We start from the raw sequence: 57,671 nt of genomic DNA on the forward strand, positions 1-57,671 counted from the left end.
CCATACTGGCATTATATTTGTTTGTACATATAATTGTACTTTATGGTTTTTCAATATAATTAGGTGGTACTTTTACAAAGGGTTCGCAAAGTGAGATCTACGCGTTTATCGCCTTTATAATCCGGCGAAGCGGTATCTTTTCAGAGAATATCTCATTCTTTGGACCAATCATGGCAATAAAAACCGAGAAAGTTGGTTTTTTTGATAGATTCATCCCTTTCGGTTCAATTCTGCGGGTCTACGGAACCGTTGGGGTTCTGATGGTCGTCGTCATATCGGGGCTGATGACGTATCTTCTGCTGAAAACAACAGAACTCACTCTCCTCACACAGCCAGAGCCGACAGATTTCCAGAAACCGCAGAACATTCTCCTCATCCCCGGCATCAACGAGTTCATCCCATCGAGCTTTGCGGTCTGGACCGCTCTTGTTCTGACCATTGCAATCCATGAATTCGGTCATGGGATTCTCTGCAGGGTTGAGGGGATAGCTGTCAAAAGCACCGGACTTCTCCTGGCAGTCATCCCGATCGGCGCATTTGTCGAGCCGGACGAAGATGATCTCAATAAGACTCATGGTATGGCAAAGATGCGGATGTTTGGTGCAGGAATAGCAAACAATCTCACCATCGGGGTCATCTGTTTCATCGCCCTTGTTCTGCTCCTCGGAATGGTTACTCCCTCCCCAACCCCTATCGTGAACGGGGTATATCAGGATTATCCTGCGTGGGAAGCGGATCTTCCGTATCCCTCCATCATCACCATGGTAAACGGTGCTCCCGTCCAGACGCGTGATGAGGTTTCAGCTCTTCTTCAGGAGACTTCACCCGGGGATGCCATTACCCTGACGGTTGATAAGGATGGTCTGGTGACCAGCCATACCCTTACCCTTTCTGCATGGCCGGAAGAGCTGGAGACGGGATATGAATCAGGCTTTATGGGGATAACATATTATGACAGTGAGCAGGTCGTTCACGTCTTTGGGAACCTGGCCTCGCCTCAGGGGATGCTCTATCTTCTGATAGCACCGCTGAATATCGTTCCTGGTGCGGAGTTCCTCCGGGTGATCCCGTATGAATCTGTGGAGAGCACCTATCTCCAGGTGCCTTTTGATGGATTCTGGGGTGTGATCCACCTCCTCTTCTGGATTGGGTGGATCAATATCATGGTCGGGATCTTCAATGCCCTCCCGATGGTGCCGCTTGACGGGGGATATATTCTCAAAGAAGGGCTGCACAGGCTCCTTGACCGGCGCGGCCTTGCAGGATATGTGGACAGGATTGTCAGCACAGTATCCTGGGCAGTCCTCCTGATGCTGATGGCACCCATCCTTCTGCCCTATCTCTTCCACCTCTGATTTTTGTCAGTTTCGGACCATCGGAATTGCATTACAGCCTTCCATCTCCCCGAAACAGAAGAGGAATCGCTCGCGAATCGTCTGAGGCATCTGCCTCTCCGCGATCCGGGTGAAGCCAAGAGAGCTGTAGAATGATATGAGCGGGAGTGTTGAATGGATGTAGATCGGCGCTCCTCCGCAGGCTGCAAGGAGGGCTTCGACGGTGAGGCGGGCGTACCCCTTACCGCGATGAACTTCCGGAGTGAAGACACAATCCATCTCAAAGCCATCGGGATGCCGGGTGCATCGGGCTGTTGAGGCGAGCACCCCGTCTTCAAAAACCCCGAAGATCCGTTCATGTCCCGGATCTGCCTTCTGGCCACGATACTGGATCCAGAGATGTTCTGCATCCCGGAATTCTTCTCTTCTGAGTTCACGAACAGTCGGTGTCATTTCTTCCTCTGTTCTGAATATGGTAAATGAATAAAAAAAGGTTGTAGTCAGCGATCTGCTGATCTCTTCTCTGACGCTACTCTTTTGGATCGAGCTTCTCTTTTGCGATCATCTTCACATCAGATGTCTCGATATTCTCAATATCCTTTAGGATCTCCTGGGCAGAGGTGATGGCTTCATCCTTGCCGGGCATATCCCCGAGGATCTCGTCTGAAAGATCAAGAAGGCTCTCGGTCTCTTCCATATGCTCTTCGGTTGCCCCAAGGAACCTGGCACTCTGCTTGATGAGACTTGAGATCTCAAACGGCAGGACGATCTTTGTCGATTCCCCTTCTGCCATCTTCTTCAATGCATCCAGCGAGAGGACGGTGATTGAACGCTTGTCCAGTGCGCGTGATCCGACGGAGAGGATACGCAGCCCCTGTGCCTCACCCTGGGCGACCAGGATCTTACTCTGCCGGTCTCCTTCTGCCCTGAGGATCTTACTCTGCCGCTCACCCTCTGCCTCAAGGATCATACTCTGCCGGAGACCTTCTGCACTGAGAATGGCAGCACGCTTCTCACCATCTGCCCGAAGGATTGCAGCACGCCGCTCACGCTCGGCAGACGTCTGTTCGGTCATCGCCTTCTTGACGGCGCCGATCGGATCAACTTCTTTGATCTCGACCCGCTCAACCTTGACACCCCATTGGTCGGTCTCCCGGTCAAGCATGTCCCGGAGCTTGTTATTGATGAGATCCCTGTTATAGAGCACCTCGTCAAGCTCCATATCGCCTATGATACCACGGAGGCTTGTCTGGGCAAGGGCAACGGTTGCAGCCTTGTATGCGGCAACCTCAAAGTATGCCTTCTCGGGATCCATCACACGGACGTAGATGATTGCATCAACATTTGTCGGCGAGTTATCCTTTGTGATCACTTCCTGTGATGGAACATCGATCACCTGGGTCCGGAGATCCAGCTTGATCACTTCGGTGATGAATGGAACGATCCATCTGAATCCGGGATTCATCCTCCCGGTATATGTTCCAAGCCGTATGGTCAGCCCCTGCTGATATGGCTGTATGATGACAACACCACGGGCAAAGACGAAAACAATCACTAAAATGAGAATAAATGTGGTCAGGTTTAATGTAAACAGATTACCCAGAATTGACATTATTCATGTACCTCCTCAACAATAACATGCACTCCCTCTGAACTGATGACCCGGACGGGTGTTCCCGGAGGGAGTACTCTTCCGGTTGAGCGTGCGCTCCACTCGACACCGGCGATTGAGACCCTCCCAAAGACTTCATCACCGCCAACCTCTCGTGTCACTCTTCCTTCCCTGCCAACCAGCGAGTCCCTGCTCATGGTGGTCGGCAGCTGCTCGGGGGAGAGCCGCCGATAGAGGAGGACGGAGAGGCTTGCTGCAATCAATGCTGAGGCTACCCCGAGGATAACACCCCAGACCGTATTGAATACATCAATACCCATCAGGAACATGATACCCAGAACGATCATCGTCGTACCAGGTACAGCTGCAAAGAATCCCGGGTTAATTGCCTCATAGAGGATGAGCAGTGCCCCGATGATGATTAGTGCAAAATACAGGTTGGTCTCAAGCACCATATGGATAGATGGGGGGGAGGAGGTATAATTCCTTCCTTCAATCCATTTATCTGAGGATGCGGGCGATCTTCACACCTTTCGGCACACCCAGATCCCGCGCAACCGGCTCACACTTCACCATCATCAGAGCGGCAATCGGGGGGAGTCCTTTATAGTCCGAAAGGGATTCATAGTTGGCAAGACCTTTGGAGATGATAAGGGTCGCTTTCTGGAGTGCCTGCCGCAGATCAGCGGGGATACAGGTGAGGTTGACCCCAAGTTCGGCGCCACCTCCTGTGGTGGTGAGGTGGTCGGCGACCTCCTCTATCCCGGCATCGCGTGCCTCATCCAGTGTCGCGTCATTGAGCATGGGTGCCTCTTTGACAGCCACAGTGACATGCGCACCAAGATTCTTCAGTTCCTCGATGAGGAGCTTGTCAAAGAGGATCTCTCCTGTATTATCGGTGAAGTAGACAACTCTGCGCGCACGTTCGGCGATCTCATCAGAGTCGTCATGGTAGAGCCCCTCCTCAAACTCACGCCTGAAAAATTCTGTGTAATCTTCGGCGATGGTATGTCCAAGAACACCGTAATCGATGGAATTTCCGATCGTGGCTGCAAGGATGGCTGACCTGAGATCTGTAATACAGGGCCGTACCTTCAGCAGAACCTCACGGGCGGTCTGTGTATCAGCATATTTCAGTGTCCTGTACGGATCCGTCGATCCGACGGTTCTGTAACAGCATCGGTGAACTGCCCCGGCAATAACGGGTGCCGGCACCTCATCGTTCCATCGCTCTTCAAGCAGGATCCGGGCGGCATCGACTGCCTCATCGATCCGGTTTGGATCATTTGTGCAGAGTGATGCTTCAAAACGTACGCGGGAGAGGAGACAATCCCTGCAATCATCGGTAATTCTCATATGATCAACCTGGTGTTAGAAAGAGTTGAATGGGGCCACTGCGATTTGAACGCAGGTCAGAAGACCCCCAGTCTCCTAGGATGGCCAGGCTACCCTATGGCCCCGTCCTACATACATTCGGGATGATGATTTATGTAGTTTACTCTTTTGTTACGGGATGAGCGGGGCTGGTCTTCTTTCTCACTTCCACAAAAAAGGAAAAAGGTATTTAAGTCTACAGTTAACCAATGATTAATTTATCAGTGTCCATAGATCTTCCGGGCTGATTGCCGTGCCGGGGCGATCAGAAGGTGCAGGAAACGGTCATAGGTCGGAATCTGGAAAATGCTGGAGATTTTTATAGATGTCATCATCAGGTACGCTTAAAGAGAAGGTTCGCCATTTTATCAATGATATCCTGGCTGTTCCGGGGGTGATCGAATGTGCCCTTGTCTCAAATGATGGTATTCTCATCGGAAAGTCCTTTGAAGATCCCATCTCGGCACAGTCGTTTGGAGCGATGTGTGCGACGATGATCGCCTCTTCAGAAGCAGCGGCTTCTGTCGTCGGTATGACAACTCCGCTCTGGGCTCTTGTCAGGAGTGATGAGAGGATGATCATCATTGTCGGGGGCGGCCCCCGTCTCCTGATCGCTGCGATTGTCGATGGTGGTGCAGATATTAAGGAGGTATCAGCCAGGCTCCTTGACATTGGCGAATCTATTGGAGGCACGCTCTGATGACCGCCACCATCCTGGTTATTGATGATAATCCTGCAATTGTTGAAGTCTTTGTTACCATGCTCAGGAGAGGGGGATATGAGACCTATTCTGCCGGAAGCGGCCAGGAAGGCCTTAATCTCCTCGATGAAATATCTCCGGATCTGATCCTCCTTGATATCATGATGGAGCCGATGGATGGGTGGGAGACGCTTGAGAATATCAAACTCAATCCCGGAACGCGGGGTATCCCTGTTCTGATGCTGACTGCAAAGCAGCTCACTCCTGATGAGGCGCAGGAGTACGGGATGTATATTGAGGATTACATCATCAAGCCAATCACTCATAAGGAGCTCTATGATGGCATTGAACATGTCCTGGCACGGAGGCGGGAGATTGCTGAAGCTATTCATCTTGCTGAGGAGCGGGGCACAAATACAGCGCTCGTCACTGAATATGCGCGCCTTGTGAAGAGTGTTGATGTCAACAGACGTCTCATCCGGATTCTTGAGAACACCTATTCGTTAAAAGATCCAAGGATAGGCAGTGTCGATAAGATTGAGATTGCCATACGAAATATGAAAAATGGCCTCTCCATGCAGGAGACCCGTCTTGAAGAGCTTCGGGATCTGATCGGGGTTGGAAAGGCCGATTAGTCACCATCCTTTTTTTTTCTACATCTCGGTCTTCCAGAGGACAAATATACCTGCGATTAATACTCCGATGATCCCGATGATTGCGATGGATTCGGTGATATGCATCTCCTCGACATTGATGATCAGAACTTTTCGTACCATGGCGGTCAGTCCTGCAATAAGTATCGGCCTGACGAGGATGCGCCCGGTCCTGAAATAGGAGGTGACGGTCTCGAGAACCTCTACCACGATGATCGTCAGAAGAAGGACATACAGAATTTCAACAATTCCCTGGATGAGGTTTTCATGTGAGAATATTGTCAGTATCAGATATACGGCATCAAAGAACGTCAGGAGTGCGATTATGATCAGAAGGACTGCAATGAGGGCATAGATGATGAGGGTACTTCTTGATATGAAATCAAGAACCGTCTTCATTGTCGGGCTGAGATGATCATAGTCTGACATACGTTTTAGCTCACGTGATGAATACTTCTTTTTGCGCGCCAGAGAAAAGGGTGTCGATCCATACCTGATTTGCATTCCTCTCATTCAGACCTGGTATCTACCGGGGATGGCGACGAGGATTAATCAGTTACCTTTATATGTGCTCATGACGTTTTTATAATGCTAGGTTTCATTGACCAGTGGGTCCGTAGCTCAGTCAGGCAGAGCGCCTGGCTTTTAACCAGGTGGTCGGGGGTTCAAATCCCCTCGGGCCCGTTTCCACGGCTGAAGCTGTGGTTTTTGTGCGGTGAGATCTCTGAACATCATCCAATTCAACACTATTTGTAGGGGCTATCATTGATGGGCACCAGGTTAAATGTTCTGATGCATGATATGGTGCCAAAGCATCAGATCATGGAAGATGAAGAAGCGAGCGAACTCCTCTCTGTTTATAATATTACGATTGAGCAGTTACCAAAAATATATCATGATGATCCGATAGTTAAAGCTGTCGAAGCCTTACCCGGCAATGTCTTACGGATCACCCGTAAGAGCCAGACTGCTGGTGAAGCTGAATCGTATCGCCTTGTTGTGAGGAGACCCAAGAAATAATCGGAGATGATCCATCTGATTGATAGAAGCGTATTATCGCAGGCATATTTTTCCAAAGATCATGTTGCACGTCACCAGTTTGAGTCGTATAACAATTTTTTAGATTTCAATCTTCAGAAAGTCGTCAATGAACAGCGTATCATCGAGACTGATATCGAACACAGAGGGAAGAATAACGAACCTGTCTGGGTCGAACTCGGAACGATCCGGGTTGAAAAGCCTATCGTCCGCGAAGCAGACGGCTCTCAGAGCGAGCTCTTTCCAACAGAGGCCCGGTTGCGCAACCTCAACTATGCCGCACCGATGATCCTCGAGATGACCCTCTGTCAGGGTGACATACGGTATGATCCAATCGAGACGACGATTGGACAACTCCCGGTTATGATTGGGTCAAAAGCCTGTAATCTCTATGACCTCTCTGACACCGAGCGGGTTGAACGTGGTGAAGATCGACTTGATTCAGGAGGATACTTCATTGTTAACGGGACCGAGCGTGTCCTGATGACGCTTGAGGATCTCGCATCGAACAAGATCATGACCGAGTATACTGAGCGGTATAACGAACAGATACATGTATCCAAGGTCTTTTCACAGTACCGTGGATACCGGGCGCTTGTTGTTGTTGAGAAGAATAAAAAGAACCTTCTTGATGTCTCCTTCCCCTCTGTGGCAGGAAACCTCAGGTTTGCTGACCTGATGCGATCCCTTGGTCTTGAGACGGATGCAGATGTCGTCACGGCTGTCTCACGGGATGAGGATATCCTGACATACATGCTCCAGAATCTTGAAGCAGCCGAATGCAGCTCCGTCGAGGAAGGGGTCATGTATGTTGGGAAGAAACTCGCTCCAAACCAGACGAAGGAGTATCAACGGAAGCGGGCGGAGTTTGTCCTGGACAACTATCTCCTTCCGCACCTGAATTACCTTATATCGCCAACTCTCAAAGAGGGTGATCCCGGCCATGCCGAGATGGTCCTGAACGTCAGGCTTGCCAAAGCTCATTTCCTCGGGCGTATGGCAGAGGCCTGCTTCCATCTTGCACTCCATAAGAGGAAGCCGGATGATAAGGATCACTATGCAAACAAGAGGCTCAAGCTCGCTGGTGATCTGATGGAGGACCTCTTCCGGATATCCCTGAACCGGTTGACACGGGATATCAAGTACCAGCTTGAACGTGCGAGCATGCGGCACCGTGATCTCTCGATCCAGACCGCAGTCAGGGCAGATGTTCTGACAGAGCGGCTGCTTCATCCGCTTGCGACAGGAAACTGGGTAGGTGGCCGAACCGGTGTATCCCAGCTGCTTGACCGGATCGATCACATGTCGGTCATCTCACATCTGCGGAGGGTGATATCTCCCCTCTCACGTTCTCAGCCACACTTCGAGGCTCGTGATCTGCATCCGACGCAGTGGGGCCGTATATGCCCCTCAGAGACTCCTGAAGGACCGAATTGTGGTCTTGTAAAGAACTTTGCCCAGCTCGTTGAAGTGAGCAAGGGCATGGATGATGATGACCATCTCAAACAGGTGCTTCTAAGCATTGGTGTGGAGCCCCTCCGAGGTGAGAACTGATGATACAGAAAGCACGTGTCTTTGTTGACGGAGCCCTCATCGGTCTTGCTGATGATCCTGCAGGACTTGTCAGAAAGGTTCGGGAACTCAGGAGGCGTGGTGACCTCCCCTCTGAGCTGAACATCTCGTTTAAGGAGTATAGTAGCGAGATTGTCCTCAATACTGATCGTGGACGCGCCCGCCGCCCCCTCATTATCCTTGATGGTGGAAAGCCGGTTATTTCCGATGAGGACATCACCAGGATCCAGTCGGGCGAGTATACGTTCGATGACATGATTATGCAGGGGAAGATCGAGTACGTCGATGCAGAGGAGGAGGATGACCTCCTTATTGCCGTTAACCAGGAGGGCATCACCATCGACCATACCCATATGGAGATCGACCCCCAGCTCATTCTCGGCATTGGTGCAGCACACGTCCCCTTCCCTGAGCACAATGCATCACCCCGTGTGACGATGGGTGCCGGAATGATCAAGCAGGCGCTCGGATTTGCCCAGGCAAATATGAAACTTCGGCCTGATACCCGTGGCCACATGCTTCATTATGGGCACAAGCCCCTTGTCAAGACACAGGCTGCCGAGCTGATCGGATCTGAAGAACGTCCCCAGGGATACAATCTTGTGGTTGCCATCCTCAGTTATGAAGGATATAATATTGAAGATGCACTTATCTTCAATAAAGCGTCTATTGAACGCGGACTGGGACGCTCTCATTTCTTCAGGACGTACGATGGAGAGGAGCGCCGGTATCCAGGTGGCCAGATTGACCGGATTGAGATCCCCGACGAGGATGTCTCCGGCTCCCATGGAGAGGACGCATACCGCAACCTCGACTCTGATGGTATCATCGGTCCGGAGACGATCGTCTCTGAGAAGTCTGTTCTCATCGGCAAGACCTCACCACCACGTTTCCTTGAAGAGCCGACTGCAGAACTGATAGCTGTCGAGAAGCGGCGGGATACCTCGGTCACGATGAGGAGCAATGAGCATGGTATTGTTGATACCGTCATCCTGACAGAGGGTGAGAACTCCTCCCGCCTCGTCAAGGTCAGAACCCGTGATCTCAGAATTCCTGAGATCGGTGACAAGTTTGCATCACGCCACGGGCAGAAAGGGATTATCGGTCTGATCACCCCGCAGGAGAACCTCCCCTTCACCGAATCGGGTATCACACCCGATCTTGTCATCAACCCCCATGCGATCCCGTCCCGTATGACCATTGGTCATATGATCGAGATGATTGGCGGGAAGGTTGCCAGCCTTCAGGGGCGCCGGATAGATGCAACCCCATTCCGTGGAGAAAAGGAGTTCACTCTCAGAAAGGAGCTTCAGAACCTCGGATTCTCTCATAATGGACGGGAGGTGATGTATGATGGGATCACAGGGCGACGGTTTGCTGCTGATATCTATGTTGGCGTTATCTTCTACCAGAAGCTCTACCATATGGTCTCAACCAAGATGCATGCCCGTTCCCGTGGGCCTGTTCAGGTTCTGACCCGTCAGCCGACTGAGGGACGTGCCCGGGAAGGAGGTCTTCGGTTCGGTGAGATGGAGCGTGATGTCATGATCGGCCATGGTGCGGCGATGGCATTGAAGGAACGTCTTCTTGATGAGTCGGATGCCGTGAAGGAATGGGTCTGTGCCCAGTGTGGCATGGTTGCGACATATGACGCCAAGCGGAAGGTAACCCACTGTCTTGCATGCGGTGCAGAGACCGATATCTATGAGGTTGAGATGAGTTACGCCTTCAAATTACTCCTGGATGAGATGATCAGCATGGGAATAGCCCCGCGGCTGGTGTTAGAGGATATTGTCTGAGGTGATCGGGATATGCCAAGCCCAAAAAGAATTGGAATGATTGATTTTGGTCTTTTTTCACCAAAAGACATCCGAAAAGCAAGTGTTTGTAAGGTGATCTGGCCGGACACCTATGATGATGACGGCTTCCCATACAGTAAGGGTCTGATGGATCCGAGCCTCGGAGTCATCGATCCCGGTCTCCGTTGCCGGACCTGCGGCCAGAAGTCCGGGGATTGCCCCGGTCACTTCGGTCATATTGATCTGGCAAAGCCGGTCATTCATGTCGGCTTTACACGCCTTATCAGGAAACTCCTTCGTGTCACCTGCAGGGCATGCGGGCGACTTCTTCTCGAACCCCAGGAGATCGATAAATTCTCAGCACTCGGTGATGATCCCTTCTCTGCAGAGGTTGTTTCAGAGAAGGATATCAAGAAGGAGCGGAGCTGTCCACACTGCAATGAGCAGCAGCTCAAGGTGAATTTTGAGAAACCGACGACCTTCATGGAGGTCTATGTGGATGATGGGAAGAAGGTCGAGCATAAGCTGACACCTGCAGATATCAGGGCACGGCTTGAGCGGATTCCATCAGATGATCTCAAGATTCTGGGGATTGATGCCAGTGTCGCCCGTCCTGAATGGACGATCCTCACCGTTCTTCCCGTACCCCCGGTGACGATGCGGCCTTCCATCATTCTGGAGAATGGTCAGCGTTCCGAGGATGACCTCACCCATAAGCTCGTTGATATCATCAGGATCAACCAGCGGTTCAAAGAGAACCAGGATGCCGGGGCACCCCAGCTCATTATCGAGGATCTCTGGGAGCTGCTTCAGTACCATGTAACCACCTACATGGATAACGAGGTGGCAGGATGCCCTCCTGCACGCCATCGCTCCGGCAGGCCCTTAAAAACCATCTCACAGCGTCTGAAAGGAAAAGACGGACGGTTCCGTGGTTCTCTCTCCGGAAAGCGTGTCAACTTCTCAGCACGTACGGTCATATCTCCCGATCCCAACCTCTCCGTATCCGAGGTCGGTGTCCCGCTTGCAATAGCAAATGAGATGTCCGTTCCTGTCCGGGTAACAAGCCATAACATTGAGGAGCTTCGCTCCATCGTTATGGTCGGACCTGAGCGGCCGACCCTCCGTGATCCATGCGGGGCAAACTACGCCATCAGACCCGATAAACGGAGGCTTCGCCTCCATGGTGGATCCGGGTCACTTGACAACCGTGAGACGGTTGCCCAGATGATTGAGGTTGGCTGGACTGTTGATCGCCAGCTTCGGGACGGCGATATCGTCCTCTTCAACCGTCAGCCTTCACTTCACAGAATGAGCATCATGGCTCACCGGATCAAGATCATGGGTGATCGGACCTTCAGGCTCAACCCTGCCGTCTGCCCGCCATACAATGCGGATTTTGACGGTGATGAGATGAACATGCATGTCCCGCAGACCGAGGAGGCACGTGCCGAAGCCTTCCTTCTCGCCTCCGTCCAGGAGAATATTCTCTCCCCTCGTTTCGGTGGACCTATCATCGGCGGGATTCATGACCATATCTCAGGGATCTTCCTCCTCACCCATCTGCCAAAATGGCACACCAAACCAGAAGCGCTCTATCTGTTAAAACACGCCAATATCGAATTCCTTCCAAAGCCAGGGAAGATCGAGGATGGCATACCATACTGGAGCAACAAACAGGTATTCTCCCTCATCCTTCCCAAAGGATTGAATATGGTCTACCGGGCCACCTCCTGTAAGAACTGCGGCAATGAATGTGACCTTGAGCGCTGCGAGCGTGACGCCTACATCAGGATAGAGGATGGGGAGCTCATCACTGGTACCATTGATAAAAAATCGGTTGGTGCTTTTGACGGGGCCATCATGAACCGGATCATCCGTCAGCATGGACTTGGGCGTGCCCGGCAGTATATCGATGACATGACCCAGCTCTCGATCCGGAGTATCATGCTTATCGGCTTCTCCTTCGGGATTGATGATGAAGATCTCTCCAGGACTGAGTATGCCCAGATCCGGGATCTCCTTGACGAGGCCGAGTCCGATGTTGAGAAGAGGATCACGATCTACCAGAACGGCCAGCTTGAGCCGATGCCTGGCAGGACTGCTGAAGAGACTCTGGAGATGCAGATCATGCAGGTTCTTGGGAAGGCAAGGGATCGCACCGGTGATATCGCCGGCCGTCACCTTGGACTTGGAAACTCCGCTGTGGTCATGGCCGTCTCCGGTGCCCGTGGTTCGATGCTGAACCTGACGCAGATGGCCGGATGTATCGGTCAGCAGTCGGTTCGTGGTGAGCGTATCGTTCGTGGGTATGAAGGACGAACCCTTCCCCACTTCAAAAAGTCCGATCAGGGGGCAGGAGCCCATGGATTTATCCGGAACTCCTACAAGAGCGGAATTACTCCGACCGAGTTCTTCTTCCATGCGATTGGTGGTCGTGAAGGTCTTGTCGACACTGCAGTCAGGACTTCGCAGAGCGGATATCTTCAGAGGAGGCTGATTAACGCACTTCAGGATCTGAAGGTCGCCTACGATGGCACGGTACGAACAACAGGTGGCAGGATCCTCCAGTTCAATTATGGAGAGGATGGAACCGATCCGACGAAGAGCGCGTTTGGAGATCCGGTTGATGTCAAAGGTATCGTTGAGAGTGTTCTGAAGGAGGAGGTCTGATATGAACGAGGAATATATTGAGAGAATTGAGTCATTCAGCCTTCCCGAGACGATCCATAATCTGATAACAGCATGGCTCAAGGGAAGGGAGGTCGAAGAGCACGTCTTTGCACGTATTCTTGATCGTATCTGCCGGATCAATGATGCCCACCTTCCCGTCAAGACCCATGATCAGCTGATCAGTCTCCTCCTGAAGAAAGAGGACCAGGAGAATCCGGTGACTGATGATCAGTTTGAAGAGATTATTGCGCGTGTCATCAATGAATACGGCCTCACCAGGATAGAACCATGTGAAGCGGTCGGGATCATTGCTGCCCAGTCGATAGGTGAACCGGGCACACAGATGACGATGCGTACCTTCCACTATGCGGGTGTCGCTGAAATTAACGTCACTCTGGGTCTTCCCCGTCTCATTGAAATTATGGATGCCAGGAAAGAGCCATCGACCCCGACGATGACGATTTATCTCGAGGATGGATACCGTGAGGATCGTGATCGCGCCCGTGAGGTTTCATGGGATGTTGAAGCATCTCCACTCCATGAGTTTGGTGATATCGTCACCGATATGGAAAATATGCGTGTCATCGTCACCCTGAACAAGGCGGTCTGTGATAAGCGGAGAATACAAATCTCCGAGATTCTTGAGCGCGCACCTGCGAAGATCCGCGAGCGCCGCCATTACCGGGACTTTGAGTTTGATGTGAATGAGGCCGAGGGCGTCATACGTTTCACCCCAAAAGACCAGCTAAGCTATCAAAATCTCTTCCAGCTCGTAGAACATGTCAGAAATGTTATCGTGCAGGGTATCGATGATATCCGGCGTGTCGTTGTCAGGAAAGAATCCGGAGAGTATATCCTATATACTGAGGGCTCCAATCTAAAAGACGTATTCGAGGTTGAGGGCGTGGATACCACGCGAACCCGTACGAATAATATCAGTGAGATTGCTCAGATTCTCGGAATCGAAGCCGCACGAAACGCCATTATTTACGAGGCGAACAGCACGCTTCGTGAGCAGGGTATCGGTGTCGATGTCCGGCATATCATGCTCGTTGCAGATATGATGTGCATGGATGGAGAGGTCAAACAGATCGGTCGTCACGGTATTGCAGGAGAGAAGGAGAGCGTCCTTTCACGTGCGGCGTTTGAGGTGACGGTCAATCACCTCCTCGATGCGTCGATAGCGCATGAACATGATGTCCTCTGCGGTGTCACAGAGAATGTCATCGTGGGCCAGCCAATTCAACTCGGAACGGGTGATGTCCGGCTGGTAGTCAGGCCGATGAATAACATCACCAGAACAGGTGAGAACTAATGGATTTCAATACATCTTTACGCAGGGCAATGAAGACCGGAACGGTCACACTTGGCCGGAACAGTACAGAGGCAAGCATTCAGGAATCGACAGCACGCCTTGTCATCATTGCACAGAACTGCCCGGAAGACTTTAAAAAATTTGTCGAGGCACAGGAGAACCTTGCCGTTTATCCGTACAAAGGCTCAGGCCGCCAGCTCGGCCGTGAGTGTGGAAAAGACTTTATCGTCAGTGCGCTTGCCGTCATCGAACCTGGTGAATCTGACATCCTTACCCTTCAGAGAGCGTAATATGTCCGAAATTACCTTAACAGAAGACTGCATGCGGCTGATCTCCCAGTTTGAGAATCTCACCGGTGCCGGCGCACGTGACTGTGTCATTGATGACCGCTACGATCGGGTCATCTTCATCATCAATCCTGGTGAGATGGGTCTTGCCATCGGAAAGAAAGGTTCAAGCATTAAGAAAGCGTCCGAAGTGCTCGACAGGCGGGTTGAGGTCGTTGAATATTCCGATGATCTCGTTCAGTTCATCAGGAACTGCCTTCTCCCGGCACAGGTGCTCTCCGTAACCATTGAAGGAGAAGACGATGAACAGGTGGCCCATGTCGAGGTTAATGAGGAAGATCGTGGTCTCGCCATAGGGAAGGAAGGAAAGAATATTCTGAAGGCAAAATCCCTTGTCCGGAGACAGTTTGATATCTCGGATATCGAGCTTGTCCAGGAATAAATCTTTCATCTCTTTTTACCCGATATGGAGAAAAATACGGTCTCCTCTATCCGCATATACGATATGTGGGATCTTCTGCCGGAGCGTGTCGTCGCCCTCTTTGTGAACGGGCGCTATGCAGCAACACCGATCATCATTCCTGACTCTGTTGAGGAGTTCGTTATCGGGTATCTCTTCTCAGAAGAGATCATCAGAAACCACAAGGATATTGAGTCGATCAGGGTTGAGGAGAACCGGGTCAGTGTCCTGACCGTTGATCCCTTCAGAATCACCGGCAGAAGAAAGACGGTGCTTTCAGGATGTGGTGGGAGTACATCCTATATCGATCTCACAAAACTTCCCCCGGTCCGATCCGGGTTCTCCCTCTCCCTCTCCGAGGTATCTTCTGCTCTCATGGAATGCTCCGGTGGTGGTGCATTCCCGTCCGAAGCATTCCTCTGTGGTAAGAACGGGGTGATTCTGCGGTCAGGAGATCTTGATCCCCTCAATGCGACCGACCGGGTGATTGGTTCGGGCTTAAAGGCAGGGACCGCCTTCTCCGAGACATTCCTTATCATATCAGGCCTCATCTCTTCAGAGATGGTACGGCGCTGCCTCCTTGCCGGTATCCCGATCCTTCTTGGTCGGTCAGCTCCGACTGATCTTGCTCATCGGATTGCCGGGGAGATGAATCTCACGCTCGGTACAATCTCTGCGGATGGCGCATTGGTCCTCTATACATATCCGGAGAGGATCAGCGCCCCTCAATGATCTCCTGTACCGCTGCGATGAGGAGATCCACCTCGTTCTCTGTTGTATACAGCCCGATACCCGCCCTGACGGTTCCGTCGTTGAGCCCAAGCGACTCCATCAGCGGCTGGCAGCAGTGATGGCCTGAACGGACCAGAATCTCAGCATCGGCATCAAGCCGCTCTGCAACCTCATGGGGATGGAGCCCGTCGATGGTAAATGAGACGACACCGATCCGATCCTTAGGTTCTGCAGGAGCATAGACCGTAACCCCTTTACGTCCAGAGAGTCCCTCAACCAGGCGTGTCGTGAGTTCTTCTTCATGCCGTCGTATCGCCTCCATCCCGATCTCTTCGAGATAGTCGACGGCTACACCCAGCCCTATTCCCCCGGCGATATTCGGGGTTCCTGCTTCATACCTGCCATATCCCTCGACAGCCTGATGCCCATCCTGCGAGACTGATTCGACCATACCCCCGCCAAGGATGATCGGCCTGATAATCGGCTCCTTCATCCAGAGGACACCGGTACCTGTTGGTCCAAGCATCTTATGACCTGAGAAACAACAGAAGTCACAGTCGATCTCCTGGAGACAAAACGGCATATGCGGGATGGATTGTGCGGCATCGATGAGGAAAAGCGCCCCGTATTCTCTACAGAGCTGCCCGATCTCCCTGACCGGGGTGATGGTTCCGATAGCATTTGATGCATGGGTGATCGCAACAAGCCGTGCTCCTTGTGCAAGTGCGTCTCTCAGCCCATCCATGTTCAGTGTATAATCGCTATGAATGCCGACAATTTCCAGTTCGACGCCTTTATCTGCCAGTGCACGCCAGGGAAGGAGATTTGAATGGTGTTCCAGGATGGTGGTGATTACCCGATCACCGGGTTTCCAGTCCAGACCTGAAGCGACCATGTTGATTGATTCGGTCGTATTCTTCGTAAAGACGGTTGTTCCTGCCTCCCCATGGATGAACCGTGCAACCTTGGTATGGGCATGCCAGTACCGCTGGGTTGCTATCTGTGTGAACCTGTGAACCCCCCGGCCGACATTGGCACGGTACCGGTGCTCAAATTCGATGAGAGCATTGACGACCGGCTCGGGGGAGAGGCTCATCGCCGGAGAATCAAGATAGATAGCCTCATGGACGATAGGGAAATCCCGCCGTATCCTCCCAATCGGATACCCGGGTTCATCATGGGATACCGCCTCCCCGGGTACTCCCCTCTCCTCAGCAGGTAGTGGACGAAGCGTGTAGTCTTTGTCCACGACTATTCCGTGATCCCGGCAGAGCTCCCTCATCTTCGGTGGAAGTGCCCTCCATCGCCAGAGGCCATATTCCAGATAGCCTTCTGGCATCCCGGTCTTCATCGCCCATCGCCTGAGGAACGAATCCCATCTCTCCGTGAGATCCGGGTGTATCGTCCTGAGGGTCTCATACTCGCTCTCGAGCATTGCCGGGCAGAGATAACAGCCGATCCGTTCAAGCCCCATATCATAGAGTGGGTTGATCGGGGCATTCTGCCACCAGAGGTAGAGATAGACTTCCAGTGCACGCCAGGATCTGATCGGTGATACATTGAGCTGGAGTGGATTTGCCGGGTTCTGGCTCGTTTCTTCAAGATCCGCTCTGTTCCATGACTCGTACCATCGGTTACCCTGAAATGTGACGCATGGCCCGATCTCTGAGAGATACAGTCGGAGCGGGTGGAGTTTGAGAAGCTTACAGCACCACCGGTGGTCTTTCCCTGGTGGTCCGGTTCGCTCGACTGCTGCGAAGAAGTCACCTGCTTTTCTGATGATCGGAACATCCATCGACTCTATATATGTAATCGTCTCCGGAAGCTCGATCCCTGTGTCGATGAAAAATGCTGAGGTTACTCCTGCTTTCCGAGCGAGATAAAGGACTGCTGTGCTGTCTTTACCCCCTGAGAATGAGACATTTGCTATGGGACGATCAGTACTATGGGCTTTGATAACCCGGAGAGCATCACGTTCAAGGAGCTTGAGATGGTATCTGTTCTGCTCGATCACCCTCTTCCAGTCCGGATTCTTTGGTGTTACCGGGTCCACCTGTGTAAGCTCCTTCACTCGCACATGGCCATCCTTCACAGTGCCGGTTCCATATTTATTCCGATAGGAGATGATGACTGATCCGTCGGGGACCGGAGATTTGAGAGGAAACCGCTTCCCACCTATTCTGACTTTTCCGCTCTGATCGAGGTGCTCGTCCAGATGCAGAATGCCGTTTGTTGCATAGGGGAGGAGGAAAGGGAGAGCCTCGGGTGCAATCTCGAGTGAGTGCCTTCGCTTCACCGGATCAAAGAGGAGCCACCCAAACCGCTTCCCATGCATAATGACGAGATCTGCCCTGTCCGTTCCGCCCGATTTATTCAGGATTACGATCTTTGGAATCGGGATATCACCAAACTGTGCCAGAAGGAGATCTCTGATGAGCTTCATATCCGCTCTGAGGGCAGGCCTGAGATCGTAGGGCTCAAGGAGCGGGATACTCCGTCCTTCTGCTCCACATCCGCACCTTCGGCCGAGGAGGGGAACGTTGCAGCTATCGCACCAGAAGAGGTTCTTCTTGACGGCAGGCTCTCTCATTGTCTGATAGGTGTGTTGTTTGAGACAATGAAAGAGATGGTGGGGGGAGAATCAGATGAGTATCCGTCTATCAGCGGATGAAAGGCTTCCGGCTGTCTCGGGTGTTTTGTCTGAGTGGTATTCGGTGAACTGCTTGAGTGAGACGGTCAGGTCCCGGGTGAAGGCAAAATACCCAATCTGGGTATTTCTACAGAGGTTCATTGCCATATCCATCAGGCCCCGGGGGTCAGGCCGTGCCTCCCCAAGCCAGATATGGAAGATATTCCCTCCATCAACAATCGGGAAGAAGATATGTTCAAGTTCCATCCTCCTTGTGAGTGTCACCGGGGCAGAGGGGGTGACATGAATACCGTTTGTATAATAAACCGGGAGGTCGAGTGTCTTCTTCGCCCGTTCAAACAGATTCTTTGTATCGCCTTTGACGATCTTTAACGCATGCGGACGGTACGTTTCATCGAGGAGATCCGCGACGGCAAACCGCTGTCCTGTTGTCTCTGCAGGAGTTCTGGCGAGTGCAATTGTCATTCCGTGTTCAGCTGAGAGCTTTTTGGCGTACTGTTCCATCTCCGTCATCGTTCGAACAGCGAACCGGAATGCATCCTTCGTCTCATGAAGCTGGAATCCCGTATGGTGCTGGATCATCTCGTTGACACCGACGATCCCGATGGTGTAGACGAGCCCTTCAAGATCGACTGCCACCGCGCCACGCTCATGCGTGATGGGATCTTTTGGTCGCTGCATTGCAAATGGCATCCTGCCGTTTGCCCGGACCAGTTCCATCCAGCGCCGCTTGATCCGGAATATCGAGACCGCTGAATCCATCATCCCTCGCAACTCTGCAAAGAGGGCTTCATCATCATGATCGGCGCGGTATGCTGCGCGTGGGCAGTTGACCGATATCACCTGCCAGGATCCCATTGAGAAATGTGCACCATCACGGAAATGGAGCTTATCATCGAAGCTGGTGTCATTTGCGGCTGTTGTCGAGAACTGGTATGCACAGCACTGGTAACAGGATATCCCCTCGCCTGCCCCACGGTATGCAGGGAGCTGATTATCATAGTAGGGTGTCCCGAACTTCGAGGCGAGTTCGAAGGTCATCAGGTACAGCTCCCGATATGTCGGAATATCCGGATGGTCGCGGTTGAAATCCTCGTCTTCGTCGATGAAGTCAGGTTCGATACTGATCTCCGGCTTTGGGAAGTTAAAGGGCTTCCCCCAGTCATCCCCTTCGAGCATCACTTCCATCAGTGTTGCAAAGAGGTGTCGTACTTCTCGTTCAAACTCCCCATAGGTCCGGAGCGGTGCCTGCTCCCCGTTCCAGACCTTTCCTTTGAAGACGATTGGCTTGTCACGCCAGAGTTTTGGAACACCTGGTGAGAGCTGGACTGACGAGAAGACCACCTGGCCGCCACGGGCGACCATCATCTGGGTCATCTCATAGACAAACATCTGCATCAGCTGTTTGATCTCGGTCTTGTTCATCCCCTCGACATAGGGTGCGAGGAAGGTGAGGAAGTTGTAGTATCCCTGACCCCCGGCAAAGTTCGTCTGGGCAGATCCGAGGGCCTTGACAGCATGAAGAACGGCAACCTCCGGGCGTTTCGCAGGACCCGCAACACTTGCCTTTGTCCCGTTTCCATCCGGCATCAGACCATAGTAGAAGAAATAGCGGAGATCCCAATCCTGGCAGTTATGAATCAGGAGACCGTCTGCTGCATAGAAGGTGTGGCTCTCCTCGCTCCCGTCGCCTCCAAGGAAGAGATCATAGACATAGCTGCCAGAGGGTGCTGATGGTTCGATGGCCATAACACGCTCAGGTTTTTCGGTCCGATTAATTCTCTCTGTTTGTTTGAGGAAGCGATCGATATGATCCTGCCTCTCATCCAGAAATGAACAGTATTGGGAGAAAATATCGATATTCTTCCTTCCATGGAACTGTATGCGGTACAGAATCCTCCGCTCTGTTTCATCATTATACAGCTCAGTAATATGCACTCCTATTCCGAGTGTTGTCAGAAGAAGTGCAAGCTCCTGTCGGAGTGATGCAGAAACTGTGGAATAGTTGACGATGCAATCCGACTTTTCCGGCCGGTAATACACCGTTCCATCACCGGTGAAGAGTGCTGAGAGGAACTCACGAAGGAGGATGTCATCTGCATGATACACGATCCAGGGCAGGCGTTTCCCGGCACTTCCCTCAGGTATTCCAAAGATATACCGGAAGAGAAGATAGACGATCTTTCCTCCGAAATAGACCTGTTGTGCACGCATCCTGTGAACGTCAATACCGTAGATCTGTGTTGAATCCCGGGTAGGACGGGTGATCGTTGCATAGGTGTTGAGAGTTGTCTTTACTGATGCCTGTATTGCCGCAGACTGATGATTCTCCGTGATTGCAAGGTTATACTGACCAACCTTCGGGAAGGCATTGTAATTGCCTTCAGAGACGAAGAATCCAAGCAGCCGCATCAGGTCGGCGGTGACTGGAAGGAGGGCAGGGAGATCATGATTACTGCCTGTTACCCCGACCGTTAAGCCGGACATATCGTCAATACCATAGATCTCGCACAATGACCGGAAGTGGCGAATGGGCATGACACCTTTTGTATACCACTGCTTCCTGTGCTCTATCCCAAGAGCTCTGGAGATCGCGACGAAGGACTTTGCCTGACCCGTTCGGACAATGTCAGAGAACAGACTCGCCGCCCCCCGCACGTATATTCCCTCAAGGAGTTCTTCCGGCACAGTCTTCGTGAGTTCATAAATCAGGTGTATCTCCCTGACCGGCTCTCCCCGAACTGAATCTGATGGAGTAACTGCATAGAGGATATCACCTTCTGTAATCTCATCTGCCCGCCGGATAGCCATTCCTTCATCTGTATGTACCGGTATACGGTGCTCTTTTGTGACGGAGAGCGAACGGCCGGTTGATGTCTTTATCCTGAGTAGTTCTCCGTCATCCGGGATCTTTCGCGTCACCTTTGTGACTCGCATCCAGCCCCTTGGGGTGAGAAGAGAGAGATCATCAGGGTGCAGGGTATCCCCGGAGAATACAAACTCATCAGCACGGATACTTCTGATGCGATTATCAGATTTCACCGGGATGACTGTGCCTCCGTCTATACAGAATGGGCGTGTCCCAAAATATTCCAGGTCATGGATATGCATATCCCCGGTGAGGTGAAGGTCAGCAAGCTCAGGGGGGAGCTGGAGAAGATACTGCTCTTTACTTATCTTGTCAGCCTTCTTCTTATGCGAGGTCTCGGCATTCTCCTGGAGATTGGAGTTATCCTTGGATTCAAACCCTCTCCCGACATCGATCAGGTGTGCGTCAAAGACCGGGGTTCCAACCCGTGTACAGACATTGCGGTAGTCAACCAGCCCCTCTTCAAGGAGGGTCATATTCATAATCTCACGGATGAGAGGGCCTGAGAGGAAGGTGAGGCCGAGCTTTTTTATTCTGCCCTCGACCTCACGTGCAATCCGCTCGGCAAGTTCGCGCTCCGCCCCTTCCCTGCCATAGAAGGTTCCAACAAGCCGCGTCTCCTGGAGAATCTGGTTTTCGATCTTTGATCGATCCCAGTCCATCATGTGGCCAAACGAAGTCCTGACCTTCGGCATGGCGGGCCGGAATGCCCCGTCGAGGGTCGACTGGCGTGTATCTTTCATTCGGCCTTCACCGTTTACACAATTCTTCGACAGAGTTCTGTACCTCTCCATCTTTGAAGAGCTCTTTTGAGGTGAGGTATTCCTCCCCGATCTGGAGGACCGGTGCCTCCATCACAAAGACCCCGTTCATCCGGAGATCGGTCAGCGCCTCGGGATCGTCCAGACTTATTTCAGCATAGTCAACTCCCTTTATCTGGAGGTAATTCTTGAGTATTTCACAGTTTGGACAGACTTCAAGTGAATAGACGATGATATTTTTACTATCTGACATATGGAGTACCCCGGTGTGATGATCTATTGGTTCTGGCTAATTACCTACTTTGCCTTTTTGGAATATGAACTATCCTTTTTGTATACCACACCAGGTGAAACATTAACCTTCATCAACGCTGATTAACTGGGTAATTGCTATGGTCCGGCTGTTTATCGCAATTGATCTCAACGAATCGTGCCGGAAGACGTTGTCTTCCCTGCAAAACCCCCTCATCGGAGTGAAGGGAAGACTTGCAATCGTGGATCCCTCTCTTCTCCATATTACATTGAAATTTCTTGGAGAGGTGCCGGGTGATCAGATCCCTTCGATCATATCCGCGCTCAAAACCATCTCTTCTCCACCATATGAGATTGATATCCGGGGCATAGCATCCAATAATCCACGTCAGCCGCGTGTCATCTGGGCAGAGGTTGAGGATGGCGGCCGGAGCGCCCGGCTTGCCGGTACGATCGAATCTATCCTTGAACCTCTTGGATTTCCTCGTGAGCAGCGTCCTTTTCGTCCGCATATCACCCTTGCGCGGGTAAAGGCGTTTCATCCCGATATACCCGGTCAGCTCAAAGCGATCTCTCAATCGGAATTGCCAGGTTCTGCTCCGATGCCCGTTACATCCTTTCTTCTGAAGAAGAGTACCCTCACCCCACGCGGCCCAGTCTATGAGACCCTTGCCGAGGTGCAGCTGTGACCAGAACCTGTCTTGAAGAGGATGTCCTCTCACGGATCAGGCCGACACCTGAGGAGGTGCGCCACATCAGTACAATATCAGATGCGATCATCCGGTATCTCCGTGATACACATAACCGGCCTGCAATGGTCGTCGGTTCAGTGGCGCGGGGCACATTCGTCAGGGGGGATCGGGATCTCGATATCTTCATGCTCTTCCCTCCCGATCTTCCCCGCGATGAACTTGCCGAGGAAGGGATCAGAATCGCGCGGGATGTTGTCGATCACTTCGGGGGGACAGCTGTTGAGAAGTATGCCGAACACCCGTACCTGAATGCCCATCTCTATGATCTCGATTGCGATCTCGTCCCCTGCTACCATGTCGCTTCGGCAAGGGAGATCAAGAGCGCGGTTGACAGAACGCCATTTCATACCCTCTACATCACACCACGCATTCCATCTCTTGTCGATGATGCTCTCCTGTTAAAACAGTTCACAAAAGCAGGCGGTGTCTATGGATCCGATCATATGACGGAGGGCTTCTCAGGATATCTCTGCGAACTCCTCATCCTTTATTATGGCGGATTCCGGCAGCTCATTGAAGCGGCGTCGGCATGGCGGCCCGGGTGTCTCATCGATCCCGAGGAGCACCGGACCCGCTCATTTGATGAACCGCTTGTGGTGGTCGATCCGACGGATCCCAACCGGAATGTCGCTGCCGCCCTCTCACTTGATCGGATGTGCGAGTTCATTGAGCTTGTCCGGGGATATCGTGACGCACCTTCCGACGCCTTCTTCACCTGCCGACAGCCCGTCTCCTTCTCAAAAAATCAGCTCCGGGTGGCTCTTGAGGAACGGGGAACAGCACTCTATATGCTATCATTTCCAACCCCGGCATATGTCCCCGATACCGTCGTCCCACAACTCAGGAAGAGCCTTACTGCAATAACAGATCTCCTCGAACGGAACGGTTTCCATATGAACCGGACTGATTGTTTCATGGGAGAATCCGTATCTTTCCTCCTCTTTGAACTCTTTAATGAGGCTGTGGCGCCGGTCGTCCGGCATATCGGGCCCCCTGTCTGGAATGGAGAGAACGCCGGGAAATTTGTGAGGAAGTACCTTGATGAATCGCCCCTCTCCGGACCGTTCATTGAGGAAGGGCGGTATGTGGTCGAGATACGACGGCCATATACAAAAGCGGTAGATCTCCTCTCCTCAGAGGCCCTCCTCCATGCTGCCCTTGGAAAGCATGTCAGAAAGTCAATGATGGGGGGGTGGGATATCAGGAGTGGTTCGGATTGCTGGGATGAGGATCTTAGCGGTTTCTTTGCAGCCTTCTTTGAGCGCTCAGGTCCCGGAATCCGGATAATGAGGCTTGGGAGGGAATAGAAGGAATGGATCAGATCAGCGTCAATCAGCATACCCTCCGCGTCTCCTGGTTCTATCTTCTGCTCTGGATCGCCTCAGCCTCAGCCCTTACTATTCTCCTTGTGATGCGGAGTCCATACTGGCTTGCTCCACTCCCTGGCCTTGTCTTTCTCTACATGTGGTTCATGCTTGTGACCCTCTACCCACGATCGGTTCACCCCGGTGAAACAGATATCACTCTTCTGATGACGGGGTCAGGGAGGGAGCGGCACATCCCCCTCTCAGCCCTCCGGGTGAATGAACAGGAACACCATGTTGAGATCAAATCCGCATCCGATGGGGGAAAGAGGAAGTATCTTCTCTCAAAAAAGGATCTCTCCCCGGAGGTGGCCGACTATCTTCGCAGTCGCTCACAACGTCCTCCCCGAAATCGAAGACGGTGATTGGTGGCCATATGGTCATCTCCTACCCGAAGGTATGAAGGGTCGCTGCAATGAAGATAAGTCCCCCAAGTGTCGTGTTGATAGCCGGGAGATACCAGTATACCTTCTCAATGTCGTGGTCTCTCTTCAGGAGGAGCAGGAGCGGAACTGCAGGGTAGATCAGGACAAGGAAAGCTGCCGGGTGTATTCCTGAAGCAGGTATGACGATCATGGAGAGCCCCGTCCAGAAGAGGAGGCAGAGGATGAGTGATGGCCGCTCTCCCAGCGTAACCGCCGTCGTCCGGAGCCCTGCCTTTGTATCATACCCGATATCAGGAATGGCAGAGAAGAGATGCATGGCAGCGATATGGAAGAATCCTGCAAGGATAAGGAACCATGGCGGCAGAAACCCTGATGCAAGGTAATAGCCGAAGATACCCGGCATGATATAGAGCATGTTTGAAGCAAAGTCGATACCGGGGATCTCTTTAAACCGGAGGGGCGGGGCACTATAGAAGAAGGAGAGGAAGAGGAACGAGGCGAAGATCAGCTGTGCCGTCAGGTCTGCCTGGGTGGCAAGGAGGATGAGACTGATGCCTGTAACAACTGCGAGGAGGGAGAAGAGACCCTTTTCATCCTTCTTTTCCAATCGATACTCCTGGGCATCTTTCTTTGGATTATTCTTGTCTGTCTCCTGGTCAAAGTAGTCATTGACGCCATAAATGAAGATATTGGCGGGGATGAAGAAGTAGAAGAGATAGATCATATATTCCGGACGAAGGAACGCCTCCCAGGATCCCATTCCAAGGGCGAATCCGACAACGTAGGTCCCGCCGGTGTATATCCAGAACCGTATCCTGGAGATGCGTAGAGCGAGGGAGAGAATGTTCTCAGACATCACTCTTCACTCTTTCGGGAGCAGAGCCATGGAGCGGCTCCACAGGCTCTTCTGGAAGATATCGCAATGGTGTTTCCGAGGGCAGTTGCGACGATCCGGGGAACTGAAGGCTTCACCTTTCGTTCATAGACGATTGAGGGCCGCTTTTGGATCACCCGGGCAGTCCAGGTGTACATATCCGATGCCGTCTTCACCGGAATAAGGGAGCGGGCGGGAATTGAAAAGTACCCGTCTTCTGCCTCTTTCTGCCAGATCTCATACCTCGCGATCTGCTTTTGCAGAAATGCGTCGAATGCCAGAGGTTTGTCCCTGACATACCCCTCATCAAGACTGGCAAGCCCGAACTGCTCAAGTTCCTCCATCGGGAAATAGAGCCTTCCCAATCTGATATCTTCGGGGATGTCCCTGATAAAATTGATATACTGCATTGCTCTTCCAAGGAGGCGTGCGGCATGATCCGATCTCTCCGGGAGTCTCAGGACCCGTGCCATCATCAGGCCGACAACCTCGGATGATCCATAGAGATACCGGAGAAGATCCTTCTCAGTTTCATACTGGCTGACGGTAATATCCATCTCCATGGATCTGAGGAAGGCATCAATCCATCCGGGTTCAAACGAGAGGCGGTGGGCAAGATTTACAAACCCATCAATGACCACATTCCCGGTCACCTCACCGGAAGCGGCTCTCCGGTAGCTATCGACGAATGCATAAAACGCCTCCGTATCCTGAGGGATGGCATCTACATAGTCATCTGCCACCCGGACGAAGCTGTAGAGGATGAAGACATCTCTTCTGATCTCGCGGGGAAAGAAGAGTGTACTGTAAAAATACGTCCTGCTTCCTCCATGGAATATCGATAGTAATGTCGTATCCATTCATATCCTCGTTATCTCATCTTTTTGGTGATATCTCCGGCAATTATCTGTGACGAGATCAGCGTCATCGGAACGCCGATCCCGGGATGGGTGTACTGGCCGGTATAGTAGAGGTTTTTGACCTTCCTGCTCTGGTGTGCCGGCCGCCAGAGGGCTGTCTGGAAGAGGGAATGCGTCAGGCCAAGTGCCGTGCCCCGATATGCATTGTACCGCTCCTCAAAGTCTCCCAGGGCAAAGATCCTCTTCGTCACGACCGCATCTCTGATATTCTCTTTGGTTGTTGCTTCGATATGATCGATGATCTGGTTGTAGAATCTCTCCCGAATCTCCGGCGAGTCCGGGATGCCGGGGGCAAGGGGGACGAGGATGAAGAGTGCCTCTCCATCTTCGGGGGCCGCAGATGCATCGGTCTTTGACGGGACATTCACATAGTATGACGGGCTCTCGGGCCAGTCTGCCTGTGCAGGATCGAAGATGCGGTGGAAGTTCTCCTCCCAGTCTTTATCGAGGAAGAGGGTATGGTGCGCAAGAGACGGTACTTTTTTATTTACACCAAGATAGACGACAAATGCGGACGGGGCTATCTCCCGCTTCTTCCAGTACTTCTCGGGATACGTGGCATATTGCGGCTCGAGTAATGCGGTCTCGGCATAGGGGTAATCTGCATTGACGATAACGATATCTGCTTCGTATGTCCCCTCCGGGGTGGTGACACCCGTTGCCACACCGTCCCTGACATCTATCGAGGTGACGGGTTCATTGAACCGGAAGGATGCACCATACTGGCTGGCGAGATCATAGATCCCGTCAACGACCTTCCGCATACCGCCATCCGGGTACCATACCCCCATACTCAGATCGATGTAGGACATCATATGGTAGAATGCAGGTGTATTCTTTGGGGAGCTTCCGAGGAACCCGACTGAGTACTGGACGATCCTGCGTGCTTCATCGCTTGAAAAACGCTTTTTGACGAAGGAGTCAAGGCTTTCAAAGATATGGAACTTCCTCCCTTCAAGGATCATATGGGGATCGAACATATCAAAGATGGATCGATAGTCCCGGTACAGCATCTGCCCGATTGCAAGGTCGTACTTCTCTTTTCCTTCGCTGAGGTATCTTCTGAGTTTCTCACCCCCATCCTTCTCAAATGTATCAAATAAGGCGATGTTTTTTGATACATCCGATGCGATGTCGATGGTCGGACCTTCTTCGAAGTAGATCCTGTAGGACGGATCGAGGCGATCCAGATGATAGAAATCCTCTGGCTTTTTCCCAAACTCCGCAAAGAACTTCTCATAGACATCCGGCATCAGATACCATGACGGCCCCATATCAAATGCAAAGTCCCCGTCTCTGTGAGTACTTGCCCTTCCCCCGGGCTGTTCATTCTTCTCGATGACGGTGACATCACATCCCTCTTTGGCAAGCAATGCAGCGGCTGAGAGTCCACCGCATCCTGCTCCAACAATGACCAGTTTCATTTCTGCCCGCTCCTCTTTTATAATTGGGTGTTTATCTTTCTTTTATAGACTATACGTGCCTATCCTCCTAATAAAACTATTTTTTGGGGGTGTCTTGTGGAGTTTCAGTATATGGATAGAAGGGGAGTTGTCTTGTCATATGCAGCAGGGTGATAAGGAGTATACATCCGATAATGAACGGGATGAGCAATCCGGCATACAGGAGGTACCCGGTCCATAATGCAATGATCAGAAGAAGGCTTGATGCCATACCGATTGCGATCGGTCTCTGTTCCATCAGTCTCTCTCGCATCCCGAGATAGAGTATTCCGGAGTAGATGAGTCCTGTCAGCAGCCAGCCGAGGAAGTTGATAGCCGGAACCCCATAATACACGCCTCCACCAGGCCATATCCAGAGCCCTGCATGGACAATTGCGGGATCGATGGCAAGATCGATGAGGACGAGCAGGAGGGCACTCCCTGTGATCAGGCGCCAGGGATGCGTCCCTGCAAGATGTGAGGCGATTGTAAAAGCACCAAGGAGTATTGGGAGATAGGCGAATGCAACGGTGAGAGGAACGAGATCAAAGAGCCGCAGTCCAAGATCATCCGAATAATGGAACTCGCCATAGGGCAGGCCTGTAACAATAGCCTGCGCCTCAATGATGAGAGGAATGATGCTGAGGATAATCAGAAGCAGGATACCTCTGCCAAATCCGGCTTCCTTACAGAGGATATAATATGAGGGCAGGGCCATCGCGATGATAAAAAGCCCGGAGATCGCTGGAATATTGATATCTGTATCGAATCGAATAACCAGAAATCCTGCGAGAAACAGAATCACTGCTGTAATCATCAGGGCTGTTGTGAGATCTCTTCGTATCATGCACGGATACTATCCCCTGATGATAAAAAGGATTTCCGGGTGGCTGATACTATCCCCGTGGGATCCCTCGTGCCGCCTTCTTTGCGGCAAGAGACTCAATCGGCTGCTGGTCAATCGTCTCATCTACAATAAGTGCCCCGGCAGCCACTGCGGAGTGAACAAACGCCTCTCCAACCCCGCTCCTGATGATGAGTGTCGTATAGCCATCCGGTGATCCGATTGCGCCTGCCGAGATGTCGGCGTCCCTGGCGGTTAAATCCGTGCAGATCGTACATCCCGGCCGGATCGCCTCCTCCAGTTCCTTCAGGGGGATCCTGATCACTTCTCCATCCGTCTTTGTCACATCGAGGCCGCCTTTGACATTAAGCCTCTCAATATCATACGGCCTGAGCTGATGGCGCCTGCCAAGAATATCCCCGACAAGATGGTCGTAATCAAATGTCTCGGTACAGAAGAGACCCAGCACGAGCCGTATTGAACGGGCGTATGGCCGGACAAGATCGTTGTCGCTCTTCCTCATCAGGGAAATCGCCTCAGTCACACAGGGGAGGCCGATGACAGCGATACGTCTGCATTTTTTCTTGAGGACGGCTTCTTTCAATGCAGCGAGGAGGGGCACCCACCAGGCGTACCTGCTCCCTGCATGCCGGATGAGCTCCCCCGCTGAAGTGATGACAACCGACTGTGGCTGAAGCGTAAACCGGTCTTCTGTAACAGTCACAACGGCATCTATCATATCATTCTCCAATGCATGGGCGAGAATCGCCGTCACCGCACCACCGCTCTGCTTGTGGGGGATCTCGGCTCCGGCCTTTGCAGCAATGACTGACCGGTACTCGCCAAGGAGACCGCGGCCCTGTATTGTTCCTACTCGTGGACAGACGGCATAACATGCGCCGCAGGGCACTCTGTCAACAACCTCTTTACAATAGAACCTGTTCTCCGGACAGATGGTCTGCTCGGAGCAGAAGATGATAGCGTCGGCCGGACAGACCGCCACACAGGCACCACATCCGGAACAGCGCCCTGTCTTCCATACGTCTCGCTGCAGGTCCTCAAAACTACTTCCTGACACCACACTCACTCCCATGTATATTTATTTGCAAACGGCCGGCCGCTTGCAGGGGTTATCCTCGTATATCTATCTTCGATGAGAGGGGCCGGATCGAGAGAAAATCGCTCGGCATACCGCCTGATGAAGGGGATAATCCTGGCTTTGTCCTCCTCTGTCGCTTCGGCCTTCTTTGCACCGACACCAAGGAGGCGTTCAGGAACGTCACCCCTGATGAATATCTCGCCTCCATGGATCCCTGACCCGATTCCGCGATCCGGCAGGACTCTCTTCTCCTGCAATCCAAGGATGATGACAAGTCCTCCTGCCATATATTCACCGAGGAAGGCGCGTGCATTCCCTCCAACAATCAGGACCGGGCGGTGATCGCCGTATTCCTTCATATGGATCCCGCCACGGTACCCGATATCGTCACGAACCATCACCATCCCTCCCCGCATCGAATGGGCTGTAGCGTCACCCGAGCTGCCATGAATGATGATCTCTCCTGCATCCATGGTGTTCCCCGGTGCATGGTCGCAGTTGCCGAAGACCTCAACGGTTGGGCCACTCATAAACATCCCGAGATCCCCTCCGGGGATGCCATGAACAGTGATGCTAACATCCCCCCTCAGCCCATCTGCGATGAACCGCTGGCCAAGGACATTCTCGATCCGAATCTTTGAGACACCGTCCCTGACAGCAGATCGGATCGCCTTGTTGAGGGGCGTGTAGTGCATCTCGTCTGCATCGATTATGATCTCCTTCTCCATACCTATGCCCCCACCGGCTTGACATCAAGGACGTTCATCATCGCTTCATCAAGCAGATATGCCCTGAGCCGATCACGGTTTCCACGCAGGCTCTCGATACTGTTAATCCCGGCAGCTCCCATCAGCTCGCTGATCTCAAGCGTCCAGCCTTTGAAGAGGTTGGCGACATGCTGCCACTCGACATCCGGATTCAGGCGGTTCGTCAGTCCGGGCATCTGGGTTGCGATACCCCACGGACATTGCCCGCGATAACATGTGCCACAGACCCTGCACCCCATCGCGATCAACGCAGCCGTCCCGATATAGATGGCATCAGCTCCGAGCGCGATCGCCTTTGTCACATCGGCGGCGTCACGGATGCCTCCGGAGGCGATGATCGAGATCTCATTTCTGATACCCTGTGATCTCAGCTTCTGATCGACTGCTGCTATGGCGGCCTCGATAGGGATGCCGACATGATCCCGGAATACGCGTGGTGCGGCCCCGGTCCCTCCCCTGAATCCGTCAATGACGACGGCATCGGCGGACGAACGCGCTATTCCGGATGCGATGGCGGCGACATTATGAACTGCGGCAATCTTCACAAATATTGGCTTCTTCCACTCCGTCGCCTCTTTCAGGGAATGAACAAGCTGTTTGAGATCCTCTATCGAGTAGATGTCATGATGGGGTGCAGGACTGATTGCATCGCTCCTCTCCGGGATCATCCTTGTCTGTGAGACATCAGGGCCGACCTTCTCCCCGGGGAGGTGGCCGCCGATACCCGGCTTAGCCCCCTGGCCTATCTTAATCTCAATTGCCGCTCCCCGTTCCAGATAGTCGATATCGACACCGAACCGCCCTGAAGCGACCTGGACGATCATACTTTCCTGGTACTGCCGGAGTGCCGGGTGTAATCCCCCCTCACCGGTTCCCATGAATGTTCCCTGATCAGCAACTGCCCGTGCCATTGAGAGCTGGGCGTTCAGGCTGATTGCCCCGTAGCTCATATGCCCGATCATGATCGGGGTATCGAGGCGGAGATTTGGTGCAAGAGTTGTTTTGAGTTCAACATCCCCGTTCTCCTTCCGCTGAATATCCAGCCTTCGCGGCTTCTTCCCTATATAGGTCCGCAGCTCCATCGGTTCACGGAGGGGATCGATACTCGGGTTCGTCACCTGGCAGGCATCAAGGAGCAGGCGGTCGAAGATGCTTGGGAGATCCTGGGCATTTCCCATTCCGGCAAGGACGATCTTCCCTGTCCGGGCCTGATTATATATCGCCTCACGCGCCTCCCTGCTCCAGAGAGGATGCCTCCTGTAGTCGATCGGTTTCTCCTCGATGGTTATTGCATCACGCGGGCACATCGCAACACATCGGTGACAGGCAACGCATCGGCGCGAATCGATATGGATCTTCTCGCCTTCAAGGCGATATGTTCCATATGGGCAGTTTTCGATGCACCGCTCGCAGAGCATACACTCGTCGGTATCAATCCTGACCTTGAACTTCATCGGTATTGATCCAAGACTCATATCCTGACCCTCCCGATGACCGGCTCACCGGCTTTTGGCATCCATACCCGGTCAAGATTCGGCTCCATCCGCCTGATTGCCGCTTCCTCGCTTGATATGTATAAACGGTCACCCGATTCGGCAGCGATGAGAGGCCGGAGCTTGATCCGATCGGTAAAACCTACGATCCCCTCGGCTGTTGCAACAACGATGGCAAAGGGTCCGTTCATCAAGGCAGATCCATAGGTCAGGCGGATCGCCTGGCTCAGCTTCTGTTGATCCTCCGGCATCGAATCGATCTCATCCCAGAACGGGGGGGCGAACGCCCGGACCATCAGATCCTCGGGAAGTCGATGCTTTCTGCCGAGGAGGTCACAGAGGTATGCGACGACCTCGGTATCGGTAAACATCGTACACCGATAGCCGTAACTTTCAATATACCGACGGTTTGTGCCATACGAGGTGATCTCACCGTTATGTACAACACTCCAGTCGAGGAGGTTGAAGGGGTGTGCTCCCCCCCACCATCCTGATGTGTTTGTTGGATAGCGATTATGGGCAAGCCAGATATACCCTTCATATTTATCGATCTGGTAAAAGTCTGCCACCGCTTCTGGCCAGCCCGATGCCTTGAAGACGCCGATATTCTTCCCTGATGAGAAGACTATCGCACCGGGAATTGTCGTGTTGATCTGCATGACGAGCTTCATCACGATATCTTCGTCAGGGGTCCTGCTTCCCGGCATCAGGGATATATCTGGTTTGAAGAAGTACCGCCATGGGATGTGGGTTCGTCTGAGATCAGGCTGCTCAATGGTTGGGATCTCCTCTTCGTCTTCAATATGACCCCATTTTCTGAGGATCTCATCGACTGCGACCTTCGGCTCCACAAGGTTATCAAAGAAGATATGAAGTGCATAGTAGTCTGCATAATCGGGATATACACCGTATGCAGCATAACCGGCCCCTTCACCACTTCCCCGCTCATCCATCAGAGAGAGGGCCTTTTTAATGCTGGATCCATCCATCCCGGACCTGGATCTGTCTATGACACTGATAATTCCACACATTGGTCATCACACGAGGCTGAATATAACCTCATTATCTGGTGTCTATATGGTTGTTCCATTAACTATTTATAGTAATCAGTAGAAGTAATCTTCCATATGACAGGAGACAGTGTGTCCAGAATCCTGGAAAAGATTGAGGAAGACAGGGTGCAGTTCATCCGTCTTCAGTTTACTGATATCCTTGGGATGTCAAAAAATGTTGCTATCCCTGCGAAGCAGGCTGAGAAAGCACTGACTGATGGGATCAGCTTCGACGGGTCTTCTATCCAGGGCTTTGCCCGGATTGAGGAGTCTGACATGGTCTTAAAGCCGGATATCTCGACATACCGGATTCTGCCATGGCGCTCCGAGAAGAGCCGCGTTGCCCGGTTCATCTGCGATGTCTATACCCCAAAAGGAGTGCCGTTTGAGGGTGATCCGCGGTATATCCTCAGGAAGCAGGTAGAGGAGGCCCAAAAAATGGGGTATATATTCAACACAGGCCCTGAGCTTGAGTTCTTCCTCTTCCGGCAGCAGAATGGGCAGCCATCCCTTGAATTCCAGGATGTCGGAGGGTACTTCGATCTTGCCCCGACCGACCTTGCAGAGGATGTCCGCCGGGATATCATCATCGCTCTCACAGAAATGGGCTTTGATATCGAGGCGTCCCATCATGAAGTCGCGAAATCCCAGCATGAGATCGACTTCAAGTATGGCGATGCCCTCACGACTGCAGACAATGTCATCACCTTCAAGTTTGCAACCAAGACGATAGCCCTGCAGAACGGTCTGCATGCAAGCTTCATGGCAAAACCGATCTTTGGGATCAACGGGTCCGGGATGCATACCAACTGTTCCCTTGGAACACTGGATGGACAGAACGCATTCTATGATCCTGATGCGCCAAAGCAGCTCTCAGAGACTGCCATGCAGTTTATTGCAGGCATGCTGAAGCATGTGAAGGGGATCACCCGGCTTGCCAACCCGACGGTCAACTCTTACAAGCGGCTTGTTCCGGGATATGAAGCTCCCGTCTATATCGGCTGGAGTGCCTCCAACCGGACCGCGCTTGTCCGTGTGCCTGCCCCCCGTGGCCGGAGCACCCGGGTTGAGCTGAGGAGCCCTGATCCAACCTGCAATCCGTATCTCACCTTCGCAGCAATACTTGCCGCAGGTCTTGATGGGATCAAAAACAAGCTTGAGCCCCCTGCAAGTGCAGATAAGAACATCTTCCATATGACTGCGGAAGAGAGGGAAAATGAAGGGATCTATACCCTGCCTGGAAGCCTCATCGAGGCGAACCAGTACATGATGCAGGATCCCCTCATCTGCGCCACCCTTGGCCCTCATGTGACTGAGAACTTAAACTCAATCGCAGAGATCGAATGGGATTCCTTCCGTACCGCCGTCACCGACTGGGAGACGAACCGGTATCTCTCAAGCTACTAAAACCCATCCCTTCTTTTTTTAAACCCTGCTGTGGGGCTTTTTCCAGAATTTCTGCATCTCATCTCAGGTGTTTCGTGCTCCTTCTTGATTCACAGGGGATCTGTTTCTGAAACAAAATAGAAATCTATATAAACAATGGAAGATAACTTCCTTCTATGTCATGTGTGAAGGGGGATACACCCGGGTATTCCGGGCTCATCCACCCTTCATATCTGACGTTAGTGGTCCATCTGACCGGGCTTCTGCCCCGGAGTGGCCATGCGCTGACTGAACAAACTCGGGAATGGGGTTGAAACAGAATGGAACTTGATTCGGGTGCAACTGCCTTTGTGCTGATTGCAACTGCTATGGTTATGCTGATGACGCCCGGGGTCGGGCTCTTCTATGGAGGCATGGTACGGAGGAAGAACTTCATCTCAGCGATTGCGCTTGCGATGATATCGTTTGCGGTAGTCAGCATTCAGTGGGTGCTTATCGGGTATTCGCTTGCGTTCGGGACGAGTGTCGGTGGTTTTATCGGCAACCTGGATCACATTGGCCTTGCCGGTGTCGGCATGGAAGGTGACGGGATACCAGACCTCCTCTTCATGGTCTTCCAGCTCGTCTTTGCCGGACTGACACTTGCGATACTGACCTCGGCTCTTGCTGAACGGGTGAAGGTCAGCTCGTTCATCGTCTTCGGCCTTCTCTGGACGACCCTCGTCTATGATCCGCTTGCCCACTGGGCATGGGGTGGTGGCTGGGCTCACCAGATGGGGGCGCTGGACTTTGCAGGTGGAACGGTGGTTCACATCAGTTCCGGGTTTGGTGCTCTGGCTGTTGCGCTTGTCATCGGCAAACGGATCGGCTTTGGTACCCACTCAATGGAACCACATAACATCCCGATGACACTGCTTGGTGGTGCACTCCTCTGGTTCGGGTGGTTTGGATTCAACGCCGGTTCAGCCCTTGCCGCAGATGGTCTGGCTGCAACAGTCTTCGTTGCAACAAACATCGCAGCCGCTGCTGGCGCACTCTCATGGATGTTTGCTGCCTGGCTGCACGGGAAACCATCATCACTTGGGTTCATCTCCGGTGCTATCGCGGGACTGGTTGCGATCACACCTGCCGCAGGGTATGTGGATCCGCTTGCTGCCATCGCCATAGGATTCATCTCAGGACTTGTATGCTACAAAGCGATGCTCTGGCGGATTAAAAAAGGCCTCGACGAGACTCTGGACGCATGGGCTATCCATGGTGTCGGAGGTTTATGGGGTGCCCTTGCGACCGGTATCTTTGCAACAGCTGCAATTGGTGGTGTTAACGGTCTCCTCTATGGCAACGCTGCACAGTTTGGGATTCAGGCACTCGATGCAATAGCCGCGGTCATCTATGCCTTCGTCGTCACCTATATCCTCGCCTATGCGGTCCATAAGACGATAGGTCTGCGGGTCACCGAGGAGGAGGAGTATGTTGGTCTTGACATCTCCCAGCATGGAGAGAAAGTGGCAAACTGATGGAGGGACTCTGTGATGAAAAAGATTGAGGCAATCATTCGGCCTGAGCGGTTTGAAGTCGTTCAGAAGGCGCTTGAAGAGAATGGGTTTACGGCCATGACAATCTCGGAGGTACAGGGGAGGGGTGCCCAGAAGGGCATCACCCTTCAGTACCGTGGTGGAGCGATGAAGGTGAATCTGATCCCAAAGATCAAGATCGAGATCTTCACCAGGGACGCGGATGTCGAAAAGATCGTTGGTATCATCAAAACCAATGCAATGACGGGCAAGGTCGGGGATGGACGGATCTTCGTCCTGCCTGTCGAGGGGGAGTACTGGGTCCGAAACCACGAAGGTAACTAAAAACAGATGGGCTCCATCAGTGTACTATCTCCCACCATGGTGAGGGGGGCAGATGGAGCCCTATTATGTCCCCCTCATCATTTTCAAAGATTATATCCAGCCGCGAAGCTTCATTGCATTAATGATGCGCTCTGAGGCGACGACATATGCGGCTTTTCTCATGGTGATGCCGCTTGTCCTTGCCATCTGGAAGACATCACGGTATGCCTTGATCATCTTCTTTTCAAGCCTCTGGTTGACCTCATCCTCGGTCCAGGCGTCAAATGTCTTGTTTTGGATCATCTCAAAGAATGATACCGTCACTCCTCCGGCATTGCAGAGGATATCAGGGATGACGTGGACACCCTCTTCAAAGAGAATCCGGTCGGCTTCGGGGGTCGTCGGCCCGTTTGCCAGCTCGGCAACGATCTTCGGGGTCATCTTCTCTGCGATTGAAGGGGTGATCGCATCTTCAAGCGCCGCTGCGATGACGATATCTGCCTCAAGGGTGAAGACGTCATCACCGTTCATCTTCTCAGTATTTGGCGCTCCGACAACGCTACCTGTCTTCCTCTTCTGGGCACTCACCTCTTCAAGGTTTAAGCCTTCGGCATGGTAGACACACCCTTTTGAATCAGAAACTGCAATGACCCGTGTATTGAGGAGGTTCCGTGCGAGGTATGCCGCATTGGCGCCGGCATTTCCAAAGCCCTGGATAGCCACGGTTGCATCTTTCAGCTGAATATTCAGTTCGCGTGCCGCCTCACTGATGGTTGCAATACCACCACGGGCTGTCGCTTCTGTCCTTCCAAGTGCACCACCAACCTGGATCGGCTTGCCTGTAATGACACCGGGCTGGTATTTCCCCTGAAGCCGGGAGTACTCATCCATCATCCATCCCATCACCCGTGCATCGGTGCCGACATCGGGTGCAGGAACATCGGTCTCCGGACCGATGAACGGTGCTATCCGCTGGATATATCTCCTGGTCAGCCTCTGCAGCTCCCTGTCTGAGAGGGTCTTTGGATCGCAGACGATCCCTCCTTTAGCTCCACCAAGGGGGAGATCGAGGAGTGCGGTCTTCCATGTCATCCATGCGGCCAGTGATCTGACGGTATCGATCGTCTCATCGGGGTGGTACCGGATACCCCCCTTCATTGGACCGAGTGCGTCGTTCCACTGGATTCGATATCCGGTGAAGACCTTGACCTGTCCGTCATCCATCCGGATTGGAATCGATACGGTCAGCTCACGCATTGGGTGGCAGAGATATTCTGCTGTCAGAGGATCGAGATTCATAAACCGTGCACAGTCGAGGATTTGGGGTGGAAGGCCGTTATGTCTGTGTTCGAACATTTCTGGGACCTCCGTTTTATCTGCTCTTTTTTTACTCATGTACTATCTCCGAAAAGATGCGTCCAGGGTATCCCTCCCCAAACGTCATTAATTCTGTACAGCGTGAGAATAATAAGTCCTTGCCTTCCATCCTTTTATAAAGGTGTTGAAAAGTCAACCAATTGCCAGACGTCTCAGGGCAGAATTCCTATCATAACGATGCCAATGATCACCATCATACCAGCAAAGACCCTCTTCAACCTCTCTGCGGGAAGCCGGTGTGCAGCTCCGACACCTAATCGTGAGAGTGGGATCATCGTTCCTGTCAGGATAATCCATTGCAGAAGGTCGATATACCCGAGATACCCCGCTCCCAGATCCGCGACTCTAAGGCCATGAACGATGTACGCAAGAATTCCGCCTGTGGAGAAGAAGAGGATACAGGCAGACGACGTTCCCACTGCCCGGTGAATCGGGAGATTGAAGAAGAGGAGGAGGATTGGGACGAGAAGAATACCCCCGCCCATACCAAGAAGTCCGGAAAGAATCCCGATGATCGCTCCAAGCAGCGTCCAGGAGAAGAGGCAGGAGTCCTTCTCTCCCCTGCATACCGGAGTCCCGGTCAACATCCGGATGGCGGCAATGATGATCATCACTCCAAAGAGGGGTTTTAGGATATCAGCCGGGAGATGTGATGCAAGTGTTCCTCCGGCAAAGCCTCCGATCAGTCCAGCACAACCTATTGGAACTGCGGCACCCCAGTCTATTCCTCCCCTTGTGTGATGAGCAAAGGCAGCCGCACAGGAGACAGGAAAGACGACAGCCAGGCTTGTTCCAAAAGCGACCCGGATTGCTACTGTTGGATCCATACCTGTAGAGACAAGGATCATATACTGAACCGGGACCATGAGAAAACCGCCGCCTATCCCGAGGAGGCCTGCGAAGAAACCGGCGATGATGCCGGTCAGAAGGAGAATGGAGATGATGAGGATAAGGTCCATCGTCAGGATCTCAGCGGTTCAGATCGGCTCCTCACCGCGGTATTCAGCAAGGAGGCGTTCCATACGCTCATTCTTTCTGATACGACTGATGAGATCCCTGATCAGATCCTGATCATCAGAGAGGTGGAGTGCATCTTCAAGTGCGGGAAGAGCGTTCATTCCGATGCGGATGAGAATCCCTGATGCCGCATCTCTCAGAGCCGGATCCTCTGCATAGATAGCACCAATGAGTGCAGGAAGTGCATTCCTTCCCATTCCTGTGAGCGTATCTGATGCCCGCTCACGGACGCGACGTCTCGGATCAATGAGGAGATCCATAAGATGCGGGACTGCTGAGGGTACGGTATGGATTAATGCTGCCCTGACATGGTCTGCAAGACGATTATCTGCCGATATGAGTGTATCGATGAGAGGCTGGATCGCTTTGCCGTCCGAGGCGGCGATGAGAGCCTCAGATGCTGCTTCCCGGACGTTGCTATCCTCCTCAAATCTGAGCATCCGGAGAAGTTCAGGGATCGCACCTCCCCCTGCCTCCCCAAGGATCCCAAGGAGGCTGGCCCGGTCATCTTCGTCTGCTGAAGCATATCGTCTCATCAGTGCAGGGAGTGACCGTTGGATTATTAGACGATTAACTGCCCGTGCGCGCTCACGAACCGCCGGGTCCGGGCTTTTCATGAGGGTGGCAACCCGGTCAACCGCACGCTCATCCCCGATTGCACCAAGTGCAGTCAGGGCAGCATAGATTACTGTGATGGAAGCGCTACTCGTTGCAGAGAGGAGGTGGATGAGGCACTTCTCCCCCCCTGTCCGCTGAAGGAGCCGGATAGCCCGTATTGTCCTGTTCTCATCACCACTATGGATCGCCTCCTCGAGTGCAGGCGTGGTATCGATACGCATTCTTCTGAGGGCGTGGCTGATGGCATCGAGGAGATCGGCGGATTTTCTTCCCCCTCCTTCCTCAGGGGTTTGTATCTTTAATGCAACCTGGACGAAGATATCGGCACACTCCTGATCATCCAGAGCAAGAAGTGTATGGAGTGCGCGAAGCCTGATTATTGGATCATCATGGGAGAGGAGAGGCCGGATATGCCGGGTTGATCCTCTTCCAAGGCTGATCAGCACTTCTGCTGCCTTCTTTGCCTTTGCATCACCTGCATGTTCCAGGATGCGGGCAAGCTGGAGATAATCTGCCTCTTCCCGGAGCGTCTCAAACTCACGATCCCCCTCACGCACTGCCTGTTCACGGTTCATCATCCGGATAGCTTCACGGCGTGCTTCGGTGGCATGATGGTCACCTGGCCTTCCCTCCAGGACATGGTCAAAGGAGATGATCGCCTGACGGTAGCGTCGCATTCTGAGGAGAGCTCTCCCCCGTGCATACCATGCATCGGAGTCATGGATGTCCTCTCTGAGGGCGGCATCAAAGATGGTGAGCGCCTCATCATCCTGACCTTCGGATGCAAGGATGCTGCCAAGGGCATATTGGGCCGGTCCCGGATGTATTGATGAGCCGATGGCTTTCTTCAGGCTCTCCTTTGCCAGCGTCCGACTCCCCATCATATTCATGAGAAGGCCATGCAGATACCAGCCATCACCATCATCAGGATAGCGTCTCAGCACCTCATTGATCTGCTCTTCTGCTTCGGTGAGCATGGCACATTTCATGAGTGCCTTCGTTCGTTCGATCCACGCCTTCGGATCGTCGGGATTCCTCTCGATAGCCTCTGAGGAGAAGAATAATTTTCGGGTGGGGTCCCGTTCGAGACGGGCCCGGGTGAGCAGCTCCTCTGCAGTTAATTGTTCACACCCCTCTTCTGTCACGAGACCACCTCCCTTCTGATACTGGGGAAATATAAGTATCTTATGAATAATCTACTCTTCGTTATCAGGGGATGATCTCACATCCATTGAATCGTGTATGCTGAAACGAAGCCTCCCCGATTGTCCCATGTTTCATGAGATTCTGTATCTCAGGGAGGTGATCCAGCAATGTTGAGCGGAGGTGGTGGATTGTTGAGCAGACCACATCTACCCCTTCTTCCGGCCAGGGGCGTATGAAATTTGAATAGAGGCACCTTCCTCCGCAGAAGCCGTGGATGGAACAGTCTGTGCATGGATGGCCTGGGAGTGATAGAGGGAGGTGACAGGGATCTGCGGTCCTGATTGAACCAAGGATGAGATCCTTCATCCCGGTCATGATGGGACAGGGAATGATCGACCCATCGGCCTGGATGGTATAGTTTGTGACTCCTGAGCCACAACGAAGACCGGAGGTTCTGTTGAGGAGGAGATCTTCGGTGGTGGAGAGGAAGGGGTACCATTTTGGTACCTCCTCATACTCTCTCATATGGGCTATCCAGTCCTCAACAAGAGCGGATATGCCGGGGTTGTAGCTGTCTCTGACCCATTCCCCAAACCGCCGTCTCTTAAAATCCCCCTGGAAATTTGCATCCATCTGCCAGTGAATCGATCGGAACGGATTGTTCATTTCGGAGGCGAGATGGGTCACCGATGCGTGGATGTCAGTCTCTTCATCGACGGTCATCCTGGCGATGAGCTCCCCGGAGAAGCCCTTATCCCTCAGCATCCGGATATTGGCAGTTATCTGGTTATAGACCCCCTCCCCACGGTTATTATCGGTCAGATCCTCTGCTCCGTCTATTGAGACGAGGATCGTCTCAAACCTGTTCCGGTACTCCGTGGATAATCTGTTGAGGAGGAGTCCATTCGTCTGAAGCATGAAGCGGCTGCATGGGGCTTCATCCATGATCCGGCAGATGAGATCCTGGCGGAGGAGTGGCTCGCCGCCGATGAAGGTGACAACAGGGTCGGGATCCCTGGCAAGGAACCGGTAGAGCGGATCGAGGAGGTTCTCATCGAACTCAGAGGGGAGATCGGATGCTATCTCGCAGGGAAAGTCCGTCTCATCGAGATCATCAAACATCTTCCCCCGGCAGTACCGGCAGCAGAGATTGCAGTCATCGGTCAGGTAGATGTGAAAGAATACCACTCAGATCTCTAAATTATGTGCCTGAGGATCGGATAAGGGCAGTGGATCGGGCACATTTTCCCAGAGTAATCAGGGTAACCCGAGGAGAATTATTGTGTACTGCGTTGATGCCACATCATGGAATTACGTATCTTTCAGGCACTCTTCTGATAAGGTTCATATTCTTTTATAGCCTGTCCGTATGTATGCGAGTACTCATTGCGTATGCGACACATGCCGGATCAACAGCAGAGATTGCCACCTTCATTGCATCTGAACTCAAAAACCATGGTATCTCTGCAGAGGTGAAGGAGATCAGGGAGGTCATTGATCCCGGAGAGTATGACCGCCTCATCATCGGGGGTCCAATCTATGTGGGGAGGATGAAGGAGGTGGAGGAGTTCTGCAAACAGCATCAGGCCACAATCAAGGGGAGGCTCATCGGGGCATTTACCGTTGGTATGGCATTTACCGGGGATGAGGTGAAGCAGGCGGAGGCGAGGCAGGTTCTGGATACGGCGATTGCTCCCTTCAGTCCGGGGAGGCTCGGATACTTTGCCGGGAAGACTGATCCATCGCGACTTTCGTTTTTTGAAAGGACGGCACTCAAAGTTGTCAAAGCCCCAATCGGGGATTTCCGGGACTGGAATGCGATCAGGACATGGATTACGGGTGTTGCAGACGATCTGAGGGGTTGATATTCGTTCCGGGGTCGTTCTCAAGAACCCTTGATCCACGCCTCCCCCATTCCTTTCTCTATGAAAAAAGGGAAGATATATCTGGTATATCTGCATCCAGTAGTATATCCTGGATATGATATCAGATGGCTGAGATGGCAATCGTCTTTGGTACCCTTCTCCTTGCCCTGGTCCTCTTTGCAACAGGGAAGATACGGTATGATATCGTCGCCCTCATAGCTCTTCTTATTGTCACAATCGCAGGGATCGTCGATCCGATGGATGCATTCCTCGGATTTGGCCACCCGGCGGTCATCACCGTTGCAGCTGTTTTAATTGTCAGCAGGGGACTTCAGAACTCCGGGCTCATCGATATACTGAGCCGGTGGGTTGGACGGGTTGGTGATGGTGAAGTGAAACAAATCTTCTCGATGACCGGTATCGTCGCTGTTCTCTCGGCTTTCATGAATAATGTTGGTGCACTTGCCCTGATGATGCCAGTTGCGATCAGGACTGCGAGGAAGAACGGACGATCCCCTTCCTTCCTTCTTATGCCGATTGCGTTTGGATCTCTCCTTGGCGGAATGACCACCCTCATCGGGACACCCCCTAATATCATCATTGCCACATACCGGGTTCAGAACGGGGCCGATCCCTTTCTCATCTTCGATTTTGCGTATGTCGGTATCGGTGTTGCGATCTGTGGTATCCTCTTTATATCGCTCATCGGCTGGCGCCTGATACCGGTACGTGAGAGTCCTGCCTCGGCTGATGAACTCTTCTCGGTGAAGGACTATCTGACAGAAGTGAAGGTTCCCGAAGGGTGTAAACTCTCTGGGAAGATGATCGCTGATATCGGGGCGGTTACTGAAGCCGATGTGATGGTTGTCGGTGTGATCAGGGGCGGGCGGCGGATCGTTGCCCCATCCAGCTATGAGAGAATACTTGATGAGGATATCCTGATCATCCGGGCAGATTCGGATGATCTTCAGACACTCCTTGATGCAACGAAACTGGAGCTTGCCGGGAAGGCGGATGTCTCAGAGGAGGTGATCGGATCTGACTCCGTTGGCATCATTGAGGCGATTGTCAAGCCCGACTCACCGATCATCGATCAGACTGCATACTCCGCCAATCTCCGATGGATCCATGGGATTAACCTCCTTGCCGTTGCACGGGAGGGATCGAGGATCAGGGAACGCTTAAACCAGATACGATTCCGGCCTGGCGACATTCTTCTTCTGCAGGGGAAGAAAGATGCGATGGCTGCAAGCCTTCCGACTCTTGGATGTCTCCCACTTGCTGAACGGGAGATACGGATCGGCACACCGAAATGGATCCTCCTTGCCATCGCCATCTTCGGCTCCGCCCTTCTGATATCAGCATTAGGAATTCTCCCCGTCCAGATTACATTCAGTGCCGCCGTTGTGCTGATGATCCTCACCTCCATCATCTCGCTGCGTGAAGCCTATGCCAGTGTGGAATGGCCGATTATTATTCTTCTTGGTGCGATGATCCCGGTCGGCCAGGCACTTGAGACGAGCGGCGGGGCGAAATTAATCGCAGAGACTATTGTCATCGGCTCTTCGATGTTCCCCCCATGGATGACCCTTGCCCTCCTTCTGGTTATAACGATGTTCCTCTCTGATCTCGTCAATAATGCCGCCGCAGCTGTTCTGATGGCCCCGATTGCCATCGGTATCGCACTGGATTTTGGAGCTTCCATTGATCCGTTCCTCATGGCAGTGGCTATCGGTGCGTCATGTGCGTTCCTTACCCCCATCGGTCATCAGTCCAATACCCTGGTGATGGGTCCGGGAGGGTACCGGTTTACCGACTATTGGAGGTTGGGGATCGTTCTGGAGATGATCATTGTCATCGTCTCGATCCCGCTCCTCCTCATCTTCTGGCCGATGTACTGATGTTACCGGGAATAGATTGCATGTGTCGATCCAAACTGGATAACACGCCCTGCAAGGGCAGCGGCAAGCTCTTTTTTAGTCGCACCTGCCTCAAGAGCGAGTGGTGCATCGATTGCATAGACCTTGAAGATATATCGATGCGGAGTGCCGGACTCCGGGCAGGGGCCCCGGTATCCTACCTCTCCATAGTCGTTCCTTCCCTGGACAGCACTGACCGGGAAGCTGATGGTTGGTTCTTTCTCCAGTCCCTCCGGCAGTATCCTGACAGGATCGATGTTCCAGATGATCCAGTGGGTGAAGTTACCACCATCTTTTGAGCTTTCATCCTCCATGATGAGGGCGAGAGCTTTCACGTTCTCGTTAAGGCCCTCGATGTGGAGAGGAGGGGAGCGGTCTTTGCCGTCACAGGTATAATCGGCTGGAAACTCACGGGTTCCGAAGCGAATTGATAATTTCTCCATTCTTTCACCAGTGAGTCTGAAAGGTTTCCCTCTATAAAAAACCAGATGGTGGAATGATAGGTTTTTTTGTATCCTGTATTGGGAGTGGATTACCGCTGGCAGACTGCTTTTGTATCACCATACTGGATGACATGCCCTTTCATCGCCTCGATGACTGCGTGCTTGTCAGATCCGGGTGGGATATCGAGTTTTGCGTCCAGACCATATACCTTGAAGAGATACCGGTGTGTCTCTCCGGGTGGTGGTGCGGGTCCGCGATACCCGGTCTCGCCATAATCATTTGTCCCCTGCACTGCATGGATCGGATGATCGATCTCCGGCATGGGTGGGAGTCCGGCGGGGATGCGATGGTCGGCCGGAATATCCCAGGCAATCCATGCACAGAATGAACAGCCCGGTTCAAAGGGGTTAAATGCAAAGACTGCAAGATATGGAGATTTGAGGTTGGCAAGGCGGATCAGTGGGGAGAGGTTCTGGCCGTCTCCGGTATGAGTCGGTGGAAACTCCACAAAGCCGAGGTTGACAGTCAGTTTTTCCATACGTCGATGTATCGCCTGACAAGATGAAATAACCAGTGGTTTGTAGTCAACCACCCATGACTAAAGTCATGGGCTTGCAAACGGCTACGCGAGACTAAACAGTTAGACTAGGAGGCATATAAACCATGCAGCAGCATTACAGGCTACAAGAACGGCAGAATGTTTCTCTAGTTCTGCCCTCTTCCGGACACGCCGAATCCGACGTATCTTTTCAGATACTACGCCTGTCTTGCCACTCCGAAGAGACATTTCACCCCGGTTTAACCGGGAGGAGGTAATACCTCATGCGAATCCCTGTATTAGATATCAACAAAACACCTCTCATGCCGACAACACCGGCAAGAGCCCGGCTCTTACTGAAACAAGGTAAAGCCAGACCTTATTGGAACAAACTCGGTATATTCTGCATCATCTTAACCTATCAGGTCAATCCAGACAACCAATTTCTCGTCATCGGTATTGATCCGGGTAGTTCCTTTGAAGGTTGGTCTATTGTTGGTACACAAGAAACCGTTCTAAACGGCATGTCCGAAACACCAAAGCATGTCAAAAAGGCGGTTGAAACCCGTCGAACCATGCGAAGATCCAGAAGATACCGTAATTGTTGGAGGCGTCCTGCACGATTCAAAAACCGTCTCAAAAACAGATCCTCCATCCCTCCAAGCACTTTTGCACGATGGAACGCCAAACTTCGTATCCTGACGCAAATTCAGAAGATCATCCCTCTGACAGATGTTGTTGTCGAAGATATTGCCGCAGTAACCAAAAAGAACTGCAAACGATGGAACTCCAACTTCTCTCCTTTAGAGGTGGGTAAACAATGGTTTTACCGTACAATCCGATCTCTCAACTTTGATCTCCATCTTCGTACCGGATACGAAACCAAAGACCTCCGGGATCGATTCAACCTCAGAAAGACCTCTCAGAAGAACAAACCTGTCTTCTCCTCTCATGCAGTAGATGCCTGGGTTATGGCGGCAGACGTTTCCGGAGCCAAACAACCAACAGAACACGGTTTATTCTATTGGACTCCGATCAGGTTTCATCGTCGTCAACTCCACCGACTCCAACCCGAAACAGGAGGGATCAGAAAACCTTATGGGGGAACGATCTCTCTGAACCTAATCCGTGGAACACTAGTCAACCATTTCAAACACGGTTTATCGTACATTGGAGGAACCCTGAAAGAACGGCTCTCATTACACCATTTCAGAACAGGTAAACGATTAACCCAATCTGCAAAACCAACAGACTGCACAATCCTGACCAGAATAGCATGGAGAACAACACACTATGCCGATACCAGGCAATCGGCATTCCTCTCACGACTAAAGTCGTGAGTTTCCTGCCTGATTCGATCATGATGGAGAAAGTACTACTCTATACGGATGGTGCCTCACGGGGAAACCCGGGGAACGCAGCACTTGCTTACCTTGTCGTGCAGGGTGAACGGATCATCAGGGAGCATGGTGAACATATTGGCCGAATGACCAACAACGAGGCTGAGTACAGGGCGATCATTGAAGGCCTGAAGGCGGCTGCACAGCTTGGCGCAGATGAGGTGGAGGTCTTCTCGGACAGCCAGCTCGTCGTCAGGCAGATGAACGGTCAGTATGCCGTCAGGGCACAGGGGCTGATACCGCTTCATCGGAAGGCTCAGGAGGCGGTCAGTATGTTCTCCTCTGTCCGGTTTGCCTCTGTTCCACGGGAGCACCCCTATATCCGGATGGCAGATCAGCTTGCAAATGAGGCACTGGATGGAAAAAGATCCTCTGTGCAGGTCGAAGAGAAGAATCTTCCTGGCGTCGGGCTCAGGCCGATTGGCATTGTCCGATCTGCATACAAAGTGCAGGCAGATGCTCCACGGCAGGGGCGAACTGAGCCGGTTGAGAGCATTATTGAGATATATCCTGACTATGAAGCCGGTTTGGAGAGTGTCTCCTCATCCCGACACCTGTTCATCCTCTCATGGTTTGATCGCAGCAGCCGTGATGTTCTCTCTGTCGAACGCCCCGAATGGCCGAAGCCGCGCGGGGTCTTTGCAACCCGCTCTCCAAACAGGCCAAACCCGATTGGCCTCTCGCTCGTCGATCTCATCGGCATTGAAGGCCGCGTCCTCCGGGTGAGGGGGCTTGATGCGCTCGACGGTACTCCGGTCCTTGATATCAAGCCCTATTCAGCCGGTATAGATTCGCCATAAAATGACTCGATATCTGATAAAACGTGATTGTGGCTTTTTAAATCCATCTTTTCATTTCATGCACCGATCTATACACCTATAATCTCTCTTTGACAACCTCTTGTAGGAATAGATCTGAGGAATATTATGGCGAATCAACCAGATGGACAGGATTGCAATGGACAGTGTGAAGGATGCACATCAAAGACTGAAGGGTGTGACTCAAACCTTCCAAAGAAGGCTGATATCGATGTAAAACATGTGGTGCTGGTTCTCTCCGGAAAAGGCGGGGTCGGGAAGAGCACCGTCTCGGTGAACCTGGCATATGCCCTCTCAAACCATGGATTTAAAACAGGTCTGATGGATCTCGATATCCATGGTCCAAGCATCCCGAAGATGCTCGGGCTTGAGGATCACAAGCTTCAGGTTATGGGAGAGAAGATCCAGCCGGTTGGTGTGACGGGGTCGCTCTCGGTCATCTCGATGGCCTTCCTCCTCCCCGAGCGATCCACACCGGTCATCTGGCGTGGGCCTATGAAGATGGCGGCTATCGGACAGTTCCTCTCGGATGTTAACTGGGGTCCCCTTGACTTCCTTGTTGTTGATCTTCCGCCCGGGACTGGTGATGAAGCACTCTCGATCATTCAGCTTGCGCCAAATATCGCAGGTGCGATCATCGTGACGACTCCGCAGGATGTCGCTATCCTCGACTCGAGCAAAGCCCTCAAGTTTGTCGAACAGATTGGGATCAGGCCCCTTGGGATCATCGAGAATATGAGTGGGATGGTCTGCCCGCATTGCAGGGAATCAATCGACCTCTTTGGAAAGGATGGCGGGGCAAAGGCAGCAGAGGATTTCAAGGTACCCTTCCTTGGCAGCATCCCGCTTGACATTGATATGCGGAAGGCCGGGGATGAAGGAAAGCCCTTCATTATCCGCCGTGGGGATAACCCGACATGGGCGGCTGTGGACGCCGTCATGGAGAAGCTTATCGACGTCATTGAGAGCTAAAACCTCTCCATTCTCTTTTTAAAATCCAAAACAACAATACTTAAATCATCTTCTATCGATGATCTCATACGTATCATATCCGATACAATGGTGGGAAATTATGAAGATTGGAATTGTCGGTGGTACCGGAGATATTGGTGAAGGGATGGCACTTCGCCTCTCCCATCTCCATGAAGTGATTCTTGGATCCAGAGATGAGTCGAAGGCATGTGCAACAAGCGATTGTACAATAGAGACACTGAAAGGCCGGGGTGTGACCTCGCACTGCTCGGGTGTCTCAAATCAGGAGGCTGTTGATGCAGCCGATGTGATCGTCCTTGCCCTGCCCTTTCAGCATGTCAGGGCAACCCTCTCAGGGCTGACCGGGTTTGAAGGGAAGATCGTTGTCTCACCTGTCAATCCGATGGGGAAGAAAGGTCATTTCTTCTATGATCAGCCTGAAGAAGGATCCGCTGCTCTCTATATCAAAAAGATGCTGCCTGAGAGTGCACGGCTGGTCACCGCGTTTAACAATATCGCCGCACACAAGTGGAAGGAACTTGATGCCGTCCTTGACTATTCAGTAGCGGTCTGCAGTGATGACCAGGAGGCAAAGAAGGTTGTCATGAGCCTCATATCTGATCTCCCAAACCTGACGCCACTTGATGCCGGCCCCCTCTCGTCATCATCGATTGTTGAGAGTATCACCCCTCTCCTCCTCAATATCGCAAAGAATAATGGTATGCGGGATGTCGGGGTCTATTTCAGGTAAATAACAACCTACTTTATCCCCTCTCTTCTTCTTTCGATCAGGTACTTGTGGACCTGACCATATTGCATGTCACATTCCATCCTTATTTATACTCTCTTCTTGCCGACCTGGTATTATGCGATATCCTTATATATTCAATTTTTAGTAATATTTTTATACTGATGGAAGGAAATCTCTTATAACTAATAGATTCTACAGGGTAATGAGGTTTCATGGCGCTGCCAAATTGCCTCTTTCAAGGAGATAGAATATGAATCTGCGAAGACCCAATGCAAATGAAGCAATCGGGACGTTTAATCGATCACGTGATGTTGTACCGATGTCAGGCATCTGCACACGATGTGTCGACGGGTGCAAAGGTGGTTGTGATATCTGGCTATCATCATTCCGGGGGCGTGAGTCCATCTATCCTGGTCCCTTCGGGGAGATGACTGCCGGGGCTGATAAGAATTATCCTGTTGACTACTCGCATCTGAATATCCAGGGGTATGCTGTTGGTGCAAAAGGATTGCCGGAAGGGACTGAGATCAACCCGGATACCGCCATCTTCTCAGCCGCAGACACCACGACGGAGTACGGATGGGATCATAAGGTGCAGATGCGGGCCCCGATCTTCACCGGGGCACTTGGATCCACTGAGATCGCCCGGGCAAACTGGGAACATTTCGCGATTGGTGCTGCAATTTCCGGTATAACCCTTGTCTGTGGTGAGAATATCTGTGGTATCGATCCCGGTCTCGTCCTTGATTCCAGGGGCAAGGTGAAGGAGTGCCCGGAGATTGATCGTCGGATCACGACGTATAAGAAGTTCCATGACGGCTATGGAGAAATTCTCGTTCAGCTCAATGTCGAGGATACCCGTTTTGGAACGGCAGAGTATGTCTCATCGAAGCATCATCTTGAGACGATTGAACTGAAGTGGGGCCAGGGTGCCAAGTGCATCGGTGGAGAGATCAAGGTGCAGTCTCTCGATTGTGCAACCGAGCTGAAGAACCGTGGATACATTGTCCTGCCGGATCCGACTCTCCCTGAGGTGCGCAAGGCATATGATTCCGGAGCAATTAAGGAGATTGAACGCCATTCCCGTGTCGGTTTCATTGGAAGAGAGGCGTTCCTTGATGAAGTGGATCGCCTCCGCGATATCGGGTTCAAGCGGATCACCCTTAAGACCGGTGCCTATTCCGCTGTTGAACTGGCAATGGCGATCCGCTATGGATCGGAGGCGAAGATCGATCTTCTGACCATCGATGGTGCCCCTGGTGGAACCGGCATGTCACCATGGCCGATGATGAACGAATGGGGTATCCCGACGATCTATATCCAGAGCCTTGCCTACCAGTATGCCGAGGTACTCCGGAACCGCGGAATGCGGGTGCCGGATCTTGCGATTGCAGGTGGCATTGCCGATGAAGCAAACGGGTTTAAGGCCCTCTGCATGGGAGCACCGTACTTTAAGGCCGTCTGTATGGGTCGTGGCCTCATGATCCCGGGAATGGTTGGAAAGAATATCCAGAAGTGGCTTGATGCAGGCGAGCTCCCGAAGAATGTTGCAAAGTATGGAAATACGGTGGAAGAGATCTTCGTCTGTTATCATGATCTCAAAGAGAAGTACGGTGACCGCATCAGCGAGATCCCGCTTGGTGCAATGGGTATCTACAGCTATGTTGAGCGGTACAGGGTTGGTATGCAGCAGATCATGGCAGGAAGCCGGAACTTCAGCCTGAAATCAATCTCCCGCAATGATCTGATGGCACTCACCGAGGAGTCTGCGAAGGTGACGGGCATTCCATACGTCATGGATGCATACAGTGATGCAGCCGAGGCTATCCTTCTCAGCTGAGATGTACAGGTACTCTCTCCAACTATTCCCTCCCCTTTCTTTGATATCCGGCAGTATTCTATACCCTGGATGTCAACTATTTTCTATTCATGTCGTGGCGCAGTATCCTCTTTCTTCTCTGTCTTCTCTGCCTCTCTTCAGGATGTTTTCAGCCCGATTCCATTCCTCCATCGATAACGCCCCTCTCTACAGATACCACCGTGCATCCCATCAGCCATAGCTTCCTCTTTGAGGAGAGCAGGGTGACGATCGATGTTCCGGTTGATATGGGGGTCTATCGGGGGGCACAGCAGTCGAACAAGAGGATCTACCTCTACCGGGATCTTCCGGACTCGGAATGGTACCCGATCTACTATACGGCTTTCATCGATGATCCCCACCAGGACCCCTTCTTCCAGGATCTGATATCGGCACTCCGAAGTGTCCGCAGTGATCTCCGTCTCGATGATGACCGGTATCTTGAACTCTGTTCGGTCTTTGTCCAGTCACTCCCCTATGATGATGATACCGTTCTCATCGAGCCGAAGTTCCCGATAGAGACGTACGGGGACGGGACCGGGGACTGTGATGACAAAAGCCTTCTGCTTGCCGGAATACTCTCACGTGAGGGGTATGATGTTGCTCTTCTTTTATATCTCGAGGAGAAGCATATGGCCATTGGTATACGGGGGGATGGATGCAGTGATGTTGGCGATGGGTATTCCTATCTTGAGACGACAAGGGCACATTTTGTCGGGATCGTTCCCGACCGTCTCGCCGGGAATGTGACCATCTCCTCGACCCCGATCATCATTCCCGTTGGCGATGGGACGCTTGGGTATGGGGCGTGTCTTGAGACACGAGCTCTTTTTGATCTTCTCTCGTACTGCCGGGATCAGGTGGATGAGCTGAATGCTCAGATGGATCGAGAGCGTGTCGTCCTTGAAGGGATGAAGGAGGAGATCGCCGCCCGGCAGTCTTCAATGGAGCTCCTCCGCAGCCAGGGGAGGTATACCGAGTATAATCATCAGGTTGCCGGTTTCAATGCGGAGATTGAACGGTATAATGACAGGTTAAGGAGGTATAATGAGCTTGTCAGGGAGGCTGAGCGGTATGTGGGGATTCATACCACCATCCTGGACCGGATGTATGATCGGCATGGGTTGTACCGGCAGATGGAGAGGATCGGGATTCTTGCAGAGATGAGGGGGAGGTAGCCCGGGAAGCCTTTCTTACCGTACCATTTTTACCAGATTCCCCCATATTTTGTTATGATGCCTAAGGTGATCGTTCATAGTTCGATCTCTCTTGATAATGCCGTTACCGGCTTTGATATTGATATTGAACTCCACTATGGCCGCCTTCATTCGCTCTCCCCTGATGCGGTCCTTGTTGGCTCAACGACGGCCCGCACCGGTATAGAGATGTTTCTGGATGCCGCCATGCCGGAGGCGCTGGAAGATATGAAACACCCTCTGCCTGTTGCCGGTGATACCCGCCCGCTTGGCATCTTCGTTGATAGTACCGGTGCTCTTCTCAACCGGCTTCATTTCTACCGGCGGATGGAGCATATCAGGGATGTCATCGTTCTCATCTCAGAGGCGACCCCGCCCGGGTATGTCGCCTACCTCCGGGAACGGGAGTATCCGTTCATCGTCTGTGGGAGAGAGAAGGTGGATATTGCCAAAGCATGCAGAATTATCGGAGAAGCGTATGGGATCTCCTGCATCGTCTCGGAGAGCGGCAGGGACCTCAATGATCACCTGATACAGGAGCAGATAGCAGACGAGATCAGTCTTCTGCTGACGCCGGTGATCGCCGGGCCGGGTGGGAAGCGACTCTTTGCAACAGTGCAGGCGCCGGTTGCCCTTGACCTCTTCGATCTTGAGGATCTGGGGAAAGGCCGGGTGCATCTTCGGTACCGGGTGGTGAAGAAGGATGTGGTGACGGGTGGCAGTGAATGAGGGAACGGGTCAGGGAAGCTCTTTGAGGTGGGTTTTCTGTCTGAAGGGTGTGAATTGGCTCTCTTTCACCATGATTGTCAGGGCATACCTGATTCGCATTCACCTTCCTTCAGCTGTCGGTAGATCTCCCCTATCCTGCCCCAGCACGCTTCCCCATGGCTCTTCCAGTCTTTTGCCGAGAGGCCGGAGGTTGATGGAGCGACAAATACGGAGCTCTCTCCGATCATCTCAGATTGCATGCCGTAGCTGATCGTCCTTTTCCTGAGGGCATGGTATGCGGCTGCCTTGCCATTAAAGACGATATATTGTGGAGCGTAGTCCAGCATCACCCTGATGAATCTCTCCCTGTCGTACTGCTCTTTGGATAAGGATTTGTCTGAGCCTGATTCAGTCTTATTCAGGTCTGTCAGCCCTATCCTGTATTGTAATACGATCCTGCAATCCTCAATGGAGCCTGGCACTATCCTATCAGAACCGGTCATTCTGGAGAACTGATCCCAGAATTTATTTCCGGGACCGGAGTAATAACATCCTTTCTCAGCTGATATTCGGCTGGCGGCAGATCCACAAAAGACGATGAAGAGGTTATGGGCCAGGATATCTTCGAGAATGTGCATCTGTTTGTGATTGTGAGGATTGATCACCCATTCATTTTCCTCTGACTGGTGTCGATCCTGAAGGAATTGAAGCTCATTTTCATGATCAACGAAGTTTTGTTGAGACATTCGTAGACTACGTTTATGTCAATGAAACTGATTAAGGAGAGGGTGTGTGGCGAATACCTGATATGAGGCTATTAAAAGGATCATCCTCTCTTGTTGATGGTCTCAGGTGGATCAGTTTGTGATGAGTGGATACGAAATATTATGTTCTATATCTACCTATGGGTTATTATGGCAACAACAATTCAACTTCAGCCGGAGACAAAATCCCGTCTGGATGAATTAAAAATACATCCCCGGGAGAGTTATGATGAGACGCTCAACCGCCTCCTGGATATGGCATATGACCCAGAACCCCTCTCTGAAGAGACATTGCAGCAGATAGAGGAAGGGATCGCAGATATTCGGGCCGGTCGCCTGCGCTCACTTGAAGATATTGCTTTGGAACTGGGTCTGGAATGATCTGGCGAGTCCTCTTCACTCCGCAAGCGGAACGTGACTTGAAACGCCTTCCAATGTCTGAGGAGCAGCGGATAAAAGACGAACTAACTGCTCTCGCAGAAGAATCATATCCTCGCTTACACATAAAAAAACTGAAGGGATACCAAAGCATTCCGATTTACTCTTATCGGATAGGGCGGCTTCGGATTATACTCACAATTGAGGATGATGTGATGGTCATCTTTGTGATTGAGATCGGAGACCGAAGCACAGTCTACCGAGAGTACTGAGATGGAGAGGTTTCGTATGGCTCTTCGCTGATACATGTTCATCGAAGCGGATGGTACTGCAGGGCAGTCTTCCTGAGCCAATCGCAAGAGCGTTGCCATGCCTTCACCATGTCCAGATCAGACCAGTCATCATTCCAGTACCCTGGAGCCACCTCAGGATGGAACTCCACACGCTCGAAAAAACCCTCCCAAAGAGATCCGAAGATAATCTGGCTCTCTCTGTCTCTTCATGATACATTGGGGAGGATGTGTACATCTCCATCATCTGGTCGAGTCAGTTGCCATTATCTGCCAAAAAAAACTTCTCTGAAAGCAGGGTGATCTCCTCAAGGTCGATGACATGATGCCCCTCATCACGGAACTGCTCTTTTCCGTCAATTTTCCTGGCGACCAGTGCATAATGTTCTTTCCGCTCGCCGTTCCTCCACCGCACACCTTCAGCCTTCTCCCTGAGAGCCGCGATGACAGATCGTGCACCCCGGGTGCTGAGTTCGGAGCATTTGCACTCAAAGAATAGAGACGAGCCTATCCGTTCACCCACTTGGATTTCTAGGATGCTAGACGTCCAAACGGAACCCGAGCTCATCATTACGATCAACGAAGGCTTGTTGAGACATAAGTATACTACTTTGTCGTCAACTTACATGATATGGGTGATGGGGTTATTGCGATCGAAGATCGGAGCTGAGTCTACAGAGGGGTATTGAAGGAGCGGGAAAAACAAAGATCAGGCGTATTGATGACGGATTGTGAATCTGACTTCTTTAAGCCGCCAGGGGGATTCGAACCCCCGACCTGCTGATTACGAATCAGCCGCTATACCGGGCTAAGCCACGGCGGCAGTGTGTCAAATAGATTGGTGTTGAAAAGTATAAAAGGTTCTGATCAGGAGTAGCCCCGCATCGTCACCGATTCGTTTGCCTTCTGCTCGGTCGGCTGTTCTATTGTCCCGAATTTGGATTCAAACTCCTTTACGCTCTGGTCAAGAACCAGAAGCAGCTTCTTTGCATGTTTTGGGCTGATGGTGACGATTGCCTTTGCCTTTGCCTGGTTGATATTTGGTATCTGGTGGAGGAACATCAGGGTGAACTCGTCGTCACGGAAGGCGATCTGGATCATATTGCTATAGACCGGATCGAGACTCCCAGGAACATTAACGGTAATTTCCTTCTGGGTCATGCAAATCTATTAGCAGAGTGGATGCAAAAACCTTTGTGTACAATGCTTCCCCCCTCCTTCGCCGGAAGGCCCGAATTCATCCCGATCTCCACCCTCGTCCGGGCCTCCGCCTGTCCGGTCCGGGTCTATCTTGAGCGCCACGATCCAATCCTGGAGCCATATGAATACACCGTTGCAAAACAGGTCGGCTACCATCTTGGTGACACTCTGGATGCTGATGCGATCTGGCGTGAGATCACCCTTGTCCGGCCGGACACCCCCATCTCCATGCAGGAGTATCTGCGAGGCTGCGTCTCTGTGTGTGCCGGGCTCTCCTGGCGTCTGCCACGGACTGTTGATCTCACCATCACGAACAGGCGGTATGCGGTATCCGGGCGTATCGACTGGTTCTTCGATACTGAACCGAAGATCGGCATTCTTCGGGCAACACGGGCTCCTGATCATGGCGTCTGGAGGCAGGACCGGCTCAGGGCAGCCGGGTACCTTCTTGCAGCCGAGGAGCTTGCCGATGAGACGGTCAGTGAGGTGCAGATAGCATACCTGCCCTCGGGAATCGTCCGCCGGGTTGTTCCGAATGCATCGGATCGCCGCACCCTCCTCTCCGTACTGAAGAGCGTGGAGGCGATCCATCGCGGAGAGACACCGCGTCCCCCGCCCAATGCCCCTTGTGATCGGTGCGGGAAGAAGGATCTCTGCAACAAGGAGCCGCCGACCCTCTTTGAGCGGTTCTTTAAAAGATAAGGTGATAAATTATCAGCGTTTCAGAAGCGTTTTGGAGATGATATACTCGCCACGTGCCTCACGGGTGGTGCCGACGACGAGCCAGCGTTCATCTCCATGATCCTCGATCACCCCTGCCGCCTCGATAACCTCACCATTCCGGGCCTGGCCTGAGTAGGTATGGGTAAACGAGAGGACATAGGCGATCTCGTCATGGTCAACCTTATAGACTGCCGGGCTGTCAAAGGAGAGTGATGCGTCCGTCACAACCGCCTCGATCACACCTCGGCCAACCGGCTCACCTTTTTGTATTCTGACCCTGCTCAGATCCTCATATGCACGGGTATAGAGGAGATCAAAATAGGTTCCCTCATATTCGCCCCGGTTGAATTTTCTGGCTTCGTGAGTGACGAACTCATCAAAAGAAATCTCAGGTACCCGCTTTGTATAGACCTTCTGCCACATCTCACCGCTCATTGAGGGGATTCTGCCGGCTGCAACCGCCTCCTGCAACTGACGCTGTGCAGAGAACCAGTGATCCCCATACACCACGAGATCAATGTCCGATGCCTCATTCTCCAGTCCGCAGAGGAGGGAACCGGTGCAGCCGACCGCCCCCTCAGGAAGCGGGAAGAGCTTCATCAGCCGCTGGAGGCGGGGAATACGATCCTGCATGGCTGCCATCATCTCCTCAGGCTTGAAGACACGGGCAATCTCTGATAGCGGTATTCGATGGACGGTATCAGCCCATTCAGGGCGGTTATTTTGGATCCATGTGTACGCGTCCTCAAACTCTACCTTCCGGTACCGTACCCCGTCCGGTCCTCTTCGTTCCCCGTCGGGATCCGGGAGGTACCGGAGGATACAGCCGGCATGCGTCTCGTTATCATAGACTGCGACCGAATAGATTGCCCCGTCTTCTGTGGCGACGAAATCCCTGAGCCGGATCGGTTTTGCCACCGTCAGCCCATCCTGATGAGGTAGTCGACGATCTCGTCAAGCTGACTGCCCGGCCTGATGATCTCTTTGTTCTGGAGATCCACGACCGTGCTTGGTGTTCCCGGCAGCTCTCCCCCATCGACGACGAGATCATTTCTGACATTCACTTCAGAGATACGCCTTGGGGAGATCTCACCGGAGATATTGGCGCTTGTTGCGGTGATCGGGGCATCCAGCTCCCTGATGATGGCAAGTGCGATCTTGTGATCCGGCCATCTGATCCCGATCTTCCCGGTTCCTCCGGTCAGTTCATCAGGAACACATCCTTTTGCCTCGAGTATCACGGTGACGGGGCCCGGGAGGAACCTGTTGATGAACCCCATCGCCTTCTCATCAATATATGCGACACAGGCGAGCATCTCGATGTCGGAGACTGCTATTGATACCGGCTTTCCCCGAAGCCTGCTCTTCGCCTCATAGACCCGTTCAATTGC

The 57,671-nt window shown here is 52.4% G+C and carries 56 protein-coding genes and 3 tRNA genes (1 of these 59 running past the window's edge); 30 read left to right on the forward strand and 29 right to left on the reverse strand.

The genetic code is table 11. The features are described from left to right. Positions 1-170: 170 nt before the first annotated feature. Positions 171-1,355: a site-2 protease family protein gene (locus J2T58_RS03925; protein WP_253487594.1), complete on the forward strand. Its 1,185-nt coding sequence runs from the start codon at positions 171-173 to the stop codon at positions 1,353-1,355. A 6-nt stretch (positions 1,356-1,361) separates the two neighbouring features. Here the strand turns inward: J2T58_RS03925 and J2T58_RS03930 are convergent, their stop codons facing one another. From J2T58_RS03930 to J2T58_RS03950, 5 genes are all read right to left on the reverse strand, one after another. Next, on the reverse strand, positions 1,362-1,787 hold the full coding sequence (locus J2T58_RS03930) for a GNAT family N-acetyltransferase (RefSeq protein ID WP_253487595.1): 426 nt from the start codon (positions 1,785-1,787) through the stop codon (positions 1,362-1,364). A gap of 76 nt (positions 1,788-1,863) precedes the next feature. Beyond that, complete coding sequence (locus tag J2T58_RS03935) at positions 1,864-2,946, reverse strand: SPFH domain-containing protein (protein ID WP_253487596.1); 1,083 nt, start codon at positions 2,944-2,946, stop codon at positions 1,864-1,866. Beyond that, a complete protein-coding gene (locus J2T58_RS03940; protein WP_253487597.1) occupies positions 2,946-3,401 on the reverse strand; it encodes an NfeD family protein in 456 nt (151 codons plus the stop codon). Before J2T58_RS03940 ends, J2T58_RS03935 begins: the two co-directional genes overlap by 1 nt. Before the next feature lie 46 nt (positions 3,402-3,447). Next, positions 3,448-4,302: a damage-control phosphatase ARMT1 family protein gene (locus J2T58_RS03945; protein ID WP_253487598.1), complete on the reverse strand. Its 855-nt coding sequence runs from the start codon at positions 4,300-4,302 to the stop codon at positions 3,448-3,450. A gap of 30 nt (positions 4,303-4,332) precedes the next feature. Beyond that, a tRNA-Pro gene (locus J2T58_RS03950) sits at positions 4,333-4,406 on the reverse strand. Between the two features lie 239 nt (positions 4,407-4,645). Here J2T58_RS03950 and J2T58_RS03955 point away from each other — a divergent pair. Beyond that, positions 4,646-5,020, forward strand: a complete 375-nt coding sequence (locus tag J2T58_RS03955; protein WP_253487600.1) for a roadblock/LC7 domain-containing protein — start codon at positions 4,646-4,648, stop codon at positions 5,018-5,020. Beyond that, positions 5,020-5,655, forward strand: coding sequence for a response regulator (locus J2T58_RS03960; protein ID WP_253487602.1), 636 nt, complete (start codon positions 5,020-5,022; stop codon positions 5,653-5,655). The genes J2T58_RS03955 and J2T58_RS03960 overlap by 1 nt, the downstream gene beginning before the upstream one ends. 18 nt (positions 5,656-5,673) lie before the next feature. On the opposite strand, the gene J2T58_RS03965 is transcribed toward J2T58_RS03960, so the two are convergent. Then, positions 5,674-6,102: a phosphate-starvation-inducible PsiE family protein gene (locus tag J2T58_RS03965; RefSeq protein WP_253487604.1), complete on the reverse strand. Its 429-nt coding sequence runs from the start codon at positions 6,100-6,102 to the stop codon at positions 5,674-5,676. Positions 6,103-6,283: 181 nt separating this feature from the next. Between J2T58_RS03965 and J2T58_RS03970 the strand changes: the two genes are divergently transcribed. The 9 genes from J2T58_RS03970 to J2T58_RS04010 all read left to right on the forward strand — a co-directional run bounded on the left by J2T58_RS03970 (position 6,284) and on the right by J2T58_RS04010 (position 15,549). Beyond that, positions 6,284-6,357: transfer RNA gene (locus tag J2T58_RS03970), tRNA-Lys, on the forward strand. 84 nt (positions 6,358-6,441) lie between these two features. Beyond that, positions 6,442-6,693 carry a DNA-directed RNA polymerase subunit H gene (locus tag J2T58_RS03975; RefSeq protein ID WP_253487606.1) on the forward strand — a complete coding sequence of 84 codons (252 nt, stop codon included), beginning with the start codon at positions 6,442-6,444 and terminating at the stop codon, positions 6,691-6,693. A gap of 6 nt (positions 6,694-6,699) precedes the next feature. Continuing rightward, positions 6,700-8,265: a DNA-directed RNA polymerase subunit B'' gene (locus J2T58_RS03980; protein ID WP_253487608.1), complete on the forward strand. Its 1,566-nt coding sequence runs from the start codon at positions 6,700-6,702 to the stop codon at positions 8,263-8,265. Positions 8,266-8,267: 2 nt separating this feature from the next. Beyond that, complete coding sequence (gene rpoB / locus J2T58_RS03985) at positions 8,268-10,082, forward strand: DNA-directed RNA polymerase subunit B (RefSeq protein WP_253487860.1); 1,815 nt, start codon at positions 8,268-8,270, stop codon at positions 10,080-10,082. Positions 10,083-10,094: 12 nt separating this feature from the next. Then, positions 10,095-12,755, forward strand: coding sequence for a DNA-directed RNA polymerase subunit A' (locus J2T58_RS03990; protein ID WP_253487610.1), 2,661 nt, complete (start codon positions 10,095-10,097; stop codon positions 12,753-12,755). Position 12,756: 1 nt separating this feature from the next. Then, the gene (rpoA2, locus tag J2T58_RS03995; RefSeq protein WP_253487612.1) at positions 12,757-14,070 is read left to right on the forward strand and encodes a DNA-directed RNA polymerase subunit A''; all 1,314 of its coding nucleotides are present in this window, start codon (positions 12,757-12,759) and stop codon (positions 14,068-14,070) included. Continuing rightward, positions 14,070-14,360 carry a 50S ribosomal protein L30e gene (locus tag J2T58_RS04000; RefSeq protein ID WP_253487614.1) on the forward strand — a complete coding sequence of 97 codons (291 nt, stop codon included), beginning with the start codon at positions 14,070-14,072 and terminating at the stop codon, positions 14,358-14,360. Before rpoA2 ends, J2T58_RS04000 begins: the two co-directional genes overlap by 1 nt. Before the next feature lies 1 nt (position 14,361). After that, positions 14,362-14,799, forward strand: coding sequence for a NusA-like transcription termination signal-binding factor (locus J2T58_RS04005; RefSeq protein ID WP_253487616.1), 438 nt, complete (start codon positions 14,362-14,364; stop codon positions 14,797-14,799). Between the two features lie 24 nt (positions 14,800-14,823). After that, positions 14,824-15,549, forward strand: coding sequence for a formate dehydrogenase accessory sulfurtransferase FdhD (locus J2T58_RS04010; protein ID WP_253487619.1), 726 nt, complete (start codon positions 14,824-14,826; stop codon positions 15,547-15,549). Here the strand turns inward: J2T58_RS04010 and J2T58_RS04015 are convergent. The 3 genes from J2T58_RS04015 to J2T58_RS04025 are packed head-to-tail and all read right to left on the reverse strand — an operon-like array spanning position 15,533 to position 22,082. Further along, complete coding sequence (locus J2T58_RS04015; protein WP_253487620.1) at positions 15,533-18,139, reverse strand: aminotransferase class V-fold PLP-dependent enzyme; 2,607 nt, start codon at positions 18,137-18,139, stop codon at positions 15,533-15,535. The genes J2T58_RS04010 and J2T58_RS04015 overlap by 17 nt on opposite strands. A 51-nt stretch (positions 18,140-18,190) precedes the next feature. After that, a complete protein-coding gene (gene nrdD, locus J2T58_RS04020) occupies positions 18,191-21,811 on the reverse strand; it encodes an anaerobic ribonucleoside-triphosphate reductase (protein WP_253487621.1) in 3,621 nt (1,206 codons plus the stop codon). Between the two features lie 7 nt (positions 21,812-21,818). After that, a complete protein-coding gene (locus J2T58_RS04025; protein WP_253487622.1) occupies positions 21,819-22,082 on the reverse strand; it encodes a glutaredoxin family protein in 264 nt (87 codons plus the stop codon). 139 nt (positions 22,083-22,221) lie between these two features. Here J2T58_RS04025 and thpR point away from each other — a divergent pair, with 139 nt between their 5' ends. From thpR to J2T58_RS04040, 3 genes are read left to right on the forward strand one after another with little or no spacing between them, the layout of a single operon-like run. Further along, a complete protein-coding gene (gene thpR / locus J2T58_RS04030) occupies positions 22,222-22,770 on the forward strand; it encodes an RNA 2',3'-cyclic phosphodiesterase (RefSeq protein ID WP_253487623.1) in 549 nt (182 codons plus the stop codon). After that, entirely contained in the window at positions 22,767-24,140 is a 1,374-nt protein-coding gene (gene cca / locus J2T58_RS04035; RefSeq protein WP_253487624.1) for a CCA tRNA nucleotidyltransferase, read from the forward strand. Before thpR ends, cca begins: the two co-directional genes overlap by 4 nt. 5 nt (positions 24,141-24,145) lie before the next feature. Then, a complete protein-coding gene (locus J2T58_RS04040) occupies positions 24,146-24,562 on the forward strand; it encodes a hypothetical protein (RefSeq protein ID WP_253487625.1) in 417 nt (138 codons plus the stop codon). A 22-nt stretch (positions 24,563-24,584) separates the two neighbouring features. On the opposite strand, the gene J2T58_RS04045 is transcribed toward J2T58_RS04040, so the two are convergent. The 8 genes from J2T58_RS04045 to J2T58_RS04080 all read right to left on the reverse strand — a co-directional run bounded on the left by J2T58_RS04045 (position 24,585) and on the right by J2T58_RS04080 (position 33,053). After that, positions 24,585-25,439 (reverse strand): prenyltransferase, encoded by an 855-nt coding sequence (locus tag J2T58_RS04045; RefSeq protein WP_253487626.1) that lies wholly within the window; start codon positions 25,437-25,439, stop codon positions 24,585-24,587. After that, positions 25,439-26,317 (reverse strand): phytoene/squalene synthase family protein, encoded by an 879-nt coding sequence (locus J2T58_RS04050; RefSeq protein ID WP_253487628.1) that lies wholly within the window; start codon positions 26,315-26,317, stop codon positions 25,439-25,441. Before J2T58_RS04050 ends, J2T58_RS04045 begins: the two co-directional genes overlap by 1 nt. Positions 26,318-26,328: 11 nt before the next feature. Then, positions 26,329-27,801, reverse strand: a complete 1,473-nt coding sequence (crtID, locus tag J2T58_RS04055; RefSeq protein ID WP_253487630.1) for a bifunctional phytoene desaturase/3,4-desaturase — start codon at positions 27,799-27,801, stop codon at positions 26,329-26,331. Positions 27,802-27,877: 76 nt separating this feature from the next. Next, positions 27,878-28,666: a carotenoid biosynthesis protein gene (locus J2T58_RS04060; RefSeq protein WP_253487632.1), complete on the reverse strand. Its 789-nt coding sequence runs from the start codon at positions 28,664-28,666 to the stop codon at positions 27,878-27,880. A gap of 49 nt (positions 28,667-28,715) precedes the next feature. Beyond that, complete coding sequence (locus tag J2T58_RS04065; protein WP_253487634.1) at positions 28,716-29,741, reverse strand: Coenzyme F420 hydrogenase/dehydrogenase, beta subunit C-terminal domain; 1,026 nt, start codon at positions 29,739-29,741, stop codon at positions 28,716-28,718. A 5-nt stretch (positions 29,742-29,746) separates the two neighbouring features. Next, entirely contained in the window at positions 29,747-30,490 is a 744-nt protein-coding gene (locus tag J2T58_RS04070; RefSeq protein ID WP_253487635.1) for a GltB/FmdC/FwdC-like GXGXG domain-containing protein, read from the reverse strand. 2 nt (positions 30,491-30,492) lie between these two features. Beyond that, positions 30,493-32,004: a glutamate synthase-related protein gene (locus tag J2T58_RS04075; RefSeq protein ID WP_253487636.1), complete on the reverse strand. Its 1,512-nt coding sequence runs from the start codon at positions 32,002-32,004 to the stop codon at positions 30,493-30,495. Further along, positions 32,001-33,053 (reverse strand): class II glutamine amidotransferase, encoded by a 1,053-nt coding sequence (locus tag J2T58_RS04080; protein WP_253487637.1) that lies wholly within the window; start codon positions 33,051-33,053, stop codon positions 32,001-32,003. The genes J2T58_RS04075 and J2T58_RS04080 overlap by 4 nt, the downstream gene beginning before the upstream one ends. Before the next feature lie 96 nt (positions 33,054-33,149). Here J2T58_RS04080 and glnA point away from each other — a divergent pair, with 96 nt between their 5' ends. From glnA to J2T58_RS04095, 3 genes are all read left to right on the forward strand, one after another. Beyond that, positions 33,150-34,481, forward strand: coding sequence for a type I glutamate--ammonia ligase (glnA, locus tag J2T58_RS04085; RefSeq protein ID WP_253487638.1), 1,332 nt, complete (start codon positions 33,150-33,152; stop codon positions 34,479-34,481). Positions 34,482-34,780: 299 nt separating this feature from the next. Continuing rightward, entirely contained in the window at positions 34,781-35,977 is a 1,197-nt protein-coding gene (locus J2T58_RS04090) for an ammonium transporter (RefSeq protein WP_253487639.1), read from the forward strand. 15 nt (positions 35,978-35,992) lie between these two features. Then, positions 35,993-36,319, forward strand: a complete 327-nt coding sequence (locus J2T58_RS04095) for a P-II family nitrogen regulator (protein ID WP_253487640.1) — start codon at positions 35,993-35,995, stop codon at positions 36,317-36,319. 90 nt (positions 36,320-36,409) lie between these two features. On the opposite strand, the gene J2T58_RS04100 is transcribed toward J2T58_RS04095, so the two are convergent. The 4 genes from J2T58_RS04100 to J2T58_RS04115 form a co-directional block, all read right to left on the reverse strand. Beyond that, positions 36,410-37,654 (reverse strand): Glu/Leu/Phe/Val family dehydrogenase, encoded by a 1,245-nt coding sequence (locus J2T58_RS04100; RefSeq protein WP_253487641.1) that lies wholly within the window; start codon positions 37,652-37,654, stop codon positions 36,410-36,412. Positions 37,655-37,827: 173 nt separating this feature from the next. Beyond that, positions 37,828-38,634: a sulfite exporter TauE/SafE family protein gene (locus J2T58_RS04105; RefSeq protein WP_253487643.1), complete on the reverse strand. Its 807-nt coding sequence runs from the start codon at positions 38,632-38,634 to the stop codon at positions 37,828-37,830. A gap of 18 nt (positions 38,635-38,652) precedes the next feature. Continuing rightward, entirely contained in the window at positions 38,653-40,455 is a 1,803-nt protein-coding gene (locus tag J2T58_RS11195) for a HEAT repeat domain-containing protein (protein ID WP_253487645.1), read from the reverse strand. 64 nt (positions 40,456-40,519) lie between these two features. Beyond that, positions 40,520-41,644 (reverse strand): TIGR04084 family radical SAM/SPASM domain-containing protein, encoded by a 1,125-nt coding sequence (locus tag J2T58_RS04115; protein WP_253487647.1) that lies wholly within the window; start codon positions 41,642-41,644, stop codon positions 40,520-40,522. A 185-nt stretch (positions 41,645-41,829) separates the two neighbouring features. Between J2T58_RS04115 and J2T58_RS04120 the strand changes: the two genes are divergently transcribed. Both J2T58_RS04120 and J2T58_RS04125 read left to right on the forward strand, forming a co-directional pair. Further along, positions 41,830-42,321 (forward strand): flavodoxin domain-containing protein, encoded by a 492-nt coding sequence (locus tag J2T58_RS04120; protein ID WP_253487649.1) that lies wholly within the window; start codon positions 41,830-41,832, stop codon positions 42,319-42,321. 125 nt (positions 42,322-42,446) lie between these two features. After that, positions 42,447-44,222, forward strand: coding sequence for an SLC13 family permease (locus J2T58_RS04125; protein WP_253487650.1), 1,776 nt, complete (start codon positions 42,447-42,449; stop codon positions 44,220-44,222). A gap of 2 nt (positions 44,223-44,224) precedes the next feature. On the opposite strand, the gene J2T58_RS04130 is transcribed toward J2T58_RS04125, so the two are convergent. Continuing rightward, positions 44,225-44,683 (reverse strand): YbhB/YbcL family Raf kinase inhibitor-like protein, encoded by a 459-nt coding sequence (locus J2T58_RS04130; RefSeq protein WP_253487651.1) that lies wholly within the window; start codon positions 44,681-44,683, stop codon positions 44,225-44,227. Positions 44,684-44,772: 89 nt separating this feature from the next. Then, a complete protein-coding gene (locus J2T58_RS04135; protein ID WP_253487652.1) occupies positions 44,773-45,222 on the reverse strand; it encodes a YbhB/YbcL family Raf kinase inhibitor-like protein in 450 nt (149 codons plus the stop codon). 284 nt (positions 45,223-45,506) lie between these two features. On the opposite strand from J2T58_RS04135, the gene J2T58_RS04140 reads away from it, so the two are divergent. The 7 genes from J2T58_RS04140 (at position 45,507) to J2T58_RS04175 (ending at position 52,946) form a co-directional block, all read left to right on the forward strand. Next, a complete protein-coding gene (locus J2T58_RS04140; RefSeq protein WP_253487653.1) occupies positions 45,507-46,562 on the forward strand; it encodes an RRXRR domain-containing protein in 1,056 nt (351 codons plus the stop codon). Between the two features lie 20 nt (positions 46,563-46,582). After that, the gene (gene tsaA / locus J2T58_RS11200; RefSeq protein WP_366518438.1) at positions 46,583-47,422 is read left to right on the forward strand and encodes a tRNA (N6-threonylcarbamoyladenosine(37)-N6)-methyltransferase TrmO; all 840 of its coding nucleotides are present in this window, start codon (positions 46,583-46,585) and stop codon (positions 47,420-47,422) included. A gap of 126 nt (positions 47,423-47,548) precedes the next feature. Then, positions 47,549-48,412, forward strand: a complete 864-nt coding sequence (locus J2T58_RS04155; RefSeq protein ID WP_253487654.1) for an Mrp/NBP35 family ATP-binding protein — start codon at positions 47,549-47,551, stop codon at positions 48,410-48,412. A 100-nt stretch (positions 48,413-48,512) separates the two neighbouring features. After that, positions 48,513-49,163 (forward strand): NADPH-dependent F420 reductase, encoded by a 651-nt coding sequence (gene npdG / locus J2T58_RS04160; protein ID WP_253487655.1) that lies wholly within the window; start codon positions 48,513-48,515, stop codon positions 49,161-49,163. Between the two features lie 250 nt (positions 49,164-49,413). Continuing rightward, on the forward strand, positions 49,414-51,003 hold the full coding sequence (locus J2T58_RS04165) for an FMN-binding glutamate synthase family protein (RefSeq protein ID WP_253487657.1): 1,590 nt from the start codon (positions 49,414-49,416) through the stop codon (positions 51,001-51,003). Between the two features lie 89 nt (positions 51,004-51,092). Further along, positions 51,093-52,199 carry a hypothetical protein gene (locus J2T58_RS04170; protein ID WP_253487659.1) on the forward strand — a complete coding sequence of 369 codons (1,107 nt, stop codon included), beginning with the start codon at positions 51,093-51,095 and terminating at the stop codon, positions 52,197-52,199. 54 nt (positions 52,200-52,253) lie between these two features. Beyond that, positions 52,254-52,946, forward strand: coding sequence for a dihydrofolate reductase family protein (locus J2T58_RS04175; protein WP_253487661.1), 693 nt, complete (start codon positions 52,254-52,256; stop codon positions 52,944-52,946). Positions 52,947-53,023: 77 nt separating this feature from the next. Here the strand turns inward: J2T58_RS04175 and J2T58_RS04180 are convergent, their stop codons facing one another. After that, positions 53,024-53,563, reverse strand: a complete 540-nt coding sequence (locus J2T58_RS04180; RefSeq protein WP_253487662.1) for a mismatch-specific DNA-glycosylase — start codon at positions 53,561-53,563, stop codon at positions 53,024-53,026. A 276-nt stretch (positions 53,564-53,839) separates the two neighbouring features. Between J2T58_RS04180 and J2T58_RS04185 the strand changes: the two genes are divergently transcribed. Together J2T58_RS04185 and J2T58_RS04190 are read left to right on the forward strand one after the other, a co-directional pair. Beyond that, entirely contained in the window at positions 53,840-54,070 is a 231-nt protein-coding gene (locus J2T58_RS04185; protein WP_253487663.1) for a DUF7557 family protein, read from the forward strand. Between the two features lie 53 nt (positions 54,071-54,123). Further along, the gene (locus J2T58_RS04190; protein WP_366518445.1) at positions 54,124-54,339 is read left to right on the forward strand and encodes a type II toxin-antitoxin system RelE family toxin; all 216 of its coding nucleotides are present in this window, start codon (positions 54,124-54,126) and stop codon (positions 54,337-54,339) included. A 274-nt stretch (positions 54,340-54,613) separates the two neighbouring features. Here J2T58_RS04190 and J2T58_RS04195 read toward each other — a convergent pair whose 3' ends face one another. The 3 genes from J2T58_RS04195 to J2T58_RS04205 all read right to left on the reverse strand — a co-directional run bounded on the left by J2T58_RS04195 (position 54,614) and on the right by J2T58_RS04205 (position 55,518). Continuing rightward, positions 54,614-54,880, reverse strand: a complete 267-nt coding sequence (locus J2T58_RS04195) for a hypothetical protein (RefSeq protein ID WP_253487665.1) — start codon at positions 54,878-54,880, stop codon at positions 54,614-54,616. 226 nt (positions 54,881-55,106) lie between these two features. Beyond that, positions 55,107-55,180: transfer RNA gene (locus J2T58_RS04200), tRNA-Thr, on the reverse strand. Positions 55,181-55,224: 44 nt separating this feature from the next. Next, positions 55,225-55,518 carry a DUF3467 domain-containing protein gene (locus J2T58_RS04205; protein ID WP_253487666.1) on the reverse strand — a complete coding sequence of 98 codons (294 nt, stop codon included), beginning with the start codon at positions 55,516-55,518 and terminating at the stop codon, positions 55,225-55,227. 42 nt (positions 55,519-55,560) lie between these two features. On the opposite strand from J2T58_RS04205, the gene J2T58_RS04210 reads away from it, so the two are divergent. After that, a complete protein-coding gene (locus J2T58_RS04210; protein ID WP_253487667.1) occupies positions 55,561-56,259 on the forward strand; it encodes a PD-(D/E)XK nuclease family protein in 699 nt (232 codons plus the stop codon). Positions 56,260-56,271: 12 nt separating this feature from the next. Here J2T58_RS04210 and J2T58_RS04215 read toward each other — a convergent pair whose 3' ends face one another. Together J2T58_RS04215 and J2T58_RS04220 are read right to left on the reverse strand one after the other, a co-directional pair. Then, a complete protein-coding gene (locus J2T58_RS04215; RefSeq protein WP_366518439.1) occupies positions 56,272-57,198 on the reverse strand; it encodes a nucleotidyltransferase domain-containing protein in 927 nt (308 codons plus the stop codon). A gap of 2 nt (positions 57,199-57,200) precedes the next feature. Then, positions 57,201-57,671: the 3' portion of an L-threonylcarbamoyladenylate synthase gene (locus tag J2T58_RS04220; RefSeq protein WP_253487668.1), read on the reverse strand. The gene runs 108 nt beyond the window's last position; only the last 471 of its 579 coding nucleotides appear in the window; its start codon lies off the right edge, out of view; its stop codon occupies positions 57,201-57,203.

Origin of the sequence: Methanocalculus alkaliphilus (genome assembly GCF_024170505.1) — an archaeon.
Classification (GTDB): Archaea; Halobacteriota; Methanomicrobia; order Methanomicrobiales; family Methanocorpusculaceae; genus Methanocalculus; species Methanocalculus alkaliphilus.

Excerpts from the sequence above, each read along its gene's own strand:
- J2T58_RS03925 (WP_253487594.1), top strand. The coding sequence starts at position 171 with ATGGCAATAAAAACCGAGAAAGTTGGTTTTTTTGATAGATTCATCCCT.
- J2T58_RS03930 (WP_253487595.1), bottom strand. The coding sequence starts at position 1,787 with ATGACACCGACTGTTCGTGAACTCAGAAGAGAAGAATTCCGGGATGCA.
- J2T58_RS03935 (WP_253487596.1), bottom strand. The coding sequence starts at position 2,946 with ATGTCAATTCTGGGTAATCTGTTTACATTAAACCTGACCACATTTATT.
- J2T58_RS03940 (WP_253487597.1), bottom strand. The coding sequence starts at position 3,401 with ATGGTGCTTGAGACCAACCTGTATTTTGCACTAATCATCATCGGGGCA.
- J2T58_RS03945 (WP_253487598.1), bottom strand. The coding sequence starts at position 4,302 with ATGAGAATTACCGATGATTGCAGGGATTGTCTCCTCTCCCGCGTACGT.
- J2T58_RS03955 (WP_253487600.1), top strand. The coding sequence starts at position 4,646 with ATGTCATCATCAGGTACGCTTAAAGAGAAGGTTCGCCATTTTATCAAT.
- J2T58_RS03960 (WP_253487602.1), top strand. The coding sequence starts at position 5,020 with ATGACCGCCACCATCCTGGTTATTGATGATAATCCTGCAATTGTTGAA.
- J2T58_RS03965 (WP_253487604.1), bottom strand. The coding sequence starts at position 6,102 with ATGTCAGACTATGATCATCTCAGCCCGACAATGAAGACGGTTCTTGAT.
- J2T58_RS03975 (WP_253487606.1), top strand. The coding sequence starts at position 6,442 with ATGGGCACCAGGTTAAATGTTCTGATGCATGATATGGTGCCAAAGCAT.
- J2T58_RS03980 (WP_253487608.1), top strand. The coding sequence starts at position 6,700 with ATGATCCATCTGATTGATAGAAGCGTATTATCGCAGGCATATTTTTCC.
- J2T58_RS03990 (WP_253487610.1), top strand. The coding sequence starts at position 10,095 with ATGCCAAGCCCAAAAAGAATTGGAATGATTGATTTTGGTCTTTTTTCA.
- rpoA2 (WP_253487612.1), top strand. The coding sequence starts at position 12,757 with ATGAACGAGGAATATATTGAGAGAATTGAGTCATTCAGCCTTCCCGAG.
- J2T58_RS04000 (WP_253487614.1), top strand. The coding sequence starts at position 14,070 with ATGGATTTCAATACATCTTTACGCAGGGCAATGAAGACCGGAACGGTC.
- J2T58_RS04005 (WP_253487616.1), top strand. The coding sequence starts at position 14,362 with ATGTCCGAAATTACCTTAACAGAAGACTGCATGCGGCTGATCTCCCAG.
- J2T58_RS04010 (WP_253487619.1), top strand. The coding sequence starts at position 14,824 with ATGGAGAAAAATACGGTCTCCTCTATCCGCATATACGATATGTGGGAT.
- J2T58_RS04015 (WP_253487620.1), bottom strand. The coding sequence starts at position 18,139 with ATGAGAGAGCCTGCCGTCAAGAAGAACCTCTTCTGGTGCGATAGCTGC.
- nrdD (WP_253487621.1), bottom strand. The coding sequence starts at position 21,811 with ATGAAAGATACACGCCAGTCGACCCTCGACGGGGCATTCCGGCCCGCC.
- J2T58_RS04025 (WP_253487622.1), bottom strand. The coding sequence starts at position 22,082 with ATGTCAGATAGTAAAAATATCATCGTCTATTCACTTGAAGTCTGTCCA.
- thpR (WP_253487623.1), top strand. The coding sequence starts at position 22,222 with ATGGTCCGGCTGTTTATCGCAATTGATCTCAACGAATCGTGCCGGAAG.
- J2T58_RS04040 (WP_253487625.1), top strand. The coding sequence starts at position 24,146 with ATGGATCAGATCAGCGTCAATCAGCATACCCTCCGCGTCTCCTGGTTC.
- J2T58_RS04045 (WP_253487626.1), bottom strand. The coding sequence starts at position 25,439 with ATGTCTGAGAACATTCTCTCCCTCGCTCTACGCATCTCCAGGATACGG.
- J2T58_RS04050 (WP_253487628.1), bottom strand. The coding sequence starts at position 26,317 with ATGGATACGACATTACTATCGATATTCCATGGAGGAAGCAGGACGTAT.
- crtID (WP_253487630.1), bottom strand. The coding sequence starts at position 27,801 with ATGAAACTGGTCATTGTTGGAGCAGGATGCGGTGGACTCTCAGCCGCT.
- J2T58_RS04060 (WP_253487632.1), bottom strand. The coding sequence starts at position 28,666 with ATGATACGAAGAGATCTCACAACAGCCCTGATGATTACAGCAGTGATT.
- J2T58_RS04070 (WP_253487635.1), bottom strand. The coding sequence starts at position 30,490 with ATGGAGAAGGAGATCATAATCGATGCAGACGAGATGCACTACACGCCC.
- J2T58_RS04075 (WP_253487636.1), bottom strand. The coding sequence starts at position 32,004 with ATGAGTCTTGGATCAATACCGATGAAGTTCAAGGTCAGGATTGATACC.
- J2T58_RS04080 (WP_253487637.1), bottom strand. The coding sequence starts at position 33,053 with ATGTGTGGAATTATCAGTGTCATAGACAGATCCAGGTCCGGGATGGAT.
- glnA (WP_253487638.1), top strand. The coding sequence starts at position 33,150 with ATGACAGGAGACAGTGTGTCCAGAATCCTGGAAAAGATTGAGGAAGAC.
- J2T58_RS04090 (WP_253487639.1), top strand. The coding sequence starts at position 34,781 with ATGGAACTTGATTCGGGTGCAACTGCCTTTGTGCTGATTGCAACTGCT.
- J2T58_RS04095 (WP_253487640.1), top strand. The coding sequence starts at position 35,993 with ATGAAAAAGATTGAGGCAATCATTCGGCCTGAGCGGTTTGAAGTCGTT.
- J2T58_RS04100 (WP_253487641.1), bottom strand. The coding sequence starts at position 37,654 with ATGTTCGAACACAGACATAACGGCCTTCCACCCCAAATCCTCGACTGT.
- J2T58_RS04105 (WP_253487643.1), bottom strand. The coding sequence starts at position 38,634 with ATGGACCTTATCCTCATCATCTCCATTCTCCTTCTGACCGGCATCATC.
- J2T58_RS04120 (WP_253487649.1), top strand. The coding sequence starts at position 41,830 with ATGCGAGTACTCATTGCGTATGCGACACATGCCGGATCAACAGCAGAG.
- J2T58_RS04125 (WP_253487650.1), top strand. The coding sequence starts at position 42,447 with ATGGCTGAGATGGCAATCGTCTTTGGTACCCTTCTCCTTGCCCTGGTC.
- J2T58_RS04130 (WP_253487651.1), bottom strand. The coding sequence starts at position 44,683 with ATGGAGAAATTATCAATTCGCTTCGGAACCCGTGAGTTTCCAGCCGAT.
- J2T58_RS04135 (WP_253487652.1), bottom strand. The coding sequence starts at position 45,222 with ATGGAAAAACTGACTGTCAACCTCGGCTTTGTGGAGTTTCCACCGACT.
- J2T58_RS04140 (WP_253487653.1), top strand. The coding sequence starts at position 45,507 with ATGCGAATCCCTGTATTAGATATCAACAAAACACCTCTCATGCCGACA.
- tsaA (WP_366518438.1), top strand. The coding sequence starts at position 46,583 with ATGATGGAGAAAGTACTACTCTATACGGATGGTGCCTCACGGGGAAAC.
- J2T58_RS04155 (WP_253487654.1), top strand. The coding sequence starts at position 47,549 with ATGGCGAATCAACCAGATGGACAGGATTGCAATGGACAGTGTGAAGGA.
- npdG (WP_253487655.1), top strand. The coding sequence starts at position 48,513 with ATGAAGATTGGAATTGTCGGTGGTACCGGAGATATTGGTGAAGGGATG.
- J2T58_RS04165 (WP_253487657.1), top strand. The coding sequence starts at position 49,414 with ATGAATCTGCGAAGACCCAATGCAAATGAAGCAATCGGGACGTTTAAT.
- J2T58_RS04170 (WP_253487659.1), top strand. The coding sequence starts at position 51,093 with ATGTCGTGGCGCAGTATCCTCTTTCTTCTCTGTCTTCTCTGCCTCTCT.
- J2T58_RS04175 (WP_253487661.1), top strand. The coding sequence starts at position 52,254 with ATGATGCCTAAGGTGATCGTTCATAGTTCGATCTCTCTTGATAATGCC.
- J2T58_RS04180 (WP_253487662.1), bottom strand. The coding sequence starts at position 53,563 with ATGCACATTCTCGAAGATATCCTGGCCCATAACCTCTTCATCGTCTTT.
- J2T58_RS04185 (WP_253487663.1), top strand. The coding sequence starts at position 53,840 with ATGGCAACAACAATTCAACTTCAGCCGGAGACAAAATCCCGTCTGGAT.
- J2T58_RS04190 (WP_366518445.1), top strand. The coding sequence starts at position 54,124 with ATGTCTGAGGAGCAGCGGATAAAAGACGAACTAACTGCTCTCGCAGAA.
- J2T58_RS04205 (WP_253487666.1), bottom strand. The coding sequence starts at position 55,518 with ATGACCCAGAAGGAAATTACCGTTAATGTTCCTGGGAGTCTCGATCCG.
- J2T58_RS04210 (WP_253487667.1), top strand. The coding sequence starts at position 55,561 with ATGCTTCCCCCCTCCTTCGCCGGAAGGCCCGAATTCATCCCGATCTCC.